General features: G+C 63.8%; 51 protein-coding genes (1 of these 51 only partly in view). 22 read left to right on the plus strand and 29 right to left on the minus strand.

Annotation, left to right across the window (positions count from 1 at the left end):
• Positions 1-470: 470 nt before the first annotated feature.
• Positions 471-1,478, plus strand: coding sequence for a hypothetical protein (locus tag MHZ91_RS17880; protein WP_239215004.1), 1,008 nt, complete (start codon positions 471-473; stop codon positions 1,476-1,478).
• A gap of 499 nt (positions 1,479-1,977) precedes the next feature.
• Here the strand turns inward: MHZ91_RS17880 and MHZ91_RS17885 are convergent, their stop codons facing one another.
• Together MHZ91_RS17885 and MHZ91_RS17890 are read right to left on the minus strand one after the other, a co-directional pair.
• Positions 1,978-2,682: a hypothetical protein gene (locus tag MHZ91_RS17885; protein ID WP_239215005.1), complete on the minus strand. Its 705-nt coding sequence runs from the start codon at positions 2,680-2,682 to the stop codon at positions 1,978-1,980.
• Between the two features lie 262 nt (positions 2,683-2,944).
• Entirely contained in the window at positions 2,945-5,941 is a 2,997-nt protein-coding gene (locus tag MHZ91_RS17890; protein ID WP_239215007.1) for an RNA-directed DNA polymerase, read from the minus strand.
• A gap of 566 nt (positions 5,942-6,507) precedes the next feature.
• On the opposite strand from MHZ91_RS17890, the gene MHZ91_RS17895 reads away from it, so the two are divergent.
• Complete coding sequence (locus tag MHZ91_RS17895) at positions 6,508-6,840, plus strand: hypothetical protein (protein ID WP_239215008.1); 333 nt, start codon at positions 6,508-6,510, stop codon at positions 6,838-6,840.
• Between the two features lie 100 nt (positions 6,841-6,940).
• Here MHZ91_RS17895 and MHZ91_RS17900 read toward each other — a convergent pair whose 3' ends face one another.
• Complete coding sequence (locus MHZ91_RS17900; protein WP_239215010.1) at positions 6,941-7,678, minus strand: anti-sigma factor; 738 nt, start codon at positions 7,676-7,678, stop codon at positions 6,941-6,943.
• Positions 7,675-8,190, minus strand: a complete 516-nt coding sequence (locus MHZ91_RS17905) for a sigma-70 family RNA polymerase sigma factor (protein ID WP_239215081.1) — start codon at positions 8,188-8,190, stop codon at positions 7,675-7,677. The genes MHZ91_RS17900 and MHZ91_RS17905 overlap by 4 nt, the downstream gene beginning before the upstream one ends.
• Positions 8,191-8,578: 388 nt before the next feature.
• Here MHZ91_RS17905 and MHZ91_RS17910 point away from each other — a divergent pair, with 388 nt between their 5' ends.
• Entirely contained in the window at positions 8,579-9,613 is a 1,035-nt protein-coding gene (locus MHZ91_RS17910) for a catalase family peroxidase (protein ID WP_370647835.1), read from the plus strand.
• Positions 9,610-10,179: a cytochrome b gene (locus tag MHZ91_RS17915; protein WP_239215012.1), complete on the plus strand. Its 570-nt coding sequence runs from the start codon at positions 9,610-9,612 to the stop codon at positions 10,177-10,179. The genes MHZ91_RS17910 and MHZ91_RS17915 overlap by 4 nt, the downstream gene beginning before the upstream one ends.
• A 71-nt stretch (positions 10,180-10,250) precedes the next feature.
• Here the strand turns inward: MHZ91_RS17915 and MHZ91_RS17920 are convergent, their stop codons facing one another.
• Complete coding sequence (locus MHZ91_RS17920) at positions 10,251-10,700, minus strand: hypothetical protein (RefSeq protein ID WP_239215013.1); 450 nt, start codon at positions 10,698-10,700, stop codon at positions 10,251-10,253.
• Between the two features lie 163 nt (positions 10,701-10,863).
• Here MHZ91_RS17920 and MHZ91_RS17925 point away from each other — a divergent pair, with 163 nt between their 5' ends.
• The 3 genes from MHZ91_RS17925 to MHZ91_RS17935 all read left to right on the plus strand — a co-directional run bounded on the left by MHZ91_RS17925 (position 10,864) and on the right by MHZ91_RS17935 (position 15,033).
• On the plus strand, positions 10,864-11,391 hold the full coding sequence (locus tag MHZ91_RS17925) for a sigma-70 family RNA polymerase sigma factor (protein ID WP_175137014.1): 528 nt from the start codon (positions 10,864-10,866) through the stop codon (positions 11,389-11,391).
• Complete coding sequence (locus tag MHZ91_RS17930) at positions 11,381-12,433, plus strand: FecR domain-containing protein (protein WP_239215014.1); 1,053 nt, start codon at positions 11,381-11,383, stop codon at positions 12,431-12,433. Before MHZ91_RS17925 ends, MHZ91_RS17930 begins: the two co-directional genes overlap by 11 nt.
• Before the next feature lie 113 nt (positions 12,434-12,546).
• Positions 12,547-15,033: a TonB-dependent receptor gene (locus MHZ91_RS17935; protein ID WP_239215015.1), complete on the plus strand. Its 2,487-nt coding sequence runs from the start codon at positions 12,547-12,549 to the stop codon at positions 15,031-15,033.
• Between the two features lie 66 nt (positions 15,034-15,099).
• Here MHZ91_RS17935 and MHZ91_RS17940 read toward each other — a convergent pair whose 3' ends face one another.
• Positions 15,100-15,474, minus strand: a complete 375-nt coding sequence (locus MHZ91_RS17940) for a glutaredoxin (protein WP_175137016.1) — start codon at positions 15,472-15,474, stop codon at positions 15,100-15,102.
• 217 nt (positions 15,475-15,691) lie between these two features.
• Here MHZ91_RS17940 and MHZ91_RS17945 point away from each other — a divergent pair, with 217 nt between their 5' ends.
• The 3 genes from MHZ91_RS17945 (at position 15,692) to MHZ91_RS17955 (ending at position 17,171) form a co-directional block, all read left to right on the plus strand.
• Positions 15,692-15,880: a hypothetical protein gene (locus MHZ91_RS17945; protein ID WP_239215016.1), complete on the plus strand. Its 189-nt coding sequence runs from the start codon at positions 15,692-15,694 to the stop codon at positions 15,878-15,880.
• On the plus strand, positions 15,862-16,662 hold the full coding sequence (locus MHZ91_RS17950) for a hypothetical protein (protein ID WP_239215017.1): 801 nt from the start codon (positions 15,862-15,864) through the stop codon (positions 16,660-16,662). Before MHZ91_RS17945 ends, MHZ91_RS17950 begins: the two co-directional genes overlap by 19 nt.
• An 80-nt stretch (positions 16,663-16,742) precedes the next feature.
• Positions 16,743-17,171, plus strand: coding sequence for a VOC family protein (locus tag MHZ91_RS17955; RefSeq protein ID WP_175137018.1), 429 nt, complete (start codon positions 16,743-16,745; stop codon positions 17,169-17,171).
• A gap of 376 nt (positions 17,172-17,547) precedes the next feature.
• Here the strand turns inward: MHZ91_RS17955 and MHZ91_RS17960 are convergent, their stop codons facing one another.
• The 6 genes from MHZ91_RS17960 to MHZ91_RS17985 all read right to left on the minus strand — a co-directional run bounded on the left by MHZ91_RS17960 (position 17,548) and on the right by MHZ91_RS17985 (position 27,370).
• Complete coding sequence (locus MHZ91_RS17960) at positions 17,548-18,780, minus strand: MFS transporter (RefSeq protein ID WP_239215018.1); 1,233 nt, start codon at positions 18,778-18,780, stop codon at positions 17,548-17,550.
• A 223-nt stretch (positions 18,781-19,003) separates the two neighbouring features.
• On the minus strand, positions 19,004-21,028 hold the full coding sequence (locus MHZ91_RS17965; RefSeq protein ID WP_239215019.1) for an acetyl/propionyl/methylcrotonyl-CoA carboxylase subunit alpha: 2,025 nt from the start codon (positions 21,026-21,028) through the stop codon (positions 19,004-19,006).
• Between the two features lie 182 nt (positions 21,029-21,210).
• Complete coding sequence (locus MHZ91_RS17970; RefSeq protein WP_239215020.1) at positions 21,211-22,818, minus strand: carboxyl transferase domain-containing protein; 1,608 nt, start codon at positions 22,816-22,818, stop codon at positions 21,211-21,213.
• A 229-nt stretch (positions 22,819-23,047) separates the two neighbouring features.
• Positions 23,048-24,229 (minus strand): acetyl-CoA C-acetyltransferase, encoded by a 1,182-nt coding sequence (locus MHZ91_RS17975; protein WP_175137022.1) that lies wholly within the window; start codon positions 24,227-24,229, stop codon positions 23,048-23,050.
• Positions 24,230-24,264: 35 nt separating this feature from the next.
• On the minus strand, positions 24,265-26,169 hold the full coding sequence (gene aceK, locus MHZ91_RS17980; RefSeq protein WP_239215021.1) for a bifunctional isocitrate dehydrogenase kinase/phosphatase: 1,905 nt from the start codon (positions 26,167-26,169) through the stop codon (positions 24,265-24,267).
• A 22-nt stretch (positions 26,170-26,191) separates the two neighbouring features.
• Positions 26,192-27,370, minus strand: coding sequence for an isovaleryl-CoA dehydrogenase (locus MHZ91_RS17985; RefSeq protein WP_056565773.1), 1,179 nt, complete (start codon positions 27,368-27,370; stop codon positions 26,192-26,194).
• A gap of 248 nt (positions 27,371-27,618) precedes the next feature.
• Here MHZ91_RS17985 and MHZ91_RS17990 point away from each other — a divergent pair, with 248 nt between their 5' ends.
• Both MHZ91_RS17990 and MHZ91_RS17995 read left to right on the plus strand, forming a co-directional pair.
• A complete protein-coding gene (locus MHZ91_RS17990; protein ID WP_239215023.1) occupies positions 27,619-28,794 on the plus strand; it encodes a M20 aminoacylase family protein in 1,176 nt (391 codons plus the stop codon).
• Between the two features lie 58 nt (positions 28,795-28,852).
• On the plus strand, positions 28,853-29,824 hold the full coding sequence (locus MHZ91_RS17995) for a tripartite tricarboxylate transporter substrate binding protein (protein WP_239215025.1): 972 nt from the start codon (positions 28,853-28,855) through the stop codon (positions 29,822-29,824).
• A 155-nt stretch (positions 29,825-29,979) separates the two neighbouring features.
• Here MHZ91_RS17995 and MHZ91_RS18000 read toward each other — a convergent pair whose 3' ends face one another.
• Positions 29,980-30,312: a YnfA family protein gene (locus MHZ91_RS18000; RefSeq protein ID WP_175123957.1), complete on the minus strand. Its 333-nt coding sequence runs from the start codon at positions 30,310-30,312 to the stop codon at positions 29,980-29,982.
• A 5-nt stretch (positions 30,313-30,317) separates the two neighbouring features.
• Complete coding sequence (locus MHZ91_RS18005; RefSeq protein WP_239215027.1) at positions 30,318-30,698, minus strand: MerR family DNA-binding transcriptional regulator; 381 nt, start codon at positions 30,696-30,698, stop codon at positions 30,318-30,320.
• 73 nt (positions 30,699-30,771) lie between these two features.
• On the opposite strand from MHZ91_RS18005, the gene MHZ91_RS18010 reads away from it, so the two are divergent.
• The gene (locus MHZ91_RS18010; RefSeq protein WP_239215029.1) at positions 30,772-31,839 is read left to right on the plus strand and encodes an MBL fold metallo-hydrolase; all 1,068 of its coding nucleotides are present in this window, start codon (positions 30,772-30,774) and stop codon (positions 31,837-31,839) included.
• Between the two features lie 115 nt (positions 31,840-31,954).
• On the opposite strand, the gene MHZ91_RS18015 is transcribed toward MHZ91_RS18010, so the two are convergent.
• Entirely contained in the window at positions 31,955-32,581 is a 627-nt protein-coding gene (locus tag MHZ91_RS18015) for a LysE family translocator (protein ID WP_239215031.1), read from the minus strand.
• Between the two features lie 104 nt (positions 32,582-32,685).
• Between MHZ91_RS18015 and MHZ91_RS18020 the strand changes: the two genes are divergently transcribed.
• Both MHZ91_RS18020 and metC read left to right on the plus strand, forming a co-directional pair.
• Complete coding sequence (locus MHZ91_RS18020; protein WP_239215033.1) at positions 32,686-33,405, plus strand: nitroreductase; 720 nt, start codon at positions 32,686-32,688, stop codon at positions 33,403-33,405.
• A 58-nt stretch (positions 33,406-33,463) separates the two neighbouring features.
• Positions 33,464-34,657: a cystathionine beta-lyase gene (gene metC / locus MHZ91_RS18025; RefSeq protein WP_239215035.1), complete on the plus strand. Its 1,194-nt coding sequence runs from the start codon at positions 33,464-33,466 to the stop codon at positions 34,655-34,657.
• A gap of 82 nt (positions 34,658-34,739) precedes the next feature.
• Here the strand turns inward: metC and MHZ91_RS18030 are convergent, their stop codons facing one another.
• The 3 genes from MHZ91_RS18030 to argS form a co-directional block, all read right to left on the minus strand.
• Positions 34,740-35,372: a thiol:disulfide interchange protein DsbA/DsbL gene (locus MHZ91_RS18030; RefSeq protein ID WP_056565750.1), complete on the minus strand. Its 633-nt coding sequence runs from the start codon at positions 35,370-35,372 to the stop codon at positions 34,740-34,742.
• 79 nt (positions 35,373-35,451) lie between these two features.
• Positions 35,452-36,168 carry an SPOR domain-containing protein gene (locus MHZ91_RS18035; protein ID WP_239215037.1) on the minus strand — a complete coding sequence of 239 codons (717 nt, stop codon included), beginning with the start codon at positions 36,166-36,168 and terminating at the stop codon, positions 35,452-35,454.
• Between the two features lie 9 nt (positions 36,169-36,177).
• The gene (gene argS, locus MHZ91_RS18040) at positions 36,178-37,863 is read right to left on the minus strand and encodes an arginine--tRNA ligase (protein ID WP_175137032.1); all 1,686 of its coding nucleotides are present in this window, start codon (positions 37,861-37,863) and stop codon (positions 36,178-36,180) included.
• A gap of 270 nt (positions 37,864-38,133) precedes the next feature.
• Between argS and MHZ91_RS18045 the strand changes: the two genes are divergently transcribed.
• Together MHZ91_RS18045 and MHZ91_RS18050 are read left to right on the plus strand one after the other, a co-directional pair.
• Positions 38,134-38,481: a DUF1840 domain-containing protein gene (locus MHZ91_RS18045; RefSeq protein ID WP_175123949.1), complete on the plus strand. Its 348-nt coding sequence runs from the start codon at positions 38,134-38,136 to the stop codon at positions 38,479-38,481.
• 83 nt (positions 38,482-38,564) lie between these two features.
• On the plus strand, positions 38,565-38,882 hold the full coding sequence (locus tag MHZ91_RS18050; RefSeq protein ID WP_175123948.1) for a hypothetical protein: 318 nt from the start codon (positions 38,565-38,567) through the stop codon (positions 38,880-38,882).
• A gap of 105 nt (positions 38,883-38,987) precedes the next feature.
• Here the strand turns inward: MHZ91_RS18050 and MHZ91_RS18055 are convergent, their stop codons facing one another.
• The 6 genes from MHZ91_RS18055 to MHZ91_RS18080 all read right to left on the minus strand — a co-directional run bounded on the left by MHZ91_RS18055 (position 38,988) and on the right by MHZ91_RS18080 (position 45,026).
• The gene (locus MHZ91_RS18055) at positions 38,988-39,788 is read right to left on the minus strand and encodes a carbohydrate ABC transporter permease (protein ID WP_076518055.1); all 801 of its coding nucleotides are present in this window, start codon (positions 39,786-39,788) and stop codon (positions 38,988-38,990) included.
• On the minus strand, positions 39,785-40,660 hold the full coding sequence (locus tag MHZ91_RS18060) for a carbohydrate ABC transporter permease (RefSeq protein WP_175137034.1): 876 nt from the start codon (positions 40,658-40,660) through the stop codon (positions 39,785-39,787). The genes MHZ91_RS18055 and MHZ91_RS18060 overlap by 4 nt, the downstream gene beginning before the upstream one ends.
• Positions 40,661-40,676: 16 nt before the next feature.
• On the minus strand, positions 40,677-41,972 hold the full coding sequence (locus MHZ91_RS18065) for an ABC transporter substrate-binding protein (protein ID WP_175137035.1): 1,296 nt from the start codon (positions 41,970-41,972) through the stop codon (positions 40,677-40,679).
• A gap of 34 nt (positions 41,973-42,006) precedes the next feature.
• The gene (locus tag MHZ91_RS18070) at positions 42,007-43,062 is read right to left on the minus strand and encodes an ABC transporter ATP-binding protein (RefSeq protein WP_239215040.1); all 1,056 of its coding nucleotides are present in this window, start codon (positions 43,060-43,062) and stop codon (positions 42,007-42,009) included.
• Positions 43,063-43,177: 115 nt separating this feature from the next.
• Positions 43,178-43,975, minus strand: a complete 798-nt coding sequence (locus MHZ91_RS18075; RefSeq protein ID WP_175123945.1) for a phosphodiesterase — start codon at positions 43,973-43,975, stop codon at positions 43,178-43,180.
• Between the two features lie 37 nt (positions 43,976-44,012).
• Entirely contained in the window at positions 44,013-45,026 is a 1,014-nt protein-coding gene (locus tag MHZ91_RS18080) for a LacI family DNA-binding transcriptional regulator (RefSeq protein ID WP_175123944.1), read from the minus strand.
• 319 nt (positions 45,027-45,345) lie between these two features.
• Between MHZ91_RS18080 and MHZ91_RS18085 the strand changes: the two genes are divergently transcribed.
• Positions 45,346-46,674 carry an amidase gene (locus MHZ91_RS18085; RefSeq protein WP_239215043.1) on the plus strand — a complete coding sequence of 443 codons (1,329 nt, stop codon included), beginning with the start codon at positions 45,346-45,348 and terminating at the stop codon, positions 46,672-46,674.
• 88 nt (positions 46,675-46,762) lie between these two features.
• Here the strand turns inward: MHZ91_RS18085 and leuA are convergent, their stop codons facing one another.
• Positions 46,763-48,472 carry a 2-isopropylmalate synthase gene (leuA, locus tag MHZ91_RS18090; protein ID WP_239215046.1) on the minus strand — a complete coding sequence of 570 codons (1,710 nt, stop codon included), beginning with the start codon at positions 48,470-48,472 and terminating at the stop codon, positions 46,763-46,765.
• 445 nt (positions 48,473-48,917) lie between these two features.
• A complete protein-coding gene (locus MHZ91_RS18095) occupies positions 48,918-49,556 on the minus strand; it encodes a hypothetical protein (RefSeq protein WP_175123941.1) in 639 nt (212 codons plus the stop codon).
• On the opposite strand from MHZ91_RS18095, the gene rpoN reads away from it, so the two are divergent.
• Together rpoN and MHZ91_RS18105 are read left to right on the plus strand one after the other, a co-directional pair.
• Positions 49,555-51,006: an RNA polymerase factor sigma-54 gene (gene rpoN / locus MHZ91_RS18100; RefSeq protein ID WP_218342390.1), complete on the plus strand. Its 1,452-nt coding sequence runs from the start codon at positions 49,555-49,557 to the stop codon at positions 51,004-51,006. The two genes, MHZ91_RS18095 and rpoN, sit on opposite strands and share 2 nt — an antisense overlap.
• Positions 51,007-51,127: 121 nt before the next feature.
• Positions 51,128-51,406 (plus strand): bacterioferritin-associated ferredoxin, encoded by a 279-nt coding sequence (locus MHZ91_RS18105; protein ID WP_056327752.1) that lies wholly within the window; start codon positions 51,128-51,130, stop codon positions 51,404-51,406.
• 29 nt (positions 51,407-51,435) lie between these two features.
• Here MHZ91_RS18105 and MHZ91_RS18110 read toward each other — a convergent pair whose 3' ends face one another.
• Positions 51,436-52,299, minus strand: a complete 864-nt coding sequence (locus tag MHZ91_RS18110; RefSeq protein ID WP_239215085.1) for a LysR substrate-binding domain-containing protein — start codon at positions 52,297-52,299, stop codon at positions 51,436-51,438.
• A gap of 134 nt (positions 52,300-52,433) precedes the next feature.
• Here MHZ91_RS18110 and MHZ91_RS18115 point away from each other — a divergent pair, with 134 nt between their 5' ends.
• Together MHZ91_RS18115 and bfr are read left to right on the plus strand one after the other, a co-directional pair.
• Positions 52,434-53,345 (plus strand): DMT family transporter, encoded by a 912-nt coding sequence (locus MHZ91_RS18115; RefSeq protein WP_239215049.1) that lies wholly within the window; start codon positions 52,434-52,436, stop codon positions 53,343-53,345.
• 376 nt (positions 53,346-53,721) lie between these two features.
• On the plus strand, positions 53,722-54,198 hold the full coding sequence (gene bfr, locus MHZ91_RS18120) for a bacterioferritin (RefSeq protein ID WP_056327755.1): 477 nt from the start codon (positions 53,722-53,724) through the stop codon (positions 54,196-54,198).
• A gap of 101 nt (positions 54,199-54,299) precedes the next feature.
• On the opposite strand, the gene MHZ91_RS18125 is transcribed toward bfr, so the two are convergent.
• Together MHZ91_RS18125 and MHZ91_RS18130 are read right to left on the minus strand one after the other, a co-directional pair.
• On the minus strand, positions 54,300-54,974 hold the full coding sequence (locus tag MHZ91_RS18125; RefSeq protein ID WP_056565702.1) for a hypothetical protein: 675 nt from the start codon (positions 54,972-54,974) through the stop codon (positions 54,300-54,302).
• Positions 54,975-55,011: 37 nt separating this feature from the next.
• On the minus strand, positions 55,012-56,178 hold the 3' portion of the coding sequence (locus MHZ91_RS18130; RefSeq protein ID WP_056565700.1) for a peptide chain release factor 3. Its footprint extends 441 nt past the window's final position; 1,167 of the gene's 1,608 nt are visible here — the last part of the coding sequence; its start codon lies beyond the right edge, outside the window; it ends in the stop codon at positions 55,012-55,014.

Raw genomic sequence — 56,178 nt, forward strand, 5'->3', positions numbered from 1 at the left:
ATTGATCAACCAGCTCGGCGGGAATCGCCGGCAGTTCCCTCAGCGGTGTCTTTTTCTTGGTAGCCATACATGCTCCTTGAGCAACATGTTAGGCCCCAAACACAAAATTTATGACACTCCCCGGGACAGGGGCAAAACTGCCTCGTGCAATTTCAAACCCTGAGTGCCGGTCTACCCAAAGCGCCGATGAGGCACCCGGGAATCCGAGGGTTTAGTTGACGATTCTGATGCGTCCGAAAGCAAAGAAATTGTTGGTCGTCAGTTTATGAGATGCTATCTCTCGTTTAACGCTGATCGGTCAGATTCTGCTTTTGACTGGAAGCGGCCAATAGGTAGAATGATTGAATATCAGTATTCTCGCCGATGCTGATTGTGAGTCGAGTGAGCAGCAGGGCGCACCGTACTTTGACGCTTAGTAGTGTGCCTGCCCTATCGAAAATTAACGCCTGTGCCTAACGCGGGAGCTGTGATTGAGTGAAGTGCTCAGCCTTTTGGCCCTTATATTGCTACCGCTATTAGTACCCACAATAGCCATCGCGGGAATTTTAGGAAGAGGGCCTTGGCTTTTCGACCGACTCAGATCCACTCTAACTTTAGACGAGGAAAGTGGTCTTTCCGAACAAGGCTTATTGTGGATTTCAATTCTGTCACCATTTTTATACTTTCTCGCTCTTGGAGCAGTTTCTTGGGCCGGGTACTCCATATCTTTGACAAGTGAAGGGCTAAAGGTATTCGTATCGATCAGCGCGCTTCCTTTAGGAGTGCTATCTATCGCACTACCATTGTCCGTTCTTGTATCTCGCCTTCACGCGACGAAGCAAACTGCGAAGCAGATTAAGATTACGCAGCAAAAAAACAACATCGACCTCTTTCATTCCCATCGAAAAGAATTGTTTAGCTATTTCAGCCAAATAGGGGAGGTTGAATATCTTGATTGCATAATAGGAAAATTTAAAGTACACCCGCGGGTGCATAAAGTTTTTTTCACCGGTAAGCCTGAGAGGGGAATCCCTCTTGTAAATGAAGACGCATTCGAGGACATTGAAAGAGAATTGTCTTCGGCCAGATGGCAACTCGATGCGGTTATCCGAGATAAAAATCCTCAACTTACCTACAGTTTCTATATCGCCAATTTCTGCAGCACAATTTATCGATTAAGCCAGAAGCTCGGGTTGCCAGAAATTTATGTTGAGCTAGCCCAAAATAGCCTTCTTGTCCCCACTGTGTTGAACGGCGACAAAAAAATGGAATTATTAACCGTCGGTACAACGACAAATGAAGCCGTTGCCGCATTTAGATATGCTAAAGATTACTTCGCTAACCTCTGTGATTTTGCTGGGCGAGAGTCAAAGGCTTTAGATGATGATGAACTAATATACATAGATATGGGCGGAAAATTCAGGACGATAAAAACAGAGAAGGTTATCGAACGGCTGCATAAAAATGAAATTCAGCAGGCTATTTCGGCAAAGGCATAACAGGCATTTAAATGGGCCACGGCTCACTGGGTTGGGCCTATGCACTCCCTGACTAGTTGAAAAGCAACGTAACGTTCGTGTCCGAGAGTTGGATGTCTGCAAGAAGTCGAAATCGACTCGTTGGCGACGACTGCTCAAGGCCGTCTGCGGACGCTCTTCCGCGCTTCCAAGGGACTTTCGTACGGCCATTGTGAACTTGATGATGCGCCAGAGGTCTTGGAGTAGGCGGAAAGTCGGACCTCTTTTGTCGTTCACCAGTAGAAACGGCAACTGGACGGCGTGCCGAACTCACTGCTGTCCAGCTTGGATTCAGACTGACGATCCTGGCCCTTCAGGTTTGGCCCTTCTGGCGTGCTCTGCCTTTTGTCATTGGGCCAACGTTCGGCTTCGAGGTCAGTAGGCTGCCTTAAGCTGGCCGGGAATAGCCGAGGCCCTTGCTTCGCAATTATTTTTTACGTTTGCGATAATGGAATTGTGCGGCCCGAGGGCGCCAACTCCATTATGCGATTCGCTTGATCCGCTCGGACATCCGTGTGTAGAGCCACTCATATTTCTCTCGAACCTTCTTATCGGTCGCGCGGTCCAGCTCCTCCTTTGCTCGGCGAGCTACAAGCTCGTACAGTTGAAGTCCCGAGTACGGCCCAGTTGAGGCATGAGCTTCACGGGAGGAGACGAAGTGGGAGATAACAAATGGGTCTAAAAATAATTTATTGTCCTCATTGAAAATTCCGTCTATTGATAGGCGGTGGAACGCCTCAATGTCTGGATCTAGGATGATCCGCGGAGGTCCACCGTTCGTCTCCAAGATGTACGCGCGGTTCAGTGCTGGACCAAAAATCACGTCGTCGTCGTGGTATAGGTCTCCAACGGTGACGGCCCCCCGGATAAAAAAGCCCATCACGGCGGCGCCCGCTACAACCGCGCACAACCCGCGAAGCGTTCTTTCTATATCGGATTCGTCATACGGCATGCTCACAGCCGCACAATCAGAAAACGCGCTGAGCTTCCGATCCCCTGCAGCGGACAGCTTATCGATAAAGCTCAGTTTTAAGAGCCTTGGTAAAAGTGAAAGTTGCGCGATTTTGTCGGGGTCGCTCCCAGCAAGCTCGATTTTTGATTTCCAGCCCAAAGTATCGAAGAAAATCACCATGCGCCGCTCATAGCGGACTGGGTGGAGCAACGTTGCTAGATTAATTTCTTCCATCTACCATTCCATAGAGCTGCGTAATTATTTCTGGCTATTTTTATCCTTCAACTACTTTAACTCTATCGCGTTATCCTACGGCAATGGCCAAGAAAACGCGATTCGAGTGGAGCCAAAAGAGCGGTCTTTCAGCATAGACTGCTTCGGGCCATAAGCGGCCCCTTTGGGGCTGAAAGTTGCCGATACAATGCGCGCAAGACGGATTTGAAAGTAGGTTTCTAATCGGGGCAATGCACCCTGCTGTCTCACTGCGCTCCATCGCTCATCTCATGGTCTTTCGTGCTTTCGACATTTCGTAGCCAATCGGTTTTGGCTTGAATCGCGGCTCTTTATTAATACGACGCTGTTCGGAGCGCAACCGTTTATAGTCTATCTCTCCGAGCACGTAGTAGTCGCTGATTCCACCTTTCACACGCACAACATCGCGTGCGTAGTCCCGATTTGCCGGAGCGCGAATTCGGCTGTCGCCATATTTTCGATTGTTTGCCTGAATTACGAATGCGTGCAGATCGTTCGCCGTCGATTCGACCAACGAAGCAAATGTCTTTGTGTCAGGATTCCATTCCAGAGCAAAGAGTGCATCGACAGCTCCCCGCAGCACATGTCTGTGAGAAATGTTTGTGAGGTCGCTACATATTAAAGGAGAAAAGTGGAAGTTTCGGTGTTCATACAACGTTGGTTTCGCCTTCTGCCCAACTGGTGTGTGAAGTCTGCCCTTCTTGCCGAGCAACTTTCGAAGTTGCAGTTTCTCGCCATGCGCAGGCTGGAACTTTGACTGAAGAACGACGACATTGCTCGCGTAACCGGGCCAAAAAGTGGTCAAAGAAACGAGACAGTCGTTCCGGAGGTTTTGTGTTGCACGATCTCTGTGATATTCAACGCCCGCCAGCATTGAGATACCGTTTGAAGCCAATTTGCGCGCCGCACGCAGAGCCCAACGCAGTGGAACGCTTAACTCAGGCATCACGATGTAGTCTGGTTTAATCCGCTCTTTCATAATGCGATTGAGCAAGGCATTGAATGCGATGTAACGCGAGACTGAACGATCTTGCTTGCCAGTGGCCGCCGCCTCCCACTGGCCTTCTGAAGTCTCAACGCTCGTAACGGCGATCCGAATGCGCGGCCGAGACTTACCTGGAACCTTGAAGCGCCTGACCGCGGCGTCTTCACCGTCTTTGCTAAAGCCGAAGGGGGCCGGTGACACGACTTCGGCACCCCGAAGAGTTCGTATCGCGGTCTTGAACAGGATTGGGTCAGACAAGACTGCAGGTGCCACTAAACCAATTTCATCTAGTCTCAAAGGCCGCGTGGGAAATGCGAGCGCAGGCCAATATGGCTTTTTAAGTTCTGTTGCCTCTAATCGGAAACGGCGCACAGCGCCAAGCCTTAACTGCCGCCGAACTTCCATCTCGCGCGGGACCTCCGGCCCAACTTCATCAGATTGCTGAGTCTGAAACCAATGCTCCTTATAAGGCCTCCTTCCCCAATCTGCCAGTAAAACGCTTTTCACTAGAGATTGCAGCGTTTTGACTGTGGATGGAATTTTAATGTCCCTACAGAGCGTCTTCAGGCTTCGGAGGACTCCGAGATATCCTGGGCTAATTGTGACTGTTCGAAGTGTTGCCGCCTGCAGCCCTGCTTGAAGCAGTGCATTTGCGTACTGCTGGAGGCACAGATGAAATAGTTGCTTATAATTGCGCTCGCCTAGTGTCGTCGTTGATAGCAAAAGATCCGCGAGCGAAGTCAAATTGGCTATTAACTTTTTCGCGTCCTTAGTATCTCCGCAGCTGAGCATAAGTCCGAATACACGGGGAATATAGCCGAAGAATTCGAAGAAGCCCACCGGAGTCACGACGTGGCGACTGACTAAGCCGTAGAACTCATTCCTTAAAACTTGCCAGGTTGCAGGTTGCAGATCTGCGGCGTACGTTTCAATGTCGCTCAGTAACAACGAGAAACCTAGCCGCCTGACCGAAACGACATCCGCTTTTCGGAGGGCATCTGCCTGAAGTGCTGCACTGGGTGTTGCCAATAATGCGCGAGAGGCCATCGCAATACCGCTCTCGGGTACGGCCGGCAAGAGACGATATTCACTGGACTGTTGTCGGATCTGATCTCGAATTTGGTGTACGAGGTCAGATCCATGGGCCGAAGACAGGAAGAATATCTTTTGCTTGACTCCTGCGAAAACAAGCTCGGAGTCTTTAGCGTAAGGAAGTTTGAGGGATAGCGAGCCAGGGCCGTCTTTGTTTCTTCTAACCTCGACAAGGGGTGCCATTTTTTCGGCGATGCGTTGTGTCACCTGTTGAGCGCCGCCTTCATCCGGAGATGCCTTTAAAACCAAAAAAATATCGTCAACATATCTACCATAATAGATCGGTTTCAACTTTCTGACCGTCAAGCGATCAAATTCGACCAGCAGGACGTTCGCAATGATCTTCGACGCCGATAGTCCTACTGGAATCGCGCCTTTCGGCCTAGTCTTAAAATCAGGCGTGCTTTGGTACCAGGTGCTCATTGCAGCGAGCAGCTGTTCTGTAAATCGTCGCTCGGTAGGAGAAAGGGACAATTGCAGAGCATTTAGGAAAGCTGGACGTAGAAGAAAACGTGGAGAGGCTCGGTGATAGAACTTTTCAATGTCCATCGTAATGGCCAAAATGCTCTTATCGGACGCCAGCGCCGTGTCCATAGCTGAAAGTCCCTTCTCGCGCCAATCTCGGTATGCTGAGAAGTAAGGCGCGAAAAGCCCGGGCGTTGAGAGGTTGATGCTTGGTAAGCCCACCCTAGCGTCTGCAGGCTCTCGATATGTGCGCCTTAGTCGATTCCCGAACGAGGTACTTTGATCAAGTGAGGCATCAAAGAGGTGGCCGACAAACATGATCCACAGGGCGGACACAATTTGAAAGTCAACGGTCGGACGAATAACGAGGCGGAGCGTGGCGCGAGCTCGGTTTCCTGCCTCTTCGAATCTGTGCTGCCAGTCTCGGCGAGGATCAAGGGCGCGAAAATGTCCTTCAATTTCAGTATCCCAAGCGCTGCAATCCACTGACTTTGGCAGGTAGGCGTAATCTCCGATGAACGACAAATCGGTTGACCAATCTGACTTTCTCTTCAGCAATCGGCATCGCAATTTTTTAAGATTTTCATCTAAATCTTGCTCGTATTTCGTGAATGACAACGCATGGAAGTGGGTGTTCTCGTAAAAAGCCTCGGCCTTTGCCTTGCGGTAGGCGACGTAAAGATTGGCGAGGCTAAACATCTCAACTCGCAAGACTGGCATTGCTTCCTCAGTTCTTTCAGACAGACTTATTGCATGAGATCGCCGGTCACTTAGTCTGCGTGCTTTCGGTTTCCAGCTCTTGGTTTCAGAATCTTATAGCAGCTACGAAATTATGGAGCTGAAACTCCTCATTGGGGTCCGTACTTGCAGGGCGATTTTGAGGGGCAGCAACAATTGCGCAGTATGCGATGGTCCCTGCCTCGCGAGTGGCGCGTTCGGATAAAAGCACCAGCGGAAGCAGACGCTTGCTGATGTCCGTCCCAATACCCAGTTGCTAATCTATCCCTCTTTTTCCGACTGGAGTCGCTTCAACCCGTATACTCCTCCGACTACCACCGCTAACGGTAGCCCGGTGTGGAAGCCGGAAAATTCGTCGGTGTTGACCTCTTGGTCAGCACGCCTTCGCGCGTCCAATGGGCGGGCCTTGGCAGGGGTGCGCCAGTCGTACGCCGGTTCCGACGATCCGGTCTTCCAACCTTGTCCTGTGCCCGCCCGCCCCATTTGGAAGTGGGGCAGCGGGATTTCCATATCGTCGGAGTAAGTCCATGCAATCCCACCCCCTCACCGAAAATCCCTGGTCCGTTGACACCAACCCCGAACACGGCCTGGTTCCCCTTTCGCACCTTTACAACATCGACCGCGCCCGATACGCCATCGCTTCGATCGCTCGCCTTGACGGAAACAGCGCCTCTGAACCGGACGCTACCGGCGCGCAGCCGCTGGACGCGTGGACCGTGGCCGCATTGATGGGCGGCGTGGAAGGCCTGTGTGACCACATGGGCGCCATGACCGACGCCATGCTGGAATCGGCACGAGTGTGCGCACAAGACGCCGGTCGCGCCGACCCCACGCACGACGCGCCAGCATCGATGCAGTAAGCGTGAAAACGGCTCGGGCTTGGCGCAATGTGCGACAGGCCCGAGCCATTAGATTTCAACGAAAACGTGCGCGATCTGAGGCGTTAATCGCTCCGCGGCGTCACGATTCACCCACTTGCATGTGCTGACCGCGCCCATCCCCCGCCGTCACCAACGCATAGTTGTACCCCTGCCCCGACCAATACCGCGCCAGCAGCTCCCCATCCCTGCGGCTCCCTTGCGCAAGAAACTGCCCCCCCGGCCCAGGCGGCCGGATATAAAACGTAGCGCGCTGCCCCGCGTTCTCATAGATAACAAGCGCAGCAGGCCCCTGATCGGTAGCCAACAAACGCGCAGCAACAGGCCTAAACCCGCTATCGCTCAAATTCGGCAACCGCTCGGCATGCGCAAAATACGCATCCAACCACCCCTGCAAATCCCCTGCATCCGCACGTACATCCGGCTGCGGCGCATCCGCAGACGCAAACAACCGATAAGCCTGCATCGCATCTTGCATCGGCAGCACCCGATTCGCCATAGCCGTATTGCGAGCACTCCATCCCGTAACCCCGCCAATCGCCACCGCCACAACAAGACTAGCCGCCATCGCCATCCGCCGCCGCGTGCGAACTCTTAGCCCCGCACGCACCGCAGCAGGATCCAACGCAGGATTACCCGGCAGACCATCCCCGCCAGCCCCTTCCCGCAGCCGCTGCGCATCCCGACGCCAAGCCTCCAGCTCCTGCGCCTCATCAGGATGCGCCCGCAAATACGCCTGTAACTCCTGCAATTGCGACGGATCCAACTGTCCGTCCACATACGCATTGCGCGTCAGATCATCGATAGAGCGTTCTTTCATTTCAATATCCTCAGACGAGCCTCGCCGGCCTGACCCTCATGCAATTCGCGCAAGGCACTCCGCGCGCGGGACAGGCGCGACATGACGGTGCCCAGCGGTACGTCTAAAACATCGGCGACGGCCTTGTAGCTCATGCCTTCCACGCTGACGAGCCACAGCAGCGTGCGCTGCGCCTCGGGCAGGCGTTCGAAGACATCCAGGGAAGATCGCGCGATGACTTCGCGCTCGGCCGACGGCGCGGCGGCGTCGGACCCAGCAAACCATGACAGCAGCCGCGCGTAGCGGCGCGAGCGGCGTTGGGCGTCCAGGAACTGGCGGTACAGGATTGTGAAGAGCCACGCGCGCACGTCGCCTTGCGGGCGGCGGCCGCGCCAGCGGGTTAGCGCTCTTTCCAAGGTGGATTGCACCAGGTCGTCGGCCGCGACCGCATCGCGCGTAAGGCGCAGCGCAAAACGCCGCAGGCGCGGCAGTAGTTGGCGCAGCATGGCGTCGGAGAGTTCTTCCGCTGGCATCTCGTCGTCGGTGGATGCCGGCGCGTCGGGCGGCACGCGGACCGGTTGAATCATGGCGGGTTCCTGGGACAGGCCTGCGCAACCAGCTTACAGGTCAATGCAGTAAGACGCCGCACCGGCGGGTTTATTCCATCGCGGAATAACTTTTTTCGCACGGCGTCCTACAGGGGTATTCATCGCCCCATGGGCAAGGAGCCTTATGCAACAAGGATCTGACCGCAACGGCCCGCCGCCGGGTCAAACGCCACCGGGAAGCCAGCCGCCGGGCCGCTTGCCGCCGAATCGCCAACCGCCGGGTGCACGGCACCAAGACGGCCAGCCCCCGAAAGGCCGGAGCCAGACGCCCCGGCCACTCACCGCCCCGCAAACCCTCCTTCGCCTCACCGCAATTGGCGCCATCGTGCTCGCCTCCGGCGCCGCGTTCGCCTACGTAGGCGGCTGGCTCGACCCTCAGCGCCTGACCCCAGACCGCGTGGTGAACGCCCTGGAAGCCAACAGCGGCGTCCACGAGGGCTTTCGCCGTAACCACGCCAAAGGCGTCTGTGTGATCGGCCGCTTTGAAAGCAGCGGCGCCGCCCACGACTTATCCACCGCCTCGGTGTTTGCGCCGGGCAGCACGCCGGTGGTGGGACGGCTCGCCCTGCCCGGCGGCAACCCTTACGCGTCGGACTCCAGCGTCCCGATCCGCAGCTTTGCCTTGATGTTCACGTCGGCCAATGGCGAACAGTGGCGTACCGGCATGAACAGCATGCCGGTGTTTCCGCTGTCGACCCCTCAGGCGTTCTACGATCAGCAGCTTGCCGGTCGGCCCGATCCCAAGACGGGCAAGCCCAATCCGCAGCGCATGCAGGCCTTCTTCGCGGCGCATCCTGAAGCGGCGGCGTTCCTTGCGTGGGCCAAGACCGCCAAGCCTTCGGCCAGCTACGCCACCGAAGACTATTACGGCCTGAACGCTTTCTACCTGATCGATGGGAACGGAAGGCGGCAGCCGGTGCGCTGGCAGTTGGCGCCGTTGGACGCGGCGGCGGCGCCTCTCGCGCAGCCGGGACACGATGCGGACTATCTGCAAACCGATCTGCAACAGCGCCTGACGCAAGGGCCGTTGCGCTGGCGTCTGCTGCTTACGTTGGGACAACCCGGCGATTCAACTAACGACGCAACCCGCCAGTGGCCGGCGGACCGGCCGACTGTCGACGCCGGCACCGTGGTGATAACCAGCAGCGCACCGCAAAGCGACGGTCCCTGTCGCGATGTGAACTACGACCCGACCGTATTGCCGCAAGGCATCGCTGTTTCCGACGACCCGCTGCTGGCGGCGCGTTCCGCAGCTTATGCGGCCTCCTATGAACGCCGCACGGGCGAAGGGCCGCCTAAAGCCGCCGCTGCGTCATCCCATTCGACTCAACCGGAGCGCGCCCAATGATCCCGTCGCCTAATCAGACCCGCCGGCCGCCCGCCACGTTCAGCCTATTCGCACGCGTGCTGCATTGGTCGATGGCGGCCGGCATACTCGCGATGCTGTTCATCGGCGTGGGCATGGTGGCGTCGGTGTCCGAGCGGCATCAGTGGCTGGTGCAGATCCATAAGCCGTTGGGCTTGGCGCTGCTGGCGCTGGTGTGCATTCGGCTGGCCAGGCGCGTGTTCAAGGGCGCGCCCGCGTTGCCCGCTGATCTGCCGGCCTGGCAACGCCATGCGGCGCTGGCCTCGCATATCCTGCTGTACGCGCTGATGTTCGCGATGCCGTTGATCGGCTGGGCGATGCTGTCAGCGGGCGGCTATCCGGTCGTGGCGGGCGGTTGGCAGTTGCCGCCCATTGCGCCTGCGGATGCGGCGCTGTTCAGTTGGCTACGGGGCGCGCATCGCTATCTGGCCTTCCTGCTGTTCGCGACGGTGCTGCTGCATCTGGCCGCGGCGTTGTTTCATGGCTGGGTGCGGCGGGATGGTGTGCTGGAATCGATGACGCGGGGGCGTCCGGTGTCATCGCGCTAACGTGAGGAATGGGCCATGTGAGGCATCCTCCATGGCCCATGCGATCGAAGCGCAAAGGGGGTGACACGAATTCAATTCGGCCTCCACGTCACGCCATCCTTCGTCCGATACTTCGGCGTTCCCGTGCAACACCCGCCAGCCCCAAGCGCCTGCCGCCCGATGAACGCCGTCACGCCGCCCTTCTCTTCCGTCAGCGATTGACTCAAGCATGACGTCGGCAAGGGGTAGAAATCGCCTTCCAGCACCAGCGTCCAGCTCACGTTCTCGCCTTCGGCTGGATCTACCCGATACACCTTGCAGTTGTGCGCAAGCAGATGAATAGGCTTTCCCGCGAGCACGCCCTTGAACTGATGCTCGGCCGGCGCCTCGCGCGTAGCGATGGTTTCAGCGGTGAGCTTCGACCCCGCCGGCGGTGGCGGCAGCGAGGGTTCGCATGCGGCAAGCAGGCTGGTCGCGCTTAGCGTCATGGCGACGCGGCGGGCGGAATGCTTCAGCGATGGTGTCATTTTCTTGGTGGCCATACTCGCTCCTTGGGCGACATCTTAGGCCTCAAGTACCGGATTCACGCCAGACGGACGGCCGCAAAGCCTAGAACCCGTACCGAAGCCGCCCGCATCACCCAATCCGACCTGTTTCGCCTTCACCCCTATAATAGGAACCATTCCCATTAACAAAGCCCGTCCGATGTCCGCCAAGCCCAGCGCCAGTCCCGACGCCGGTATCTCGACGATTTACCGTGACCACCATTCCTGGCTGCATGGCTGGCTGCGCCTGAAGCTTGGCGACGCGCATCGCGCGGCGGATCTGGCACAGGACACGTTTGTTCGCCTGCTCTCGGCCAATTCCTCCGCCCAGACCGAAACCGCCCTGCGCGAGCCGCGCGCTTACTTGCGCACCATCGCCAACCGCCTTCTGGTCGACCATTGGCGCCGCCAGGAAATCGAGCGCAATTACCTGGCGGTGTTGCAGACCTATCCCCAACAACATTGGCCGTCCGAAGAATCCCGCCTGCTGATCCTGGAATCGCTGGAGCAGATCGCGCAGATGCTGGGCCGGTTGAAGCCTGAGGTGCGCGAGGTGTTTCTGCTGGCGCAGATGGAGGGCCATACCTGCCCGCAGATCGCGCGTCAGGTGGGCAAGTCGGTGGCGACGGTTGAGCGCTATCTGGCGCAGGCCCTGCAACACTGCTATCGCCTGGTCTATGAGTGCTGATCGCGTGGCGTCGGCCAAGCCCGGCGCGGGTGTGGATGTCACTCTGAACGGCGCGGGCGATGCGGCGGTGCTGGACGCCGCCATCCGTTGGCGCATCAAGCTGCAATACAACACAGCGGACGCGTCGGCGTGGCGCGCGTTCGATGCGTGGCTGGGCGCTAGCCCGGCGCATGCGCTCGTTTGGGAGCGGTTGCAGGCATTGAGCGCTCGTTTGCAGCGGCCCGCCATAGACATGCCTCCTGAAGCCGCGACGCGGATTCTTCGGCAGACGGGTACGGCGCAGGCGCTGCGTTCGCGGCGCAAGGCGTTGATGTCGCTGGGCGTGCTGGCGGCGGGCGGCTGGATGGCGTGGCAGGCGCGCGATGCGCAGCTGGTTCAGCATGCGCTGGCGGATGTGGCCACGTCGCGCGGCGAGCGGCGGCGGGTCGTGTTGCCGGACGGCGGCACGCTGGTGCTGAACACGGATACGGCGGTCAACATCCATTATGGCGATCAAGCGCGCAGGATCACGTTGCTGGCCGGCGAGGTCTATCTGATCTCCGGCAGCGACCCGCTGTCGCGTCCGCTGTTTGTAGAGACGCGCGATGGTCAGGCGCGGGCGTTGGGGACGCGCTATCGGGTACGTCAGTGGGACGAGGCCAGTGAAGTGTCGGTGGACGAAGGCATGGTCGCCATGCTGCCGCGCGACGGCGGCGACGAGGCCGCAAAGACACTGCAGGCAGGCGAATCCGCGCGGATGACGCGTCAGAAGGTATTCAGTGCGGGGCCAACCGATACCCGCGTGATGGATGGCGGCGCCTGGGTCGAAGGCGCGCTGTCGGTGCGGGATATGCCGCTCGCCGCATTCCTGCAGGAACTGTCGCGTTATCACGGCGCAATCGAATGCGACCCCGCCGTGGCGCGGCTTAGCGTATCCGGCGTGTTTCAGCTGGACGACACGCACAAGGTGCTGGCGCTGCTGCGTCAGATCCTGCCGATCGAACCGCAATCCGGCCGCCTGTGGTGGGGCGGGCGCGTCACGCGGGTGCGGGCGCGCGCGTGATGGACAACGCCCGGTAAAAATTATTTGAGGGGATCGGCGAATTCGTTCGTCATACCGCTTGAAGCAGTGCGCACTGCCCAAGATGGACCGACCCTCATTGGAGTAACCCTTTCGTGAAGACCTACCGACACCCGGACGCCACGGCGCCGGGCGCCCGGGCTTGCATGCGCGCCTGCCCCACCCCTTCCCTTGCCGTTCTCCTGCCGCTGGCGGCGGCGCTCGGTCTGGCCGCGTTGTCCGCCAGCCCGACGACTGCGCGCGCTCAGACAGCGCCCGCCGCAAACGCGCCCTCTGCCGCGTCGCGCGCCTATGCGATCGCGCCGGGTCCGTTGAATGACACGCTGGCGGAATTCGCCAGGCAGGCCGGGATTTCGCTGGCGTATTCGTCCGCGCAGTTGAACGGTGCGCGTAGCGCGGGCCTGAACGGCCAGTATGGCGTGGCAGACGGTTTGCGCGCCTTGCTGTCTGGCACGGGTTATCGCGCCGTCAATGTGGATGGCGGCATCCGCATCGAGGCCGAGCCGCAGTCCGCGGCCAGCACGCTGGCGCCGGTGCTGGTGACGGGCGTCTTCAATGCGACCACCGAGAACACGAACTCCTACGCGGCCCGGGCGGCGACCATCGGCAAGACGGAAGAGGCGCTCAAGGACATTCCGCAGTCCGTCACGGTGATCACGCGCCGCCGCATGGACGATCAGAATCTCTCGACCATCAGCGAGGTGCTGGAGAACACGACGGGCGTGACGATCAGCGAAGTGGCCGACGGCGGCCGCAATTTCTATTCGCGCGGCTTCAAGATCACGAACATCCAGTACGACGGCGTGCCGCTGTCGCGCAGCTTCTACGCGGTGGGCAACAGTTTCACGGGCAGCACGGCGTATCTGGATCGCGTCGAGGTATTGCGGGGCGCGCAAGGCCTGATGGAAGGCGCGGGCCAGCCGGGCGGATCGGTCAACCTGGTGCGCAAGCGGCCTACGGCCGAGACGCAGGTGCTGATGGAAGCGCGCGCGGGCTCGTGGGATCACGTGGGCGGCATGCTGGATGCGGGCGGCGCGCTGAACGCCGACGGCAGTCTGCGGGCGCGTGCGGTGCTGGACTACGACACCAAGGGTTCGTTCATCGACGTGGTGAAGGAGCGCAACACCAACCTGTACTTTGCGCTGGACTACGACGTGTCGCCGCGCACGACGGTGGGCGCGGGTGTGCTTGTGTCGCGGGTGCGGTCGACGCCCTTCTTTGGCGGGCTGCCGCGCTACAGCGACGGCCGCTCGCTGGACCTGAAGCGCTCGACCTTTCTGGGCGCGGACTGGAACCAATGGGACCGCGACGAGACGCAGGTTTTTGCCGACCTCACGCACCGCTTCAACAGCGACTGGCGCTTGAACATCGCGGGCACGTACGTGAAGGAAAGCAGCCTGACGTCGGCACTGGATGCGACGGGGGCGGTGGACCCGGTGACGTTGATGGGGCCGATGCGCAACGCCTGGAACTACGACAAGTCCGCCGAGCACTTTGGCTTTGATGCCACTGTGAACGGCCGCTTCACGACGTGGGGCATGGCGCAGGACCTGACCGTGGGCGTGAGCATGTCGCGCCTGAAGTCCAGCGATCGGATCGAATACGCGTCCAACTACCTGCCGCTGGATGTCTTCAATCCGGATCCGCATGTGCCCAAGCCCGAGAGCTTTCCGGATTCGCAGCGGCTGTCCCGCTATGACCCGCACGTGCAGAAAGGGATCTATGCGCAGTTGCGCAGCAGCCTGACGGACGACCTGACGCTGGTCTCCGGCGGTCGATTCAGTTGGTTTGAAAGCCGCTACACGACGCAGGCCGCAACGTGGAGCGACGTGAGCACCGCGAAAGCCAGCGCGGAGTTCACGCCGTTCCTGGGCCTGGTGTACGCGCTGACGCCGCAGTGGTCGGCCTATGCCAGCTATGCGGATATCTTCGAGCCGCAGACGGCCACCACGCTGGACGGCAGCGTCCTCAAGCCCATCGTGGGCGCGAACTATGAAGTGGGCATCAAGGGCGAGTTGATGGACGGCAGGCTGAACACGTCGTTCGCCGTCTACCGCATCGACCAGAAGAATCGCGCGGTGCAGGATTACGAGGCCGGACCGGTCTGCAATGGCGGCTATTGCTCGCGCGCGGCGGGCAAGGTGCGCAGCCAGGGCTTCGAGGCCGAGATGAGCGGCGAACTGGCGCCGGGCCTGCAAGTGGCCGCGGGCTATACGTTCAACAGCAACAAGTATCTGAGCGACCCCGAGCGCGAGGGCCAGACCTTCAGCGAAGAAACGCCGCGGCACATGCTGCGCGTGTGGAGCGAATACCGCCTGCCGGGTGACTTGAATCGGTTGAGCGTCGGTGCGGGCGTCAATTGGCAGAGCGCGCTGACGAACACGATTTCAAACGTGCGGCGTCCTTCGTATAGCGTGTGGAACGCGCGCGTTGCGTATGACCTGACTTCGCATTGGACCGCGGCGGTGAACGTGAACAACCTGTTCGACAAGGTCTACTACGAGTACCCGGGCTATCTGGAAAACCGCAACAACTACGGCGCGCCGCGTAGCGTGCTGCTGACGCTGCGGGGAAGGTTCTGACGCGTTCGTTGCGCAATTGAAAACGGCCTGCCGTATGTTTCGGCAGGCCGTTTGCTTTTCGCGTGGTCAGGCAACGTTGGCGAAGCGCCTTTCCAGGTACGCGATGATGTCGTTGGATTCGTACATCCAGCGCGTGCCGTCGGCGTCTTCGATGCGCAAGCAAGGCACCTTCACCTTGCCGCCGCCCGCCTGCAATGCGGCGCGCGCTTCGGGGTCGTTCTTGGCATCCTTCAGCGCGACCGGCACATTGAGCCGATGCATGGCGCGGCGTGTCTTCACGCAGAAGGGGCACGCCTGGAATTGATACAGCGAGAGCGCGGCCGCGTCGGCGTTGACGGCGGCCTGGCCTTGCGGCGAGCGCTTCTGCGGACGCGGACGGGTCAGTGCGTCGCCCAGGACAATGATTTGACCCAGGCCGACACGCAGGGCTTTGACGAGCATGAATGGGGACTCGGAATGGTGAGAGAGGGTGTCAGTCTACTCTGTGCGGCGGGGGCGGCGCTTGTGGGATGCGGTTTGGCAGCGGGCGCGGTTTGGCGCATTGCATGAACGCTCACCGCGATATCATGCGCTGGCGCTCTCGCCCAGGCCCTGTTCAGCCGGATGGTTGGCAGGCGTCGATTTGCCCAATATCTAACCCATAGAGGAACCAAGACCGATGACGCTGTCTCGCCGCGTGCTTGCCGTTGTGTGTGTATCTGCGCTGTTTGCCCCGCTCGCCGCGTTGGCGCAGTCGCCCACGGACAAAGCGCTACAGGCCGAAGCGACAGCCATGAGGGAGCGGCATCGCGCAAACACCGACAAGCTGTTCGACCAGGCTCGCGAGGCATGCATTGGCAGCATGTGACCGAGAAGGGATACGCGATGACGGTGGGCCAAGGCAAGCACAAGTTCGATACCGCCGATCTCGGGCCGCTGTTCCAAACGACGCACGGTGCGGTCGCATATCAGGTGATTCCGGTGTGGCCCGGAGAATACCGGCTCAATCGCATTACCTATCACCAGCCGCGCACGGCGTTGCCGGATACGGATGCGCGCGCGAAATCGATGGATTATCTGAAAGACCTCGGCATGGCGACGCTGACGGAGACGGCGGACGTCGATTTCAAGAAGACGGGACCCTGGACGCCGCTGCCGCCCAGCGAGGATATTCTGGGCTCAGGCTGCGAGGTCACGCTGCGCTTTGGGAACGGCTGCGATGAGGCTGCCCGGGAGTATCGCTGGGTGGAGGAGGCCAAGCGCGCCGTCCCGGAACGCGCGGCAGAGATGGTGCCCGTTGCCGGCGTCAATACGGAATTGCTGTTTACGCCGTTGGCCACGATCACGCTGAAAGCGGGTGATGTGGTGCTGATGGATGGGTTCAAGATGCCGGATGATCAGCCAGTCATGGTCAAGGATTCGTGCGGGGTGTTGGCGCGGGAATGGGTGTGTTTGCTGGAGTCGATGACGCTGGAGCGTCTGCCCGCCAGCATTGAGGATTTTCGGAAGGCGCGTAGTGCTGCCACTTTTCAGCTGCCGAAGCTGGATGCTGCGCTGCAGGGGCTGGTCTATCGGGAACCCAAGTATTTCTTCGATCCGGCGGCTGGGGCGCCGAATCGGTTTGAGATGAGCAAGGAAAGCTGGAAGTAACGCGGGTCGCAGTTGGCGGGGGCTTCCATGGCCCGCTGGAGTCAAGGGCGATACGATGGCCCGAATAAAAAGGAGAGACGATGGAAGATAAATCGTACCGAGCACGCATGGTCCCTGAGCTGATGGTTAAAGACCTCGCGCGTAGTCGGCAATTCTGGATCGACTTGTGCGGCTTCGAGGTCGTCTATCAGCGCGATGAGGAGGGGTTTGTTTTCCTTGACCGCGAGGGCGCACAGTTCATGCTCGAAGAGGTTCGCGGCGACGACGGCTGGGTCACGGCACCGCTTGAAGCACCGTTGGGTCGTGGTGTGAATTTCGAGATCAAGGTGAAGTCGATCGACGGGCTGTGCAGGGCGTTGCGGGATGCCGGTTGGCCGTTGTACCGGGAGCCCGAGGAGCGATGGTACAGAAGCGGGGCAGTCGAGATTGGCGTGCAGCAGTTTTTAGTGCAAGACCCTGATGGCTATCTGTTGCGCTTTTCGGCTTGGATTGAAAATCGCCCGTTGTGAGGCGCGAGACCCTTCACATTAAGTGCGGCCTTTGCATCTGACACGGCGAATGTTCTTTGGAAGATTCGCTGTGTTTCTCCTCGTCCGATTTCAGCTGCGGTAAGTGAAATGGCGGGATAAGCTCCTTCACAATGAATCTCCTGGCAAGCACGAGAGACTGGTTGGTGAAAGGACGAAAGGTGCATTCCATGGTTAGCCGAGGGCACAGGTAGCACGGCTTTGATGTTCCAGAAACCTGATCCCACGATGGCCGAATTTCAGGCCGCTCTGCTGCGCAGCGTGAAGCAGGCTGCACGAGGCCAATACGTTCGCGTGCACAAGCCTGACGACATTGCGCAACGCCGCGGTCGGCCTGAGGGCAATACCGCAGCAAACGTTAGGTCTGTGCCACCTCATTCCCATTCAACGTCCGAAGCCGCCTCAACTCCGGAAACCACCGCATCCACAGCGCGGCGACCGCAATCGTGCCAACCCCGCCGATCACCACGGCGGGCACTGCGCCAAACAATTGCGCAGTGAGCCCAGATTCAAATTCCCCCAGCTGATTCGACGCGCCGACGAATAAGGTGTTCACGGCGCTGACCCGCCCCAGCATGTGGTCGGGTGTATTCAACTGCACCAGCGATGACCGCACAACGACGCTGACCGCGTCTGCCGCACCCAGCACGACCAGCGCGGCGATTGACAGCGGAATCGAGGTCGACAACCCGAACACCGTGGTCGCCAGCCCGAACACGATAAGCGACCCGAACAACAGCCGGCCGACGTTTTCGCCGAGGCTCAATCGCGCCAGCGTCAACGACATCAGCGCCGCACCGCACGCAGGCGCCGCACGCAAAGCACCAAGCGCCCACGGACCTGCATTGAGAATGTCTTTCGCAAAGATCGGCAGCAACGCAGTCGCCCCGCCCAGCAGCACCGCAAACAAATCCAGCGACAGCGTGCCCAGCAGCAGCCGGCGCTGGAAGATGAAGGTGATCCCGCCAAACAGCGTGCGCCACGTGGTCGGTTCCTTGCGGGGTGGCGCGCGTTCGATGACGAGGGTGGCAATGGCGATGAAGGCCATCAGATACAGCGCGGCGGCGACGCAGTAGATCCACCCTGCTCCGAGGCTGTAGCCAACGCCGCCGAGCGCCGGGCCTGCGATCTGCGCGATCTGGCCGCCGGATGAGGACAGCGCGGTGGCGCGCGGGAGCCATTCGCGCGGGACGACGGCGGGGATCAGCGTGGAGAGCGTCGGCGCTTCGAAGGCGCGGGCCGAGCTCATGATGATGATGGTGGCGTAGATGAGCGTCTTGCCGCCGACGCCGTGCAGCGCGGCGATGGCGAGGACGAGGGTGGCGAGGGCTTCGAGGGCCATGCAGATGGCGACGATCTTGCGGCGGTCGTAGCGGTCGGCGACGTGGCCGACGACGAGCGTTAGTGCGGCCATGGGCAGGAACTGGGCGAGGCCGATTAGACCGAGGTCAAGCGCGCTGCCGGACAGCGCGTAGATCTGCCAGCCCACGGCGACGGAGACGATCTGGAATGCCAGCGATGCCGCGACGCGGCCGCAGAGGAAATGCAGGAACGGCGGACGGGAAAGCGGACTGGGCGTGTCGGCGGACATGGTGGGCGTGGCGCGGGGGGAAGCGCCGATTCTAGGCGAGGGGCGCTGACGGAGAGCTAAACCGGGATCGGGGGCGTCAGCGCGCGGCCGGACGGGCCTTTTGAGCTGCCGGTCGCGTGTCGCTCATTGGGGCGCGGCAATGAGGGCGGGGTCACGGCCCGCCGCAAAACAAAACGGCTTCCGGCGATACCGCCGGAAGCCGTCGGGTACGTTCAAACCGCCGTTACTCGATCGACACGAGTTCGGCGCCTTCCGTCACCTGATCCCCCACCCCATAGAACACTTCCCCCACCGTACCGTCGGCAGTCGCAGAAATGGTGTGTTCCATCTTCATCGCTTCCATCACGAGCAGCGGCTGGCCCTTTTCGACCTTGTCGCCCGCCTTGACCGAGATCGAGATGATCTTGCCGGGCATGGGCGCGGCCAGGCCCGCGCCGTGATCGCCTTGCGTGTCCTGCGAGTGCGTCAACGCGTCATACAGCTCCAGGACGTGCGAGCCGTCCTCGCGGAAGACGTAGGCGCGGTCCCCATGCAGGACGACGGTGCCGGCGCTTTCATGGCCTTGCAGCGTGATGCGCAGGCCGTAGGCCAGGTTGGGATTGGCGCTGGCGTGCGAGCGCCACAGGAACGGCCGCGCGCCGTCGCCGGTGTCCAGCGTCCACGCACCGCCCTGACGGGCCACGGTGACGTGACGGGTTTCGCCGTTGTCGGTCCATTGCAGGTGGCGCCGATACTGGCCGCCTAAGCGCCAGCCGTCGCGCGCGTCCCACGGGTCGGTGGGGCCTTTGCCCGCGCCCTGCGCGCCCGGTTGTGCGAGGCCTTGCCGCACCAGCACCGCAGCGGTGGCCAGCGCCAGCGCGTCGGCGTCGGCGGGTTGCGGGTCGGGCAGCAGCGTGGCGCGCTGGCGTTCGATGAGACCCGTATCCAGATCAGCGGCCGCAAAGGCGCTGTCCTTCATCAACCGCGCCAGGAACGCGACGTTGGTCTGCACGCCCACCGCCTGCGTCTGCGCCAAGGCTTGCAGCATGCGGGCGCGGGCCTGGTCGCGATCGGCGCCGTGCACGATGAGCTTGGCGATCATCGGGTCGTAGAACGGGGTGATGGTGTCGCCCATGCGCACGCCGCCGTCGACGCGGATGTCGCCGTTGGCAAACGCGGTGTGCGGCGGCAGGCCCAGGTAGGCGAGCGTGCCGATGGACGGCAAAAAGCCCTTCTCGGGGTTCTCGGCGTAGATGCGGGCCTCGATGGCGTGGCCGTTGATGCGCAGGTCTTCCTGGCGGGCGGGCAGCGGCTGGCCGGCGGCGACGCGCAGTTGCCATTCGACGAGGTCGTGGCCGGTGATCATTTCGGTGACCGGGTGCTCGACCTGCAGACGCGTGTTCATTTCCATGAAGTAGAAGCGGCCGTCGGGCTCGGCGATGAACTCGACCGTGCCCGCGCCCACGTAACCCACGGCGCGCGCGGCGGAGACGGCGGCCTCGCCCATGGCGCGGCGGCGTTCTTCGGTCATGCCGGGGGCGGGGGCTTCTTCGATCACCTTCTGGTGGCGGCGCTGAACGGAGCAGTCGCGTTCGAAGAGGTACACGCAGTTGCCGTGCGTGTCGGCGAACACCTGGATTTCGATGTGGCGCGGCTTTTGCAGATAGCGTTCGATCAGCACACGGTCGTCGCCGAAGCTGGACGCGGCTTCGCGCTGGCACGAGGCCAGTGCATCGAGGAACGCGCCGGGGGATTCGACGATGCGCATGCCCTTGCCGCCGCCGCCCGCGCTGGCCTTGATGAGGACGGGATAGCCGATGGCATCGGCCTGCGATTTGAGGAACTGCGGGTCCTGGTTGTCGCCGTGGTAGCCGGGCACGAGCGGCACGCCGGCTTTTTCCATGAGGGTCTTGGCGGCGGACTTGCTGCCCATCGCGGCAATGGCGGACGCGGGCGGGCCGACGAAGGCGATGCCGGCATCTTGCGCGGCCTGGGCGAAGGCTTCGTTCTCGGACAGGAAGCCATAGCCGGGGTGGATGGCGCCGGCGCCGGTGTCGCGCGCGGCTTGGAGGATGGCGTCGGCGCGCAGGTAGCTGGCGCGCGGCTCGGAGCCGCCGATGTAGACGGCCTGGTCGCAGGCGGCGACGTGGCGCGAGTTAGCGTCCGCGTCGGAATAGACGGCGACGGTGCGCAGGCCCATGCGGCGAGCGGTGGCGGCGACGCGGCAGGCGATTTCGCCGCGGTTGGCAATCAGCACAGTATCGAACATTGCGTTATCCAAGCTGAGTTTGTTTGTTGACAGCGGTGCGGCGAGGGCACTGCCGCTAAATTTCTAACAACCGTTCCCCGCCTGCGCCGGCCCTATCGGGGGCACCGCGGATCCGGCTCCGCCGGTCCGCCAGTGCCGCCTCCTTGAGGGGGCGCGCGAAGCGCGTAGGGGGTGGGTCCCATTCACATCCGGAAGACACCGAACTTCGTGTCTTCAATCGGCGCGTTCAGCGCGGCGGACAACGCCAGCCCCAACACGCGGCGCGTGTCGGCGGGGGCGATGATGCCGTCGTCCCACAACCGCGCAGTCGCGTAATACGGATGGCCTTCGCGCTCGTACTGTTCGCGGATCGGGGCCTTGAACGCCGTCTCTTCTTCCGCCGACCATTGCCCGCCGCGCGCTTCGATGCCGTCGCGCTTCACCGTCGCCAGCACGCTTGCCGCCTGCTCGCCGCCCATGACCGAGATGCGGGCGTTGGGCCACATGAAGAGCATGCGCGGCGAATACGCGCGGCCGCACATGCCGTAGTTGCCGGCGCCGAACGAGCCGCCGATCAGGACGGTGAACTTAGGCACGTTGGCGGTGGCCACGGCCGTCACCATCTTGGCGCCGTGGCGCGCGATGCCTTCGTTTTCGTACTTGCGGCCGACCATGAAGCCGGTGATGTTCTGCAGGAACACGAGCGGGATCTTGCGCTGCGCGCACAGTTCGATGAAGTGCGCGCCCTTCTGCGCGGACTCGGAGAACAGGATGCCGTTGTTGGCGACGATGCCGACGGGCATGCCGTGGATGTGCGCAAAGCCGGTGACCAGCGTGGGGCCGAAGCGCGCCTTGAATTCGTCGAACTCGGAGCCGTCGACGATGCGCGCGATGACTTCGCGCACGTCGTAGGGCTTGCGGGTGTCGGCGGGAATGATGCCGTTCAGTTCGCTGGGATCGAAGCGCGGCTCGCGCACGGGGATCGTGGCCAGCGGTTGCGGCTTCTTGCGGTTCAGGCGCGCAACGGCGTTGCGCGCCAGTTGCAGCGCGTGCATGTCGTTGGCGGCCAGGTGGTCGACCACGCCGGACAGGCGCGTGTGCACGTCGCCGCCGCCCAGGTCTTCGGCGCTGACTTCTTCGCCGGTGGCCGCCTTGACCAGCGGCGGGCCGCCCAGAAAGATGGTGCCCTGGTTGCGGACGATGATGGACTCGTCGCTCATGGCGGGCACGTACGCGCCGCCGGCGGTGCACGAACCCATTACGACGGCGATCTGCGCAATGCCTTGCGCCGACATCTGCGCCTGGTTGTAGAAGATGCGGCCGAAGTGGTCGCGGTCGGGAAAGACTTCGTCCTGCTGCGGCAGGTTGGCGCCGCCGGAGTCCACCAGATATACGCACGGCAGGTTGTTCTGCGCGGCGATCTCTTGCGCGCGCAGGTGCTTCTTGACCGTCATCGGATAGTAGGTGCCGCCCTTGACCGTGGCGTCGTTGCAGACGATGACGCACTCGGTGCCGGACACGCGGCCGATGCCGGTGATGACGCCCGCGCCGGGCGCGTCGCCGTCATACATGCCGTGCGCCGCCATGGGCGACAGTTCCAGGAACGGGGTGCCGGGATCGATCAGGTTTTCGACGCGGTCGCGCGGCAGGAGCTTGCCGCGCGCGGTGTGCTTGGCACGGGCGGATTCGCTGCCGCCCAAGGCCGTCTGCGCCAGTTGCTGGTTCAGATCGTCCAGTTGCGCTTGCATGGCGCTGGCGTTGTCGATGTAGTCCTGCGACCGCGGATTGATGCGGGATTCGATGATGGGCATGGGGTACCACCCGTCCTGCTTGATTGGAATTTGAAGGCGCTCGGTGTGAGCGGGTTGTCTCGCTGCCCGGTGGGCCGGGCATTCTTGTCGATTTGGTAAATCAGGATTTCGTTGCGCCTTTCCTGCATGGCCCGCGACCGACCCGTCGCGGTGGTTGCAATGCCAGAAAGGCGCAGCGAAATCCTGCTTGAGGCACAGGCCGAAGCCCGTGTCTCAAGCAGGCAACGGCTTAGACCATTTCGATGGCCATCGCGACGGCTTCGCCGCCGCCGATGCACAGCGTGGCCACGCCGCGCTTGCCGCCGGTCTTGCGCAGGGCGCCGATCAGGGTGGCCACCAGGCGTGCGCCGGAGGCGCCGATCGGGTGGCCCAGCGCGGTGGCGCCACCGTGGATGTTGACCTTTTCAGGCGAGAGCTTGAAGTCGGTCATGGCGGCCATGGCGACCACCGCGAAGGCTTCGTTGATCTCGTACAGGTCCACGTCCTCGGCCTTCCAGCCGGTCTTGTTGAACAGGTTCTTCAGCGCGCCGACGGGGGCGGTGGTGAACCAGTTGGGTTCCTGCGAGTGCTGCGAGTGCGCGACGATGCGGGCCAGCGGTTTGACGCCGAGCTTTTCGGCGGTGGACGCGCGCATCAGCACCATGGCGGCGGCGCCGTCGGAGATCGACGACGAGTTCGCGGCGGTGACGGTGCCGTCTTTCTTGAACGCGGGCTTGAGCGTCGGGATCTTTTCCGGCATGGCCTTGGTGGGCGCTTCGTCGGTGTCGATCACGGTGTCGCCCTTGCGGCCGGCCACGGTGACGGGGGCGATTTCCCACTTGAAGCTGCCGTCTTCCGAAGCGGCGCGCGCGCGGCGCAGCGATTCCAGCGAGAACGCATCCTGCTGTTCGCGCGTGAACGAGTACTTGGCGGCGCAGTCTTCGGCGAAGACGCCCATGGCCTTGCCCTTGTCGTACGCGTCTTCCAGGCCATCCAGCGCCATGTGGTCGTACACGGTGTTGTGGCCGTAGCGGTAGCCCTGGCGGCCCTTGAGCAGCAGGTACGGCGCGTTGCTCATGCTTTCCTGGCCGCCGGCGACGACGATCTCGGCGCTGCCCGAAGCCAGCAGGTCATGGCCGAACATCGCGGCCTTCAGGCCCGAGCCGCAGACTTTGTGAATGGTGGTGCACGCCACGCCCAGCGGCAGGCCGGCGCCCAGCGCGGCCTGGCGGGCGGGCGCCTGGCCTTGGCCGGCTTGCAGCACGTTGCCCATGATGACTTCGTCGACCTGCTCGGGCTTGATGCCGGCGCGTTCGACGGCGGCCTTGATGGCGACCGAGCCCAGCTCGTGCGCGGCCAGGCCGGACAGGTTGCCCAGCATGCCGCCCATGGGCGTGCGGGCGACGGAAACGATGACGATGGGATCTGACATGACTTGCTCCTGTGAGGGTCGGGACAGCGATTGGGTTACAACACCGCGTTGCCGTTTGAAGGGCGGTCTGCACGCAAGCGTCTGTCCTTATCGTAAGGGAAAAATTCTTCGATCCGGCCTTGCGCCACATGGGCGCGGCAGGCTTGCCACCAGTCCGGTTCCAGGAGGTCGGCATGGTGACGCATGAAGGCGCCGCGCACGCGCGCATCGCCCAGCAGGAAGCGGCCGAATTCCTCGGGGAAGACGTCGTTCGGGCCGATGGCGTACCAGGGTTCGGAGGCCATCTCCGCTTCTTCGTTCGGGGCCGGCGGAATGCGCCGGAAGTTCATCTCGGTCATGCGCTGGATTTCGTCGTAGTCATAAAAGACGACGCGGCCCAGGCGCGTGACGCCGAAATTCTTGTAAAGCATGTCGCCGGGGAAGATATTGGCCGCGGCCAATTGCCGGATGGCGTCCCCGTATTCGCGCACGGCGTGGTCCAGCAGCGCGTCCGGCGCCTGCTGCAGATACAGGTTCAGCGGCGTCATCCGGCGTTCGATGTAGACGTGGCGGATGACGACGGTGTCGCCGGTTTCCTCGATAAGGCTGGGCACCAGGCGCCGCAGTTCGGTGAGCAGCGCGGGCGCAAAGCGGGCGCGCGGCAGGGCCACCTGTGAATATTCCCAGGTGTCGGCCATGCGGCCCACGCGGTCGTGCAGCTTGACCATCTGGTACTTGCGCCGCACGGTGGCGTGATCCATGCCGTCCTTGTCGATGCGGTCCTTGATGAGCTTGAACACGTACGGATAGGACGGCAGCGTGAACACGCACATCACCATGCCCTTGATGCCGGGTGCGATGTCGAAGGCGTCGCGCGAGTGGGCCAGGTGGTGCAGGAAGTCGCGGTAGAACAGCGTCTTGCCCTGCTTTTGCAGGCCGATCATGGTGTAGAGCTCGGCCTTGGGCTTGCGCGGCAACAGGCTCGACAGAAAATTCACCACGGCCGCGGGCGTTTCCATATCGACCAGGAAATACGCGCGGGTAAAGCTGAAGAGCGTGCTCAGGTCGTCCGCGCCCAGCAGCAGCGCGTCCAGCGTCACCTGTCCGGCCGGATTGCGCGTCAGCGCGATGGCAAAGGGATAGACGGTGGTCTGGTTGATCAGGCGGCCGACGATGTAGGCGCCCTTGTTGCGAAAGAACAGCGACCCCAGCGCATGGAGCTGGCAGTCTGTGGCGATGCGCCGGCCGACGTGGCGCGGCAGGACCGCGCGCAGCTTGGACACGGCGGCGCGCGCCAGCAATCGCGTGTCGCGCGGTAGGTCTTCAAAGGGCAGCGCGAGACCAAAGTCGGCCACCATGCGGATCAGGCTTTTTTCCAGGCCGTCGGTCGCCGGGTAGTACACGCGGTAGGACGGCACGCTGCTGTCCAGGTAGTCGGTGGCGACTGCCGGGCGTACGAACAGGAAATCGTTGTGAAAGTAGTCGCGGTGAAGCAGTCGGCACGAGACCGAGTTGAAGAAGGTCTCGGCGCATTCGGGCTGGCGGTGTTCGCCCAGGAGGCCGACGAACTCCTGCTTGATCTGCTGCCAGTACGCGGTCTGCGCGTCGGTCAGGGACGGGGCGGCGGCGCCATTGCCGTTCTTGGCGGCGTGCTCCGCGCCGTTGCCCGTATTGCCAACCGCGCCGCCAACCGCACCCTCTGGCCGCCCGCGCAGCACGCCTTCCAGTTGCGTGGCGCATTCGCGCACGCGCATGTCGTAGTACTCGATGCGTTCGCGCGACAGGTGCTGGATGCCGTGCCAGTCGCCGGATTCGAACAGCGCCTTGGCGCGCTGCGCGCTGTAGCGGAACAGCGCGTAGTGCCGGTCAAAGCCCGCCAGGATCAGGCGCGCGACTTCCAGCGGAGACGGCCCCGGCGCGGGAGCCTGCTCGATGTGCTGGATGTCGGACGTGCGGATCATGGCGCGGGCTGTGGATAAGGCGTCAGGCGGTTTCGTTGAAGAGTTCGCGGCCGATCAGCATGCGGCGGATTTCGCTGGTGCCGGCGCCAATTTCATACAGCTTGGCGTCGCGCCACAGGCGGCCGACCGGGTATTCGTTGATGTAGCCGTTGCCGCCCAGGATCTGCACGCCTTCGCCCGCCATCCACGTGGCCTTTTCGGCGGTGTACAGGATGAGCGCGGCGCAGTCCTTGCGCACCTGGCGCACGTGGTCGGACCCCAGTTTGTCCAGGTTCTTGCCGACCTGATAGCAGAAGGCGCGGCTGGCTTGCAGCGTGGTGTACAGGTCGGCGACCTTGCCCTGGATGAGCTGGAATTCGCCGATGGCCTGGCCGAACTGCTTGCGGTCGTGGATGTAGGGCACCACCACGTCCATCACGGCCTGCATGATGCCCAGCGGGCCGCCGGACAGCACGGCGCGTTCATAATCCAGGCCGCTCATCAGCACCTTCACGCCGCCGTTGACCTGGCCCAGCACGTTTTCCTCGGGGATCTCGCAGTCCTGGAACACCAGCTCGCCGGTGTGGCTGCCGCGCATGCCCAGTTTGTCCAGCTTCTGCGCCACGGAAAAGCCCTTGAAACCCTTTTCGACCAGGAAGGCGGTGATGCCGCGCTGGTGGGCCTCGGGGTCGGTCTTGGCGTAGACGACGAGGGTGTCGGCGTCCGGACCGTTGGTGATCCACATCTTGGTGCCATTCAGCACGTAGCGGTCGCCCTTCTTTTCCGCGCGCAGCTTCATGCTGACGACGTCGGAGCCGGCGCCCGGTTCGCTCATGGCCAGCGCGCCGACGTGTTCGCCGGAGATCAGCTTGGGCAGGTACTTGGCCTTCTGGGCGGCGGTGCCGTTGCGGTTGATCTGGTTCACGCACAGGTTCGAGTGCGCGCCGTACGACAGGCCAATGGAGGCGCTGGCGCGTGAGATTTCTTCCATGACGACCATGTGGGCCAGGTAGCCCATGTTGGCGCCGCCGTATTCCTCGTCGGCGGTCATGCCCAGCACGCCGAGGTCACCGAATTTGCGCCACAGGTCCATGGGGAATTGGTCGCTGCGGTCGACTTCCGCGGCGCGCGGCGCGATCTCGGCCTGCGCGAAATTGCGGACGGCGTCGCGCAGCATGTCCAGGTCTTCGCCCAGGTCGAAGTTCAGGCCGGGAAGATTCATCAGTGTCTCCGTGATAGTAGGTGCTTACATTCATGAACCTGCGCGGACGTGTCTTGGCCGCCGTCGCGGGGGTGATCCATGATGCGCCGTTCATCCGGCGCTGCGCAATGATGCAGTGCAAATATTACGTTTACGTAAACGTAAATTGGATGAGGGTTATCCCTAGCGCGTTGCACACCGCTGCGACAGGGACGATGGGCAATACTTGATATGACCCTTTAATCCTGAAATATCCGACGGAGTCAGCTGTGCTCGAACTTTCCAATCTGGACGACATCGTGGCGTTGCGCCGTGACATTCATATGCACCCGGAGCTTTGCTACGAAGAGCACCGCACGGCCAAGGTGGTGGCCGATACGCTGCGCGGCTGGGGCATCGAAACGCACACGGGCGTCGCCAAGACGGGCGTGGTCGGGGTGATCAAGCGGGGCACATCGGACCGGGCCATCATGCTGCGCGCCGACATGGACGCGCTGCCCATGCAGGAAGAAAACCAGTTCGAGCATCGCTCGCGCCACGACGGCAAAATGCACGGCTGCGGCCACGACGGCCACACCGCAATGCTGCTGGCTGCGGCGCAGCATTTGCAGACGGCGGGCGGCTTCGACGGCACGGTGTACCTGTGCTTTCAGCCGGCCGAGGAAGGCGGCGCGGGCGGCCGCGCGATGATCCAGGATGGCCTGTTCACGCGCTTTCCTTGCGAGGCCGTGTTTGGCATGCACAACTGGCCGGGATTGCCGGCCGGCGCCTTCGGAGTCTGTGCCGGTCCTATGATGGCGGCGGCCAACGGCTTCAAGATCACGGTCAAGGGCAAGGGCGGCCACGCCGCCGCGCCGCAGGACTGCAATGACCCGGTGCCGGCGCTCTTTGCCATCGGCCAGTCGCTGCAGACGATCCTGACGCGCAGCAAGCGTCCGCTGGATGCCGCGGTGCTGTCCATCACGCAGGTGCAGGCGGGCGGCAGCGTCATCAACGTGATTCCCAACACCGCGTGGCTCGGCGGGTCGGTGCGCGCGTACAGCACCGATGTGGTGGACCTGATCGAGCGGCGCATGCAGGAGATTGCGCCCAGCATCGCCGCGGCGCACGGCTGCGAGGCCGAGGTGTACTTCGAGCGCCGCTACCCGGCGCTGGTCAACACCGTGGCCGAGACGGAATTCTGCATGGGCGTGATGCGCGAGGTCGTGGGCGAGGACCGCGCACTCACCATCGAACCGGCCATGGCCTCAGAAGACTTTGCCTTCCTGCTGCAGGAAAAGCCGGGCTGCTACGTATTCCTGGGCAATGGCGACGGCGAGCATCGCATGGCGGGCCACGGCCTGGGCCCGTGCATGCTGCACAACGCCAGCTATGACTTCAATGATTCCTTGATTCCGGCGGGGGCGTCGTACTGGGTTCGCCTGGCGCAACGCTACCTCGCCTGATGTGCTTTACCGCAGTCCGTTTCACCCACGCAGTGCTACGCAACATCACCAGGACGATATGAAAAAGAAGACGTTGTTCATCAAGGCCGCGGGGGCGGCCCTGGCAATCATGGCAAGCGGCGCGATGGCGCAGAGCTGGCCGGCCAAGCCCGTTACCGTGGTCGTGCCCTACACGGCCGGCGGTAGCGCCGATGCGATCGCGCGCCGGTTGGGCGATGCGCTGCGCAAGGAAGCCAACATCACGGTCATCGTTGAGAACAAGCCGGGCGCGGGCGCCTCGGTGGGCACGGACTACGTCGCGCGCGCGCAGCCGGACGGCACCACGCTGCTGCTGGCCTCGACCAGCCCGCTGACGATCTTTCCGCATCTGGCCAAGACCAACTATGACCCGATGAAGGACCTGACGCCGGTGGCCAGCGTCGCCGTCGCGCCGGTGGCCATCGTGGCGACCAAGGCGTTGCCGGTGAAGGATTTTGCGGGGCTGGTGGAATACGCCAAGTCGCATCCCGAAGGCGTGCGCTACGGCACGCCGGGTCAGGGCACGGTCGCGCATATCGGCATGGCGGCGGTCACCGCACAGACCGGCACCAAGATGCTGCACGTGCCGTATCGCGGCAACAGCCAGGCGCTGACCGACGGCCTGGGCGGCGTGGTGGAGCTGCTGGTGGTCAACAGCGACGTCGTGCTGCCGCACGTGGCCAACGGCGCGCTCAAGCCGCTGGCGGTGATGGCGCCGCAGCGTCTGGCCGCGTGGCCCGACGTGCCGACGATGGCCGAACTGAAGCTGCCCCAGGCGCAGTACTACTCGAACTTCGGCATCTTCGCGCCGGCCAATCTGCCGCCGACGGTGTCGCAGCCGTTGCAGGCCGCGTTGACCCAGGCCGTGGCCAGCGCCGAGTTCCAGGAACTGCTGGCCAAGTCGTTCCTGCAGCCGGGTACGGCATCGGGCGAGGCGTTTGCCAAGCAGGTGCAGGCCGAGTTCACGAACAACGCCCGCATCATCAAGGAAAGCAATATCAAGGCGGAATGATCGGCGGTTTGTAATGGCACTTCAGCGCGGCGGCGGTCGATCCGCCGCGTGAAAATGCGCCGAGGCGCAGCCTGCGTCAAAGACCAGCACCTATGCGAAGCGCGCGGCCCTTCACGGGAACGCGCGCTTTTTTCTTGCCCGTCTGGCAGGCCGGTTCAGGTCCCGCGCGGCCCGAACATGATCACCAGCATGCCGGCCAGGCACAGGCCCACGCCGATCCAGTCGCTCGCGCTGGGCCGCACGCCGTCCACCGCCCACAGCCACAGCAGCGCCATGCCGATATACACGCCGCCGTACGCGGCATAGACGCGGCCGGACGCCGTCGGGTGAAGCGTCAGCAGCCACGCGAACAGCGCCAGGCTCAGCGCGGCGGGCGCGAGCAGCCAGATGGAATGGCCCTTGCGCAACCACAGATAAGGCAGATAGCAGCCGATGATCTCGGCCAGGGCGGTCAGGACGAAAAGCCCGATGGTTTGAAAAACGGCCATGCAGACTACGGCTTCTGCGCCAGAAGAACGCGGCACTGGCGTTCCTGCTCGCTGATTTCCTGAAGGGTATCGTCGATGTCGCGACGCTGCTGCTCGAGCGTGGCACGATGCTGTTCCAGCACGGACAGATACTGGCGCAACTGCACCTCGGTGTCGCCGGGCCCGTCGTACATGTCGATCAGCGTCAGGATCTCGGACAGTTGCAGGCCCAGCCGTTTGCCGCGCAAGGCCAGTTTCAGGCGCGTGCGGTCGCGCGGTCCGAAGATGCGGTTGCGGCCCTCGCGCGCCGGGCTGACGATCCCCTGGTCTTCATAGAAGCGGATCGTGCGGGGCGTGACGTCGAACTCGCGGGCGAGCTCGGAGATGGTCCAGGTTGACGGGGACATGCGACGTGTGGCAGTTTACGTAAACGTAAATTATGATGACTTGACGTGATCGTCAAGCGTGGAGCGAGAGGCAATGAACCCCAACGAACAGAAGCTTCAGTATCCCTGGGCCGATTTTCAGCCCGAGGCCGGCCGCGCGCATGCGGTGGCGGAGGGCGTCAAATGGATCCGGATGCCGCTGCCGTTCGCGCTGGATCATATCAACCTCTGGCTGCTGCGCGACAACATCGACGGCCAGGATGGCTGGACGGTCGTCGACTGCGGCATCTCGCGCGACGAAGTGAAGACGCTGTGGGAAGACGTGTTCAAGAACGAACTGGACGGCCTGCCCGTGCTGCGCGTGCTGGTGACCCACATGCATCCGGACCACATCGGTCTGGCCTACTGGCTGTGCGAGCGCTGGAACGCGCGGCTGTGGATGACGATGACGGATTACATGGTGGCGTCGCTGTGGTCGTCGCGCCGCACCGACGCCGGCGCGGGGCCGGGCGGACAATCGGCGGTCGAGCACTTCGCCCGGCACGGCCTGACGGACCCGGACGCGCAGGAACAGATCCGCCAGCGCGCCAGCTATTTCCCCAACTTGGTGCCTGCCGTGCCGTCGCGCTATACGCGGATCATGGACGGCGATCAGGTGCGCATCGGCGGTCGCGACTGGTGCGTCATCGTGGGCTATGGTCATGCGCCGGAACACGCGTCGCTGTTCTCGCCCGATCTGGGCGTGCTGATTTCCGGCGACATGGTGCTGCCGCGCATTTCCACCAACGTCAGCGTCTTCGACTACGAACCTGACGCGAATCCCTTGCCCTTGTATCTGCGGTCGCTGCACGGCTATGACGGCCTGCCCCGCGATACGCTGGTGTTGCCGTCGCACGGCCGCCCGTTCAAGGGTCTGCATGAGCGCATCACGCAGCAGCACGAGCATCATCGGGATCGGCTGGCCGAGGTGCTGGAAGCCTGTGCCGTGAAGCCGCAATCGACATCCGACATCGTGCCCGTGCTGTTCAAGCGCAAGCTGGATCTGCATCAGCTGACTTTCGCGATGGGCGAGGCGCTGGCGCATCTGCATGCGTTGTACTTCGAAGGCAAGCTGACGCGCGCGCAGGATGCCGATGGCATCGTGCGGTTCAAGGCGGTTTGATTGGCAGGATGGGCGGCCGGGGGATGCGAGCGTCGCTGCTCGTGTCCGGCTGCCGGTGTCCCGCTGATCGCGTGCCGCCGCTGGTGATCAGCGCCAGCGCGACGATTAGCGGTGTCTAGCGGGAAGCCGTCGCCAGCCTGACCGCCAGCCCGACGAACACCAGCGCGGCAATGCGATTCAACCAGCGCTTGGCCGTGACCGAACGCTGCAGCAATTCCCCGAACGCACCCGAGAAGAACGCGATCGCCCCGAACACCAGCAGCGTCGACACGATGAACACCGCGCCCAGTTGCATGGTTTGCAATCCGACCGGCCCGAGCCGCGGAGACGTGAACTGCGGCAGGAAGGCGAAGAAGAACAGCAGCACTTTCGGATTGGTAAGGTTCATGACGATGCCGCGGCGATACAACGCGCTGGGCCGCATGGGTTCGGGACGTTTGCCGTCTTCGGATTCGACGGGGGCGCGCAGGATCTGCCAAGCCAGATACGCCAGATAGGCCGCGCCCGCCAGCTTTAGCACCGTAAACGCCACGGGCGACGCGGCAAATACCGCGGCCAAGCCAACCGCAACCGCCGCCGTGTGTCCCAGCAGTCCCGTGCACAACCCCAGCACCACGAACATGCCCGCCTCGCGTCCCCAGATGGCGGACTGCATCAGCACAAATAGGTTGTCCGGCCCCGGCGTCAGCGCCAGCAGCACGGCAATGCCAAAGAATGCGATCAGGGTGTCGAGGGGCAGCATGGAGTCTCTTCGGTATCGGACCGCGGATGCAACGGGCGGGACGGTGGCGGACAGCAAGTGGCATGATAAGGGCAAAGCCGACCACGACAGGAGACAGTTTGATCATGACCGTTGCCGCTCAGAACGCCAATAACACCGATAACGCCAACAACGCCCTGCCCGATACCGCGCTCGAGGACTGGCTGCTTGCCCGCCACAGCTGCCGCGCCTTTCTGCCGCAGCCCGTGCCCCGCGCCACCATTGAACGCATCCTGACCCTGGCGCAGCGCACGGCGTCCTGGTGCAACTGCCAGCCGTGGCAGGTGGCAATTACCGAGGGCGACGGCACGAAGCGGTTGCGGGACGCGCTGGAGCACCGCGCGCAGATTGAAGGCTTCAAGCCTGATTTCCCGTTCCCGCGCGAATACCGGGACGAATACCTGGCCCGCCGCCGCGAGTCCGGCTTCCAGCTGTACGGCGCCGTCGGCGTGCCGCGCGGCGACCGCGAGGCCTACCGGCGCCAGGAGATGCGTAACTTCGCGCTCTTTGACGCGCCGCACGTCGCGATCATCACGACCGACGAAGCGCTGGGCGAGTACGGGGCGATGGACTGCGGCGGCTATGTCGCCAACTTCCTGCTCGCCGCCCAGGCCAACGGCGTCGCAACCGTGGCGCAGGCATCGCTAGCGATGTACCCCGAGGTGCTGCGTGAAGTGCTGGGCATCGCGCCCGGCCGTCGCGTGGTGTGCGGCATCTCGTTCGGCTTCGAGGACACGGCGCATCCGGCCAACAGCTATCGCACCCGGCGCGCGGATTTGTCCGAGACGGTTCAATGGATCGGCTGAAATTCCGGCCGCGTCCTGATATGGTTTGGTTTTCCCGGTTTTGACGCACCTCTACAAGATGCCTACCAAACACATCGATACGGTTCTCCAGCACGCGGGCACCGCCCCGTTCAATCCCGAGACCGGCACGGCGCCGGTGCCGCTGCCGCCCATGCGGGCCAGCACGGTGCGCTTTGCAAATATCGCCGCGCTGGAAAACGCGCAGCGCAGCAAGGCGGCTGGCGGCCGCGCGTCCACGTACGGGCGCATGGGCATGGACACCCATGCCGCGCTGGAAGAGGTCTTCACCCAGCTGGAAGGCGGCACGCACTGCTATCTGGCGTCCTCGGGTCTGTCGGCCATGACGATGGTGATGATGGCGCTGTGCTCGGCCGGCGACCATGCGCTGATCTCCGACAGCGTGTACGGCCCGATGCGCGAGCTGGACGATGCGGTGCTCAAGCGCATGAACATCGAGATCACGTACTTTGCCGCGGGTGAAGACGTGGACGCTTTGGTGCGGCCCAATACCAAGCTGCTGTACGTGGAATCGCCCGGCTCGCTGCTGTTCGAGATGCTGGACATGGGCGCCATGGCCGCCATCGCGCAGCGCCACGGGCTGGTGCTGGCCACCGACAACACCTGGGGTTCCGGCTATATCTACCGGCCGCTGACGCTGGGCGCGCGGGTCTCGGTCATTGCCGGCACCAAGTACGTGGGCGGGCACTCCGACCTGATGCTGGGCGCGGTGGTCACCAACGACGAAGGCATCGCCCGCAAGCTGAACCGCACGCAGTATGCGATGGGGTATTCGATCAGCGCGGACGATGCGTGGCTGGCGCTGCGCGGTGTGCGCACCATGCCCATCCGCATGGCGCAGCATGCACGCCACGCGATGCAGGTGTGCGAGTTCCTGAATTCCCGTCCCGAGACCGTGCGTTTGTTCCATCCGGCTTGGCCCAAGGATCCCGGCCACGAATTGTGGAAACGCGATTGCACGGGGTCGAACGGCATGCTGTCGGCCGAACTGGCCCTGTCCCCGGCCGCCGCGCGCCGCTTTGTCGATGCGCTGACGCTCTTTGGCATCGGCTTTTCGTGGGGCGGCTATGAAAGCCTCGTGCAGCTTGTGTCGCCGAAGGATCTGTCCAAGCACGGCTATTGGGGCGAAGGCGAGAACCCGGTCGTGCGCCTGCACATCGGGCTGGAGTCGCCCGAGGACATCATTGCGGACCTGACGCAGGCTTTTGAGCAGGCTGCGGCGGTCAAGGAATAGCCACGCGGCTGCGATACGCCTGAAGAAAAACGCCCCGGCCTGGAAAGGCTCGGGGCGTTTTCATTGCAGCGCTTGGCGCGGTTTACTTCGCGCGCGCCATCGGAATCAGCGCGTTGACTTCCTTCAGCGCGCCTTCGTAGCTGTTGCCCGCCATGACCGGCGAGGTCATGAACTTGCCGCCCACGGCAAACGACGGGGTGCCTTCGATGCGATAGGCCTCGGCCAGCTGGTTGGCGCGCTGCACCTGGGTCTGCACGCTGAACGAATCGAACACCGAGTCGAACTTGGCGCGGTCCACGCCCTGGGTGGCAATCCACTCACCCATGGCCTTCTTGTCGAACAGGCGCTTGTGTTCGCCGTGGATGGCCGTGAAGACCTTGGGGTGCAGGTCGGGACGGTCCAGGGCCAGCAGCGTGTAGTACAGCTGTTGCAGCGGCTTCATGCCGGCGTTAAAGGCGATGGGGACCTGCTTCAAGACGACGTCGGACGGCGCGGTCTTGGCCCAGTCTTCGACCATGGGTTCCATGGCGGCGCAGTGCGGGCAGGTGTAGGCGAAGAATTCCAGGACCTCGACCTTGCCCGGGGTGTCCGACGGCAGCGGCGGGTTGATCGGCACGTACTGCTGGGCGCCTTGCGCGTGGCTGGCCGGGCTGAAGAACGCCGTGGCGGTCAGCGCGGCGGCTGCCAGGATGCGGATGAGCTTGGGGGACAGCATGGGTGAGGTTCCTGAATAAAAGGCTACAGACAGGCCCGGGGCCGGATTAGTTCAATGCAAAACGATCCGCCGCGTAGCGCTATTGGCGCACCACGGCGGTTTCGATCTTGTTCTCGCCCAGGCGTCCGCGCGCCCGGTTCATGTCGTCCAGGCGGGCAAACGGACCGACCCGAACGCGGTTGATGGGCTTGCCGTTCAATTCCGCCTTCTGTACCGCGACCGGCAGACCCAAAAGGATGATGCGCGCCTTGAGCGATTCGGCGTCGTTCTCGCCGCGGAAGGCGCCGGCTTGCAGGTAGTACGTGCCGTTGGCGGCGGGCGCGGACGGCTTGGCGGATGCCGTCGCCGTGGGGGCGGCCTTGGAGATGGGCGTGGGCGCGGACGCCGTGGCGGGGGGCGCCGACGGCGCAGCAGCCGGCGCCCGGGAGGTGGGCAGCGTGGCGATCAGCGCGCCCAGGTCGTCCAGCTTGGCGGGCGTTTCATCGCCCTTGGACGGTGCGCCCGCACCCGGCAGCGGGGCCGGCGCGGTGGCGGTGGGACCGGTGGGCGGCGCGCCCGCGGCCCCGTCGCGGCCGTACAGGCCGGCGTTGGGGTCCGGCGCCGAGCGCGGATCGGGCAGCTTGCCCGTATCGCCCTGGCGGCTGGCCCGGTCCACGAAGGGAACGGGCGCCTTGGTGACATAGAACGCGACGACGGCGGCGACGATCAGCCCGATCAGCAGACCGGCCAGCGCCCCGTACAGGGTGCTGCCGCTTTCGCCGGAGGAACGGCGGGTGGATTTGCGCTTGGTTGCCATGAACCGATGTTACATCCGCTCGGGCGCGGAAACGCCCAACAGCGCAAGGCCGTTGGCCAGCACCTGGCGGGTCGTGGCGGCCAGGCGCAAGCGGGCCAACTTGACGGCGGTGTCGTCGACCAGCACGCGTTCGGCGTTGTACCAGCCGTGGAAGTCCGACGCGCAGTCGCGCAGCCAGAACGCGATGTGGTGCGGCGACAGGTCCTGGGCGGCCAGCGCCACCACTTGCGGGAACTCGGCCAGGCGCTGCATCAGCGCGAATTCGGTCGGGGCCGTCAGCAGCGCGGCGTCGGCCTGGGCCACGTCGGCGGCGGGCATGCCCGCGTTGTTGATGACCGAGCAGATGCGCGCGTGGGCGTACTGGATGTAGTAGACGGGGTTCTCGTCGCTCTTGGACAGGGCCAGATCCACGTCGAACACGAATTCCGTGTCGGCGCGGCGCTGGATCAGGAAGTAGCGGACGGCGTCGCGGCCGACCCAGTCGATCAGGTCGCGCATGGTGACGTAGCTGCCGGCGCGCTTGGAGATCTTGACCTCTTCGCCGCCGCGCATCACCTTGACCATCTTGTGCAGCACGTAGGACGGATAGTCCTTCGGGATGCCCTCTTCCAGGGCCTGCAGGCCGGCGCGCACGCGAGCCACGGTACCGTGGTGGTCGCTGCCCTGGATGTTCACGGCGCGATGGAAGCCGCGCTCCCATTTGGCCTTGTGGTAGGCCACGTCGGGGACGAAATAGGTGTAGCCGCCCTCGCTTTTGCGCATCACGCGGTCTTTGTCGTCGCCCGTGCCCAATTCGGTGGTGCGCAGCCACAGCGCGCCGCCTTCCTCGTACGTGTGGCCGCCGGCGATCAGCGCCTTGACCGTCGCTTCGACGCGGCCGGACGTGTAGAGCGAGCTTTCCAGGTAGTAATTGTCGAACGCCAGGCCGAAGGCCTGCAGGTCCAGGTCTTGTTCGCGGCGCAGGTAGGCCACGGCAAAGGCGCGGATGTCGTCCAGGTTGTCGATGTTGCCGGTGGCGGTGACGGGCTCGCCGTCGGACGCCTGGATGGTCTTACCGTCCTGGAAGTCGCGGGCGATGTCGGCGATGTAGTCGCCCTTGTAGCCGTCTTCGGGCCAGTCGGGGGAATCGGTGGTCAGGCCGCGGGCGCGGGCCTGCACGCTGATCGCCAGGTTCTGGATCTGGTTGCCGGCGTCGTTGTAATAGAACTCGCGGGTGACGTCCCAGCCCACGGCGTCGTACAGACGGCACAGCGCGTCGCCCAGCGCGGCCTGGCGGGCATGGCCCACGTGCAGCGGACCGGTGGGGTTGGCCGACACGAATTCGACCAGGATCTTCTCGCCCAGGCGCGCGGCGCGGCCGTAGGCATCGCCCTGCTCAGCCACCGCGGCGATCACGGCCTGGCGGGCAGCCGGCGTGATGCGCAGGTTGATGAAGCCGGGGCCGGCCACTTCAGCACTTTCGACCAGCGCGGCGGCGTCGGGATTGGCCATCACGGCGTCGACGATGCCCTGGGCCAGTTCGCGGGGATTGCGGCGGGCCGGCTTTGCCAGCTGCATGGCCACGTTGGTGGCGACGTCGCCATGGGCGGCAACCTTGGGGCGCTCCAGCAGCACGTTGGGCTGGGCGTCGGGCAGGCTCTGCGCGACGGCGGCCTGGATCAGGGAGATAAGCTGTTTTTGTTGCTCGAGGAGCATGGGCGTCTGGCGTGGTTCTGAGTGAGTGACGATGGCGGCACGGCGCTTGCGGCCTGCCGGCGATCCGCGCCGTGCCCGCAGGCTGGCTCGCGGTTCTGTCCGGCGGCGGCGGGCAAGCCGGCGCGCATGTGCCGGAAATCTGGGGCCCGGCGCGGCGCCTGCTGTCACGGGAAACCCCTGAATCATAGTTGATTTGGGGGCGCCAGTTGGCATCATGGGGGCGTTGGGGTAGTGTACGGAGCTAAGGTAATCAATGTAGGAGACCGGAATATGCTGATCACTTTTCACTCCAAGGTCGTGGCCGAAGTCCTGATGCTGACCGACCACGCGGGCGCCCTGTTGCAGGCGGCCGGCAAGCCGGTCGGCGACAAGATCCCCGAGCGCGGCGTCTTCACCGTGGAGCAGCTTGGACCGGCCATCAGCGGCATCGAACGCGCGATCGACGAGTACCAGCACGCCCACGAAAGCCCGGACGAGGACGACGAGGACAAGGCGCCCGTCGCCCCGATGGCGCGCGCGGTCGGTCTGAAGGAGCGTGCCTTCCCCCTGCTGGACATGATGCGCCAGTCGCAGGCCGCAGGCGCCGAGGTCACCTGGGAAGTCTCGCGGGGCTGGTAGGACTATGTCGCCGGACGGACAATCTGTCCGGCTTTTTTTGCCTACCCTGTTGGCCTGACGCCCTCTGACGGAGCCTTATTCCCATGCGCAGCGACATCACCATTGTTTTCGACTCCCGGCGTTCGCTGGACCTTTCCGCGAACGTCGAAACCTCCCCGCAACGCCAGGCCGATGCGCGCGACTGGTTTGACAGCGCCTGGGAAACCCTGGGCTGCGAGCCCCTGCGGCCCAGCGGCAAGGTCCTGTTGCTGGACAAGGTGCTGGGCGTGGCCGACGCGCTGGGCTACGACACGCTGTCCACCGACGAAAAGGAAGCCCGCGAGTTCGCCGAGCACCTGGCATTGGCGCTGGAGCGTCCGCGCATCACCGTGGACCTGCCGGGCCTGACTGTCGGGTATTGAACGGCCGAACATTCCGCCACCCGTGAAAAACCCCGCCTGGCGGGGTTTTTTGTGCGCTGCGTTCACGGCGGCGCGATGTGTGCGGCGCGCCGTGCGAACGGATTCCTACCGGATCCCCGCCCGCATGAACGACTGCACGAACTGGCGCTGGAACAGCAGGAACGCGATCAGCAGGGGCGCGGCCGACATCAGCGTCGCGGCGGTGATCACCGACCAGTCGATGCCCTGGTCCGTTGACGAGAACACCTGCAGGCCGACCGTCAGCGGCCGGGATTCCACCGAGTTGGTGATGATGAGCGGCCACAGGAAGTTGTTCCAGTGGTGGCTCACCGACACCAGCCCGTAGGCCACGTAGATCGGCTTGGCCAGCGGCACGTACACCTTCCAGAGCACCTGCAGCGCGTTCGCGCCTTCCATGCGGGCCGCCTCTTCCAGTTCGCGCGGAACCGTTTTGAAGGTCTGGCGCAACAGGAAGATGCCGAAGGCCGAGGCGAAGTACGGCAGGCCGATCGCAAACACCGTGTCGCGCACGCCCAGAAGGCTCATCGACCGGTAGTTTTCCACCAGCAGCACGTCGGGCATGATCATCAGCTGCAACAGCACCAGCATGAACACGAAATCGCGGCCGCGGAATTCGAAACGCGCGAACGCATAGCCCGCCAGCGTCGACAGCACCAGCTGCGCGGCCAGCACCATCGTGACCAGCACGAACGTGTTCAGGAAGTAGCGCGGAAACGGCGCTGCATTCCAGGCACGGACGAAGTTATCCAGCGTCAGCGGCGCGAAGAGATCGAAGCGGGTGGCGTAGGCCGGCGGATGAAACGCCGCCCACATCGCGTAGGCCAGCGGCAGAATCCACAACAGGCCCAGCGCCCACGCGCCCAGGGTATCGAGCTTGTCTTTCATTGGTAGTGCGTCCTGCGGTCCAGCCAGCGGAACTTGATCAGCGCGGTCAGCGCCAGCACCACCAGCAACACGACGGTCAGGGTCGCGGCGTAAGCCGTGTCCCAGAAGCTGAATCCCACCTGGTAGATGTAATAGAGCAGCAAGGTGCTCGCGTTGTCCGGCCCGCCGCGTGTCATGACGACCACGTGGTCGACCAGCCGGAACGCGTTGATCAGCGCATTGATCAGCACGAAGAGCGTGGTGGGCATCAGCAGCGGCCACAGGATGCGGCGGAAATACTGCCAGCGCGAGGCGCCTTCCAGCATGGCCGCTTCACGCAGCGACGGCGACACGGTCTGCAGCGCCGCCAGATAGAAGATCATGAAAAAGCCGGCCTCTTTCCAGACGGTCACCAGCATCAGCGCGGGCAGCGCGGTCTCGCGGTTGCCCAGCCAGTTGGGACCCGGCGCGCCGAACCAGCCCATCACCTGCGCGATCAGCCCGTACTGCGGCGTGTAGAAGAACAGCCAGATGTTGGCGACTGCCACCATGGGCAGCACGGTCGGCGTGAAGTACGCCATGCGCAGGAACCCGCGCCCGGTGAGGTTGCGGTTGACCCACAGCGCCATGATCAGCGCGATGCCGATCGAGGTGGGAATGGTGCCCAGCGCAAACCACAGGTTGTTCCACAGCGACTGCCAGAACACGGGGTCGTCGCGCATGACCGCGTAGTTGTCCAGCCCGACGAAGCGGGCCGGGCGCGCGCCCTTTGGGGTGGAGAAAAAGCTGTGCCAAAGCGTCGCCACCGCCGGGTAATGCGTGAAGGCGGCGAGCAGCACGATGGCTGGCAGCAGAAGCAGCCAGCCATAAAGCGCATTCAAAGAGCGGCTCATCGTGCGTGCAGTCGGTTTACTTGTAGGAACGCAGTATGCGATCGGACTCGCGCTGCGCGTCGGTCAGGGCCTGCTGCGGGGTCTTCGAGCCCGTCAGCGCCGCCTGCAGGGCGTCGTTCAGGGTCTTGGTGACGCGCTGGTTCTCATGCGTCGAGAATTCCGCCACGCTGACTTCCAGCTGGTCGCGCGCGACCGTGGCGGCCGGCACTTCCTGCGCGTACTTCTTCATCTTCTCGGTTTCCCAGGCGGCCGGCGTCACGGCCACGTAGCCCGTGGCGATGCTCCAGTCGGCCGCGCGCTCGGGCGTGGTGGCCCATTGCGCGAACTTCAGCGCTGCGGCCTGCTGCTCCGGCGTGCCGCTCTTGAAGATGTAGAAGTTGCCGCCGCCCGTGGGGCTGCCGCCGCGCTTTTGCTGCGGCATCATCGCCACGCCGAACGGGAAGTCCGCGTTCTTGCGGATGTTGGTCAGGTTGCCGGTGGTGGTCCACACCATGGCCGCCTTCTTTTCCAGGAAGTCCTTGGGCGTGGTGCCCCAGTCGATCGTGCCGGTCGGCATGATCTTGTGCTTGGCCGACAGGTCACGCCAGAACTGCGCGGCTTCGACCACCGCCGGCTTGTCCAGGTAGACCTCGTTGCCGGCTTCGTTCATCAGGATCGCGCCGTTGGGCGTGGTCAGCGCCTGGAACAGCCAGTACGCGAATGCGCCGCCCGACGGGATCTCGATGCCCCACTGCGTCGTGTTGCCCGAGGCGTCCTGCTTGGTCAGCTTCTTGCCGTACTCGACCAGCTCGGCCCAGGTCTTGGGCGGCTTTTCGGGATCCAGGCCGGCGGCCTTGAAGAGATCCTTGTTGTAGTACATGACGATCGTCGAACGCTGGAACGGCACGCCCCAGGTGTGGCCGCCGGTGCGGCTGTTCTGCATGAAGGCGTCATAGAAGCCGCCCAGCCACTTCTTGTCGGCGTCGGTCTTGGCCAGGCTGTCGATCGAAACGATGGCGTCCTCGTCGATCAGCGTGAACATGTCGGTGGACAGCAGCACCGCCAGTTGCGGCGGGGTGCCGCCCTTGAGCGCGGTCAGCGCCTTGGCGATGGAGTCCTGATACGAACCGGCGTAGATCGGCTTGATCTTGATGTTGGGATTTTCCTTCTGGAAATCCGTCACCATGTCGTCGACGATCTTGGTGATCGGGCCGCCGACAGCAACCGGGTAGTAGAACTCGACCTCGACGGGCTTGTTCTGCGCCTGCACAGGCAGAGACAGGCAGGCGGCGGCCAGGCTGGCGGCCAGGGTCTTGAGTACGATGCGTCGCATGGGATGTTCCTTTCCTGTGTGTGGGCTATTTTTTCTAGCGCCCGTCGGTGTTGATGACCGCCGAATCGGCGGCGAAGAAATGCTGTTGCCCGTCCGGCCAGGACAGGCGCAGCGACTCACCTGCGCTTGCGCGCAGATGGCCGCCGACCCGGACGGCCACGCCGCCCGTGTCGCCGATGCGGCACACCACGATGGAGTCCGCGCCGAAGTACTCCACGCTTTCGACAGTGGCTGCGATGCCGTCGCTGTCGATGCGGATGTGTTCAGGACGCACGCCCAGCTTTACGGCGCCCGCGGGCGCATTCGCGATAGCGGGACCCTGCGTGCCGGCGATCACCGTGGCGCCTGCTTGCTGCGTCAGGTTGATCAAATTCATGGGCGGCGTGCCGATGAAGCGCGCCGCGAACTCGCTGGCCGGACGCGCATACAGGCCATCGGGCGTGTCGTGCTGTTCGATCTGGCCGCCCCGCAGCAGCACCACTTGATCGGCCATGCTCATGGCCTCGGTCTGATCGTGCGTGACGTAGACCATGGTGATGCCCAGGCTCTGCTGCAATGCGCGGATCTCGCGGCGCATCTCGTGGCGCAGCTGTGCGTCCAGGTTGGAAAGGGGCTCGTCCATCAGGCAGACCGGCGCTTCGGAAATCACGGCGCGGCCCAGCGCCACGCGCTGCTGCTGGCCGCCGGACAGTTGCGACGGCTTGCGGTCCAGCAGGTGCGACAGGCCCAGCAGGTCGGCCACGCGCTTCAAGCGCCGGTCGAAGTCCTTTGCCGGTTCCTTGCGCACCTTCAGGCCGAACAGGATGTTCTCGCGAACCGACAGGTGCGGAAACAGCGCATACGACTGGAACACCATCGAGATGCGGCGCTTGGCCGGCGGCAGTTGCGTGACGTCGCGGTCGCCGATGCGGATGGTGCCCGACGTGGGCGTATCCAGGCCGGCGATCATGCGCAGCGTCGTCGACTTGCCGCAACCGGACGGACCCAGCAGAACGGTGAAGCTGCCGGCCGGAACCGTGAAGCTCACGCTTTGGATCGCCGCCGCGCCGGCGTACTGTTTGGTGAGGTTATCCAGAACGATGGATGACATGCTGTCTCGAAGATCTAATTGTTAGATCCGCATTGTTGCCTGTTATGAAAACCTTTTCATTGTGCAGCGCAAACATGACGGATATGTGGCAATGCGCGGGTTCCCCGCGCCGGCTTCAACCGAACGGATACGGGCCGGGGTAATCCCCAATAACGGCGTGATGCGTGACCAGGTTGCCGCCCTGCCACCAATGCAGCTGATAGCCGGGCGGTTCCATGATGTATTGCAGCGTCGGGCGCGGCCCGAGTTCCAGCGCAAGCTGGTGCGCGGTGCCCGGACAGGTCGATGCGATCGTGCCGCCAAAGCGCTGGAAGATCGTGCGATGGAGGTGGCCGCACAGCACGCGTTCGACGTTGGGATAGCGCGCGACGATGCGTTCCAGTTCCGGTGCGCCAGCCAGCAGGCCGATGTCGTCCATGTGCTCGATGCCGGTCAGGAATGGCGGGTGGTGCATCAGGACCAGCGTGGGCCGGCCGGGCTGTTCGGCCAGGCGCTCTGCCAGCCAATCCAGGCGCGTCTGGCAGAGTTCGCCATGGCTCTTCATCGGCACCACGGTGTCCAGCGCCAGCAGGCGCAGCGGATAGGTCTCGATGGCGTACTGCACGAACTGACCGCCGTCCTGCAGATACGCGTGGTCCGGAAATGCGGCGCGCAACTGGGCGCGGTCGTCGTGGTTGCCGGGCAGCAGGAAATACGGAATCTCCAGCGCCTGCAGATGTTCACGCAGCGTCTGGTATTCGATGGGCTTGCCCAGGTCCGTCAGGTCGCCGGTGATCAGCACGCAGTCGGGGCGCGGCGTCAGCGCGTTCAGGGCGCGCACCGCCGGCGCCAGAAACGCCGCGGGATCGATGATGCCGTAGGCCTTGTCACCCGGGGTGCGCATGTGGAGGTCGGTGATTTGTGCGATGAGCATGGCGATCTGGAAGTTGTCTGAATGGTGGATAGCGGGCTTAGCGGCGTACGGATGCCGCAGTGCCGCCGACGACGATGCAATGCGGCAGGCGGTTCGATTGCGGTGGCTGGCCATGAATCTGCGCAAGCAGGTTCGAGCACGCGGTCTGGCCGATGCCGTCGCTGGGTTGCGCGACGGTGGTCAGCGGTGGGGTCAGCAACGCGCCAAAACGCATGCCGTCAAAGCCGCACACGGAAATGTCGGCGGGCACCGACAACCCCAGTCCCACCAGGTCGGCGATGACGGCGGTGGCCAGCAGGTCGTTGGAACAGAAGAGCGCCGTGGGCGCCTGCTTGCCGCGAAGCGCGGCCTTCAGCGCGTCCACGTCGCTGCCGGTATGTGAACTCATGGAAATGTGCTGGATGGCATCGAGGCCCAGCTTCTTGGCGCTGGCGCGCGCGCCCATCAGGCGACGGCGCGCGCGGTCCGAGGCGGTCAGCGGGCCGGTTACCAGCGCGATGCGCTTGTGCCCCATCGCGGCCAGATGCGCCACCATGTCGCTTGCCGCGGCGCGATTGTCGACCGAGGCAAACGGATGATCGTTGGATTCGTTGTAGACCAGCACGTAAGGAATGCCGCTGCGGTCCAGGTCGTCCAGCGTGGCGCTCTTGCTGACGTCGGCCACGGTCAGGATGAGGCCGTCGACCTGATGGTCGATCAGGCCCTGCACGGCCGCGGACTCCACGGCGGGGTCGTAGCCCGTGGCGGTCAGCATGACGCTGTAGCCCGACTCACGGGCGCGGCGTTCGGCGCCTTCGAAGCACTCGGCAAACACGGGATTCGATAGCGTGGGCAGGATCAACCCAATGGTGCGTGTGCTGCCCGAACGCAGGCTGCGGCCCACGCGGTTGGGCCGAAAGCCCGCGCGCTTGGCGATGTTGCGGATGTGCGCCAGCGTGTCGGGATGCACGATCTCCGGCTGGTTGAACGCGCGCGACACCGTCGCCGGCGACACTCCCGCCTTGCGAGCCACTTCGATGATGGAAAAGCGGGGCGACGGGCGCGTAGCCATTGATGGAATCGCTGCAAGTTTGCTGAAAACGATTTCACTTTACTTGAGGAATATGAACTTTGTATTGCACGGGTTTGCGCTATGCTGGTGCGAACGCAACAACACAAAGCCATGGCGCAGCGCGTTATCCGGCGGAAACCCCGTTCTTTCGGTGTTTTTCCCAATTGACGCAACACGCACAACGGCGGGGTCGGTGTGCCGGGCATGACGCTTGCTTTCACAGGCAGGCAGCCACGCCGGGCATACCCTCGGTCAAGGGGACCGGGTGCGCAGTATGTTTTTCCGCGCTCGTCGCGGCACCGGCAAAGAGGAAAGAATCATGTCTACTGCCTTGAACAGACTGGGCGCGGTTGAAGCCGCGCGCAAGCTGCAACGGCGTGAATTGACCGCAGTGCAATTGGTGCGCGCCTGCTTCGCGCGCATCGAACAGCGCGAGAACACCGTTCATGCCTGGACGGCCCTGCAGAAGCAGGTTGCGCTCGACCACGCCGAAACCCTCGACCGCGGCGCGCTGCGCGGTCCGCTGCACGGCCTGCCCATCGGCGTGAAAGACCTGTTCGATACCGCCGACCTGCCCACCCGCTACGGGTCTCCCATCTACGACCGCCATCATCCCGGACTGGACGCCGCCTCGGTGGCGCTGTGCCGTGGCGCGGGCGCCATCGTCATCGGCAAGACCGTCACCACCGAATTCGCCACCTACCAGGCCGGCCCAACCCGCAATCCGCGCAACGAGGCCTACACGCCCGGCGGCTCGTCCAGCGGCTCGGCCGCTGCGGTGGCCGACGACATGGTGCCTTTTGCGCTGGGTTCGCAGACCGCGGGTTCCATCATCCGGCCCGCGTCCTATTGCGGCGTGGTCGGCTTCAAGCCCACGTTCGGCGGGATCTCCCGCGCCGGCGTGAAAAGCCTGGCCGAATCGCTGGATACGGTGGGCGGATTCGCGCGCTCGGTGGAAGACGTGGCGCTGTTCTCGTCGGTATTGATGCGCGATCCGCGCATGCTGGATCTGTCCTATCACGACGCGCCGCGCGTGGGCATGTATCGCAGCCTGCAATGGCGCCATGCGCAGCCCGAAACCAAAGAGGCCTTCGCGCAGGCCGCGGCGATCCTGTCGCGGGCGGGCGCCAAGGTCGAAGAAGTGCCGCTGCCGCCGGAGCATTGCGTGCTGGTGCAGCTGCATTCGGACATCATGGCGTTCGAGGCCTCGCAGGCGCTGGCGTACGAACGCGTGGAACATGCGGCGCAGCTCAGTCCCAAGCTACAGGCCATCCTGGAATCCGGCGCGCAGATCAGCGCGGAGCAGCACATCAAGAACCTGGAACGCGCCGCCGAATCGCGCGCGCGGGTCGACACATGGTTCGACCAATACGACGTCCTGATTGCCCCCAGCGCCAGCGGCGAGGCGCCGTTTGCCGATTTGGGCACGGGCGATCCGCAGTTCTCGCGGGCCTGGACGCTGTTCGGGCTGCCTTGCCTGAACCTGCCATTCGCGACCGGCCCGCAGGGCCTGCCGGTGGGCTTGCAGCTCGTTGGCGCGCGATATCAGGACCACCGCCTGCTCGCCATCGGCGCATGGGTTCATGCGCGGCTGCTGGCCGCCAATGCGCCGGATATCGGCGCGTCCGACATGTGGCCGCGCGGCTGATTGCAATCGCCCGCAATGAAAAAGCCCGCCGGATAAGGCGGGCTTCATTTCATGCCCCGTTGTCGGGGGCTTCAGGCCTGGTCGTGGATCACACGGCTTCGGCGGCTTCCTGTTCGGCGGTGACGGCGCCGGAATTGATGTGGCGGTTCACGGCGCTCAGCACGGCCTGGAACGAGGCCGTCACGATGTCGCGGTCGATGCCCACGCCAAAGCCCGTGGCGGATTCGCCGACGCGCAGTTCGACATAGGACGCGGCGCGCGTGCCGGTGCCGGTGCCGATGGCGTGCTCGTGGTAGTCCATGATGCGCACGGGCACATCCAGCGCGGCCACGAAGGCGGAGATCGCGCCGTCGCCCTTGCCGCTCACGACGCGGCGTTCGCCGTTGAATTCAAGTTCGGCTTCGATGCTGAAGTGCTGGCCTTCACCGGCCGACGGATCGCCGTCGATGCGATGGCGGATCAGCTTCCACGGCGCCTTCTGCTCAAGGTATTCGCGGTTGAAGATCGTGTGCACGTCGTCGGCGGTGACTTCGCGGCCGGTTTCGTCCGTGACGCGCTGGATGGCGCGGCTGAATTCGATCTGCAAGCGGCGCGGCAACACCAGGCCGTGTTCCTGCTCGAGCAGGTACGACACGCCGCCCTTGCCCGATTGGCTATTCACGCGGATGACGGCGTCGTAGCTGCGGCCGAGGTCGGCGGGGTCGATCGGCAAGTACGGCACTTCCCAGACGGCGTCGGCCTTTTGCAATGCGAAACCCTTCTTGATCGCGTCCTGGTGCGATCCCGAGAACGCGGTAAAGACCAGGTCACCCGCGTACGGATGACGCGGATGGACCGGCAACTGGTTGCAGTATTCAGCGCAGCGGCGCACTTCGTCGATGTCCGAGAAGTCCAGGCCGGGATGCACGCCTTGCGTGTAGAGGTTGAGCGCCAGCGTGACGAGGTCGACGTTGCCGGTGCGCTCGCCGCTGCCGAAGAGGCAGCCTTCGATGCGGTCGGCGCCGGCCATCACGGCAAACTCGGCGGCGGCCACGGCGGTGCCGCGGTCATTGTGCGGATGGACGCTGAGCACGATGCTGTCGCGGCGGGCCAGATTCTTGTGCATCCACTCGATCTGGTCGGCGTACAGGTTGGGCGTGGTCGCCTCGATGGTGGCGGGCAGGTTCAGCACCATCTTGTGGTCCGGCGTGGGTTGCCAGACATCGGCGACGGCGTTCGAGACTTCCAGCGCGAATTCGGGTTCGGTCGTGCTGAAGACTTCGGGCGAGTACTCGTAGCTCCACTTGGTTTCGGGACGCTGCGACGTGTACTGCTTGATGAGGCGCGTGCCGGTCGTGGCGATGTTCTTGATCTCGTCCTTGGACATGTTGAACACGACCTTGCGGAAGGCCGGTGCGCAAGCGTTGTACATGTGGACGATGGCCTGCTTGGCGCCCGCGGCGGCTTCCACGGTGCGGCTGATCAGGTCTTCGCGCGATTGGGTCAGCACGATGATGGTCACGTCATCGGGGATGCGCTTCTCGTCGATGAGCTTGCGCACGAAGTCGAAGTCGGTCTGCGACGCGGACGGGAAACCGACTTCGATTTCCTTGAAGCCGATCTTCACGAGCTGTTCGAAGAAGCGGACCTTGCGTTCCACGCTCATCGGCTCGATCAGCGCCTGGTTGCCGTCACGCAGGTCCGTGCTCATCCAGATCGGCGCCTTCGTGATGCGGCGGCTGGGCCAGGTGCGTTCGGAGAAATCGCGGGTAAAGGGCGCGAAGGGGACGTATTTGGTGGCGGGGTTGGCAAGCATCATCACTACACCTCGATCGGTTTCTTTTGAATCCCGGCGCGTTTTGCGCTCGTCGGCATCGCAACCGGATGACGGTCTTGTGCCAGGGTTTGCCGGGATGGCCGGCAGGATTCAGAGATAAAAAGGGGAAATCGCGTGTGGCAAACGTGGCTGCCGAGCTACCACGGGGACACTAGGCCCGGCAACCGATCGGTAGCAATAGCGATAGCGCGATGAAGGAGGATTGAACGCGCAGGCCGGCGACCGGAGCGGCGGAGCGTCCGGTGGCAATCGCGAGGGGGGTGCGGTAAGCGGCCATGGGGTGCTAGTCAAACATACTTTTTCGGGAAGCGCAAACGGAAAGAGCAAGGGACGGATCAGATCGTGGTCTTTTCCGAAGGCTGACGAATGGGCCTTTGGAAACAGCAAGGCCGCCTTGCGGCGGCCTTTTGGCAGTGCTGGATGCGGCCTAGCGGGCCGGGCCGATGCGGGGTTCGACATAGCGCGGTTCGCGCGGCGCGTCGCGGCGGACGTCGTCACGCCGGCCGTCGTCGCGCGGATCGCGGCCGGGACGGTTGGCGCCCGCTTCCAGGATCCGGGCCTGCTCGGCCACCATGTCGATCTTGCCAATGCGGTTGTGGCGCAATTCCGACAGCGAGCGGCGCAGGTCGCCGACGGTGAAGGGTTCCTGGCGGTCGCCCCAGGTCCAGCGCAGCACGCCTAGCGATTCTTCAGACAGATTGGGCGCCAGTTCGGCCAGCGTATCCGTGCCGACCGGCGTCGCGGCACCCGAGGCCAGGCTGGCGTAGAACCAGGCGCGCACCGAAAAGAAGACGATCAGGGTCCAGATGCCGGCAACCACCCACCAGAGGTAGGGATTGATCCGCTGCGCCATGTCCTGGGTGGGCTGGCCTAGCGTGTGCAGGAAGTCGTAGTTCATGCGCTTGCCGAAATCGAGTATCCAGGAGGCAACCAGATACCAGACAACGATCGCGACAGCGATGACGATCGCGCGCAAAACGAGTCGGGGAAGCGCCAGTTTGAGCAGGGTCTGGCCGATCAGTCGGCAGTCCTGGCGAACGCTTGCGGGCGAAGTCAGATTCATCATGCAAAATATTGTACCTATGACCCGTCCAATTTTAGAACTGCGGCCTGGCCAGCACCTGACGCTGACCCCACAACTTCAACAATCGATCCGGTTGTTGCAGCTGTCGACGCTCGACCTTGAAGCGGAAATCTCGCAAGTGCTGGCCGAGAATCCCCTGCTGGACCGGGAGGACGAGCCGTCGTCGGCCGAGGCGGAGTCGCGGGCCGAGTCCGAACGCGAGTCCTCCGTGCAGGACGACGAGCCGGCGGCCGAGCGCGAGACGCCCATCGACGAGATGCCGGGTTCGGGCGGCGTGTACCCCGATGACGACGCCAGCCTGCCCGAGGCGGCGCGTCCGGACACCTTGCGCGAGCACCTGCTGGGCCAGCTTGCCTTGACCCGGGCGGCGCCGCGCGATGCCGCGCTGGCATCCCTGCTGATCGACGAACTGGACGAAAACGGTTACCTCGGATCGCCGCTGGACGAGATTCTTAGTTGGCTCCCGGCAGAAATGGAGCCGGACATGGACGAGCTGCGCGCGGCGCTGTCGCTGCTGCAGTCGTTCGATCCCGTGGGTATCGGCGCGCGCGACATGGCCGAGTGCCTGCACCTGCAGTTGCGCAATCCCGACCTCGGCCGGCTGCCCGAGGCGGCCGATCCCGCCGTGCTGGCCTGTGCGCGGCGGATCTGCGCCGAACACCTGCCGCTGCTGGCAACCGGCAACGCCGCGCGCGTATGCGCGGCGCTGGGTTGCGACGAACCCACGTTCCGCGCGGCGCATGCGTTGATCCTGCGCCTGGAGCCCCGCCCCGGACGGGCGTGGACCGTGCCGGCGGCCGAATATGCGGTGCCGGACGTCATTGTGCGCAAGACGCGCCGTGGCTGGCAGGCCACGCTCAACAGCGCCGCGGTGCCGCGCTTGCAGATCAACGGCCTGTATGCGCAGATGCTGGGCAACCAGAAGGAATCCGCGCACGCCGGGCTGCAGGCGCAATTGCAGCAGGCCAAATGGATGATCCGGAACGTGGAGCAGCGTTTCGACACCATACTGCGCGTGTCGCAGGCCATCGTCGAACGCCAGACTGCATTCTTCAGCCAGGGCCCGGCGGCCATGCGCCCGCTGATCCTGAAAGACATCGCCGGCGAACTCGGTCTTCACGAATCGACCATTTCGCGCGCCACGACGCAGAAGTACATGCTCACTCCGTTCGGCACTCTGGAGCTCAAGCGCTTCTTCGGCACGGGCGTTTCGACCGAAGGCGGCGACGCCACGTCGGCGACCGCGGTGCAGACCTACATCCGCCAGATGGTGGCCGACGAGAATCGCGCCAAGCCGTTGTCGGACAGCCAGATCATGCAAAAACTGGCCGATCAGGGGATAGTGATCGCCCGCCGGACGGTGGCAAAGTACCGCGAAGCGCTGCGGATTGCCCCGGCCGCGCTGCGCAAGGCGCAAGCCGCGGCGCGTTGAAAATAGGGACAAGCTTCGGCAAAATTGTCCCTATTTTCAATGGCTTGCGTGACACTTCGGTTGCAAAATTATTTGCGCACAGGGCTTGCCAGGGCCTAAATAATTTTCGATAATCATTCGCATGTACATTTGCGTATGTAATGCCATCACCGAACGCCAAGTCCGCGCCAGCGTGGACGCGGGCGCGACGACGCTTTCCGACCTGCAGTTCGAGCTGGGCGTGGCCACGTGCTGCGGCTGCTGCGCGGCAACCGCCGCCGAATACCTGCCGGGCGGCCGCTGCTCCAGCGTGTGCGACGTGCGCTCCATCGCAGTTCCGGTCAATGCTCCCGCCCTCGTCGAATCGGACACGCCGGCTGCCAACAGCAGCTTCCCGATTCCGCTGGTCGCCATCGCCTGAGCATTGGTGTCAATTCCGGCTCGCTGCCTTCATGCGGCGAGCCGCGTCATTTCCTTCTCGCAAAATTCCCTGATATCCATCGCCAGTTGACGTGCCGCTTCGCGCGCGTTGCCGGCCACGCATAGCGCCAATTCGGACGGCGGGACGGCGGGCAGGCCCACGTCCAGGATACTGTGCCCGGCCGCGATGCAGCGGCGTTCCAGCAGCGCGATTCCCAGCCCGCCCGCCAGCGCGGCCTGCACGCCCGACAGGTTCGGGCTTTCGTAGGCGATGCGCCAGCGGCGTCCGGCGGCCTCCAGCGCATGGATGGCGCGGTTGCGGTAGATGCAGCCCTGCGGAAACGCCACTAGCGGCACGGGCGCCTCCGGCGTCAGCGGCGCCTGCATTGACGCGCTGCCGATCCAGTGCAGCCGCTCGGGCCACGCGGCCAGCGCCGTGCCCGCGCCGGGCTCGCGCTTGAGCAGCGCCACGTCCAGATCCCCCCGCTCCAGGCTTCGCGTCAGGACCGCCGTCAGGTCACAACGCACCGACAGCTGCACCGCGGGCCTCGTTCTGGCGAAGGCGGCGACGACGGCAGTCAGCGCGTCCACCGCAAAGTCGTCCGGAATGCCCAGGCGGATCACGTCCACGCGCTTGCGGCCGCTGACGGCCTCACGGACCTCGGTGGATAACGCCAGCATCCGCCGCGCATAGCCCAGAAGGCGTTCGCCTTCTTCGGTTAGCTGGACCTGCCGGCCTTCGCGCAGGAAGAGCGGGCATTCCAGCGTCTCTTCCAGCTTGCGGATCTGTTGGCTGACGGTGGACTGGCTGCGGTGCACGCGTTCGCCCGCGGCGGTGAAGCCGCCAGCGTCCACGACCGAGACAAAGCTGTGCAGGAGATCGAGATCGAGCATGACGGCGCCTTCAAGCATTCGAATTTCAAATACTTTCGATCCGAATAAAGAGTTTGTCAATGGATGGCCCGGCGCGCAGAATGCCTCCCATCCCGCCGCGCATGCGGTTGCAGATCTACGAAGCCGGATCAACCATGAAGGCCCTTTCGACCCCTGCCCCTGCCTTGCCCGCATCCGACAGCCCGGGCATCAGCCTCCTGCCGATCGCCGCGTTCTGCTTTCTATGGAGTTCGGCGTTTGCCGCGGCCAAGATCGCCGTGCGCGACTGTCCGCCGCTGACCCTGCTGACGATCCGGTTCCTGATCGCGGGCGCGTTGATGCTGGGCCTGGCGGCGGCCAGCGGTCGCTGGAAGCTGCCTTCGGGCCGCGACCTGGCCGCGCTGGTCCTGCTGGGGGCGCTCAACAACGCGCTGTACCTGGGCTTGAGCTGGTCGGGCATGACCACCGTGTCGTCGGCATTCACCGCTGTGCTCATCAGCACCAACCCGCTGCTCATCGGCGTGCTGGCGGGTCCGTTGCTGGGTGAGCGGCTGAGCTGGCGCAAACTGCTGGGGCTGTGCCTGGGGTTGGCGGGCGTGGCGCTGGTGTTGCGATCGCGGTTGACCGGCATGCAGGAAGACCTGCACGGCACGCTGCTTGTGACCGGGGGCCTGATTGCGTTGGTGGCCGGCACCCTGCTCTACAAGATGCTCAAGCCCACCTCCGGTCTGTGGACGTCGACGGGCATCCAGTCGCTGGCAGGCGCCGCGGCATTGCTGCCGTTCGCCCTGGCCACGGAAAGCCTCGGCGATGCGCGTCTGACGTCCAGCCTGATCTGGAGCATGGCCTACATGATCGTCGCGGTGTCGATGGGCGGTTATTACCTGTGGTTCATGATCCTAGGCCGCGCCAGCGCCACCTCGGCCAGCGCACTGCATTTTCTGATGCCGCCGCTGGGCCTGTTGTTCGGTTGGGTGGTGCTTCGTGAGCCCGTCTCGTGGCTGGACCTGCTGGGCATCGTGCCCATCGCATTTGGCATCTGGCTTGCGACGCGGCGCACCGCGTGAATTGAGGACGGTCAACGCGTCCTCATCCGGTTGCTGATATGCAACGAGCCGGCGTGACGCGTTGGCAGCGCAGAATGACGCGGCGCAGGGGCCGCCGCGCAACATATATGGGGACAATCGCGAAGCCATTTCAGCGCGACTCGCGTCTGCAGCCCGCGCCGTTGCGTCGCCACGCATGCAAGGCCTCAGACACACATACTCATTCTCATTAGCTTGTCGCTTTCTTGTTGCGCTCCTAAAGCCGTTTACCAAATGCAGAGCAAGGCTAGGCGCGGCCCTGCGGCCAATGGTAGTCTGCATGGGTTGCGTACGCGCGGCATCGTGCGCTCCTTTGTCGCGATGCGCTCGCGTCGCGCCTGACTGCAAGGAGTCCATCATGAAAGGCGACAAAACCGTCATCCAGTTTCTCAACAAGCAACTGACCAACGAACTGACGGCCATCAACCAATATTTCCTGCATGCCCGCATGCTGAACCATTGGGGCTTCGACAAGCTGGGCAAGCACGAGTACGAAGAATCCATCGGCGAAATGAAGCATGCCGATCGTCTGATCGCCCGCATCTTCATGCTGGACGGCCTGCCCAACCTTCAAGACCTGCACAAGCTGCTGATCGGCGAAGACGTGCCGGAACTGCTGGCCTGTGATCTGAAGCTGGAAACGGCCGCTCAGGCGACCGTCAAGGAAGCCATTGCGTATTGCGAATCGGTGCGGGACTACGTGTCGCGCGATCTGTTCCAGGACATCCTGGACGACACCGAAGAGCACATCGACTATCTGGAAACCCAGATCGACCTGATCGACAAGGTCGGCATCCAGAACTACCTGCAAAGCCAGATGTCCGTGCCTGAATAAGGCCGCTGGCTGCAAAAGAAATGGCGCCCCGCGGGGCGCCATTTTTCTTGTCTTGCCCCTGCACGTGCAGGTGGCGATGTGACGTCTTTATGGCAGACGTCTTACTGCGGACGGGCCGGGCATTCGGCCATCGTGCCCCAGGCGCGGTTCGGCGCGCAGTATTTGTTGCGGGCGTTCCAGGAACACGAGGGGCGTTCGAAGAAGCCTTGCGTGGCGCATTGGGCCAGTTCGCGCCGCAGCGCGTCCTGCCAGCCTTGCGCGCCGGCTGCCGGCGCGGTGTTGGGCGGCGGCGGGGGCGCCTGCACCATCTGCGGCGTGCCGTAGCTGCCGCCAGCGGCTACACCACCGTTGATGGCGGTGGAGGTGCCGGGCACCAGCAGGTCCATCGTGCTGACGTCGGAATTGCCCGACGGCAGCGGCACCTGAGACGAGGCGGCGATTTCGCGGGCCTGTTCGGGGCTGATGCGTTCACGCGAGATCTGGACGGCGGGATCGCTGACGGTGTCGAACAGCGACACCGTGTTGACCTGCCATTCGCGATCGGACGGTTTGTCGGGCACGCCCAACGTGCCGTCGATGCGCGGCTGCGGCGGCTGCGCCACGTACGGACGGCCATTGGCGTCCAGCACGGGCTGCTGGGACGCGGCTGCGTCCTGCCCAGGAGCGGGCGCGGCCGCCGGCGCATGCGCCACCAGCCAGTCACCCAGTTGAATTCCGCCCCATGCCGACGCGCCGAGCGCGATAAGGAGCGTTGCGAATAAAAAACGCCAAGACATTGCTACCCTCAATCTGCCGTGCGGAACCCGAACGGGTCTACGCCTTGTCTCCGAAAACCTTGCCGCCGTGCTCCCGCATGGCGTGGAATTTCACATCGGGATACAGTTCCTCGGCGACGCGCAACTGCGCGGGAGAACCGATCAAAAACGCCGCAGCATCGACGACATCATAGGCGATATGGGCGGCATTGGCATCCATGAACTTGCGCAGCGCCTTGGGGTTTTCAGACGTAATCCAACGTGCCATTGTGTAGCGCGAAGGCAGCATCCGGGCATCCACGCCGTACTCCGTCTTCAGGCGGTGCGCGACCACTTCGAACTGCAGTTGGCCGACCGCGCCCAGCAGCAGCGAGCCGCCGGCGACCTCGGGACGGAACACCTGAATGGCCCCTTCCTCGCCCAATTGGGTGAGGCCGGTGCGCAATTGCTTCGTGCGCAGCGGGTCTTTCACTTCGACCGCCTGGAACAGTTCCGGCGCGAAGAACGGCAGGCCCGTGAACTGCAGCGTCTCGCCTTCGGTCAGCACGTCGCCCAGTTGCAGCACGCCGTGGTTCGGAATGCCGATGACGTCGCCCGCATAGGCTTCGTCCAGCAGTTCGCGGCGTTGCGACAGGAAGGACACCACGTTGTTGGGGCGCATTTCCTTGTTGGTGCGCGCGACCTTCAGGCGCATGCCGCGCTCAAAGCGGCCGGAGCTCACGCGCACGAAGGCGACGCGGTCGCGGTGGGCGGGGTCCATGTTGGCCTGCACCTTGAACACCACGCCGGTGAACTTGGGCTCTTCGGGCTTCACTTCGCGTTGCAGCGCCATGCGCGCGCCCGGGGGCGGCGCCTGATCGACCAGGGCGTCCAGCACTTCCTGCACGCCGAAGTTGTTGATGGCCGAACCAAAGAACACGGGCGTCTGCTTGCCGGCCAGGAACTGGTCGCGGTCGAAGGCGGGCGCGGCTTCGTTGATGAGCTCGATCTCGCCGCTGGCCTGGTCGAACGCCCCGCCGAAGCGCTTGGCGATCTCGGGGTTGGTCAGGCCTTCGATGAAGTCGTCGTTGTCGGAACGGCGCTCCTGGCCGGGACGGAACACGCGCATGCGGTCGCGGCGGATGTCGAACACGCCGCCGAACGACTTGCCCATGCCCACCGGCCACGAGAACGGCACGGCGTCCATGCCCAGGTGGCCTTCGATTTCGGACAGCAGTTCCAGCGG

The organism is Achromobacter sp. ACRQX (assembly GCF_022346505.1).
In the GTDB taxonomy this organism is placed as follows: Bacteria; Pseudomonadota; Gammaproteobacteria; order Burkholderiales; family Burkholderiaceae_B; genus Achromobacter; species Achromobacter animicus.

What these genes read in the sequence shown, in the direction of transcription:
- MHZ91_RS17925 (WP_175137014.1), top strand. Translation starts at nt 10,864, where the DNA reads ATGTCCGCCAAGCCCAGCGCCAGTCCCGACGCCGGTATCTCGACGATT.
- metC (WP_239215035.1), top strand. Translation starts at nt 33,464, where the DNA reads ATGCCTACCAAACACATCGATACGGTTCTCCAGCACGCGGGCACCGCC.
- MHZ91_RS17985 (WP_056565773.1), bottom strand. Translation starts at nt 27,370, where the DNA reads ATGAATCTTCCCGGCCTGAACTTCGACCTGGGCGAAGACCTGGACATG.
- MHZ91_RS17960 (WP_239215018.1), bottom strand. Translation starts at nt 18,780, where the DNA reads ATGTCCGCCGACACGCCCAGTCCGCTTTCCCGTCCGCCGTTCCTGCAT.
- MHZ91_RS17995 (WP_239215025.1), top strand. Translation starts at nt 28,853, where the DNA reads ATGAAAAAGAAGACGTTGTTCATCAAGGCCGCGGGGGCGGCCCTGGCA.
- MHZ91_RS18075 (WP_175123945.1), bottom strand. Translation starts at nt 43,975, where the DNA reads ATGCTCATCGCACAAATCACCGACCTCCACATGCGCACCCCGGGTGAC.
- MHZ91_RS18055 (WP_076518055.1), bottom strand. Translation starts at nt 39,788, where the DNA reads ATGAAAGACAAGCTCGATACCCTGGGCGCGTGGGCGCTGGGCCTGTTG.
- MHZ91_RS17955 (WP_175137018.1), top strand. Translation starts at nt 16,743, where the DNA reads ATGGAAGATAAATCGTACCGAGCACGCATGGTCCCTGAGCTGATGGTT.
- MHZ91_RS18085 (WP_239215043.1), top strand. Translation starts at nt 45,346, where the DNA reads ATGTCTACTGCCTTGAACAGACTGGGCGCGGTTGAAGCCGCGCGCAAG.
- MHZ91_RS18080 (WP_175123944.1), bottom strand. Translation starts at nt 45,026, where the DNA reads ATGGCTACGCGCCCGTCGCCCCGCTTTTCCATCATCGAAGTGGCTCGC.
- MHZ91_RS18030 (WP_056565750.1), bottom strand. Translation starts at nt 35,372, where the DNA reads ATGCTGTCCCCCAAGCTCATCCGCATCCTGGCAGCCGCCGCGCTGACC.
- MHZ91_RS17885 (WP_239215005.1), bottom strand. Translation starts at nt 2,682, where the DNA reads ATGGAAGAAATTAATCTAGCAACGTTGCTCCACCCAGTCCGCTATGAG.
- rpoN (WP_218342390.1), top strand. Translation starts at nt 49,555, where the DNA reads ATGCAAAATATTGTACCTATGACCCGTCCAATTTTAGAACTGCGGCCT.
- MHZ91_RS18110 (WP_239215085.1), bottom strand. Translation starts at nt 52,299, where the DNA reads ATGCTCGATCTCGATCTCCTGCACAGCTTTGTCTCGGTCGTGGACGCT.
- MHZ91_RS17945 (WP_239215016.1), top strand. Translation starts at nt 15,692, where the DNA reads ATGACGCTGTCTCGCCGCGTGCTTGCCGTTGTGTGTGTATCTGCGCTG.
- MHZ91_RS18065 (WP_175137035.1), bottom strand. Translation starts at nt 41,972, where the DNA reads ATGCGACGCATCGTACTCAAGACCCTGGCCGCCAGCCTGGCCGCCGCC.
- MHZ91_RS17930 (WP_239215014.1), top strand. Translation starts at nt 11,381, where the DNA reads ATGAGTGCTGATCGCGTGGCGTCGGCCAAGCCCGGCGCGGGTGTGGAT.
- MHZ91_RS17900 (WP_239215010.1), bottom strand. Translation starts at nt 7,678, where the DNA reads ATGAAAGAACGCTCTATCGATGATCTGACGCGCAATGCGTATGTGGAC.
- argS (WP_175137032.1), bottom strand. Translation starts at nt 37,863, where the DNA reads ATGCTCCTCGAGCAACAAAAACAGCTTATCTCCCTGATCCAGGCCGCC.
- MHZ91_RS18050 (WP_175123948.1), top strand. Translation starts at nt 38,565, where the DNA reads ATGCGCAGCGACATCACCATTGTTTTCGACTCCCGGCGTTCGCTGGAC.
- MHZ91_RS17970 (WP_239215020.1), bottom strand. Translation starts at nt 22,818, where the DNA reads ATGCCCATCATCGAATCCCGCATCAATCCGCGGTCGCAGGACTACATC.
- MHZ91_RS17890 (WP_239215007.1), bottom strand. Translation starts at nt 5,941, where the DNA reads ATGTTTAGCCTCGCCAATCTTTACGTCGCCTACCGCAAGGCAAAGGCC.
- MHZ91_RS18005 (WP_239215027.1), bottom strand. Translation starts at nt 30,698, where the DNA reads ATGTCCCCGTCAACCTGGACCATCTCCGAGCTCGCCCGCGAGTTCGAC.
- MHZ91_RS18060 (WP_175137034.1), bottom strand. Translation starts at nt 40,660, where the DNA reads ATGAGCCGCTCTTTGAATGCGCTTTATGGCTGGCTGCTTCTGCTGCCA.
- MHZ91_RS18115 (WP_239215049.1), top strand. Translation starts at nt 52,434, where the DNA reads ATGAAGGCCCTTTCGACCCCTGCCCCTGCCTTGCCCGCATCCGACAGC.
- MHZ91_RS17950 (WP_239215017.1), top strand. Translation starts at nt 15,862, where the DNA reads ATGCATTGGCAGCATGTGACCGAGAAGGGATACGCGATGACGGTGGGC.
- MHZ91_RS17915 (WP_239215012.1), top strand. Translation starts at nt 9,610, where the DNA reads ATGATCCCGTCGCCTAATCAGACCCGCCGGCCGCCCGCCACGTTCAGC.
- MHZ91_RS18035 (WP_239215037.1), bottom strand. Translation starts at nt 36,168, where the DNA reads ATGGCAACCAAGCGCAAATCCACCCGCCGTTCCTCCGGCGAAAGCGGC.
- MHZ91_RS18125 (WP_056565702.1), bottom strand. Translation starts at nt 54,974, where the DNA reads ATGTCTTGGCGTTTTTTATTCGCAACGCTCCTTATCGCGCTCGGCGCG.
- leuA (WP_239215046.1), bottom strand. Translation starts at nt 48,472, where the DNA reads ATGATGCTTGCCAACCCCGCCACCAAATACGTCCCCTTCGCGCCCTTT.
- MHZ91_RS17920 (WP_239215013.1), bottom strand. Translation starts at nt 10,700, where the DNA reads ATGGCCACCAAGAAAATGACACCATCGCTGAAGCATTCCGCCCGCCGC.
- MHZ91_RS18010 (WP_239215029.1), top strand. Translation starts at nt 30,772, where the DNA reads ATGAACCCCAACGAACAGAAGCTTCAGTATCCCTGGGCCGATTTTCAG.
- MHZ91_RS18095 (WP_175123941.1), bottom strand. Translation starts at nt 49,556, where the DNA reads ATGATGAATCTGACTTCGCCCGCAAGCGTTCGCCAGGACTGCCGACTG.
- MHZ91_RS18045 (WP_175123949.1), top strand. Translation starts at nt 38,134, where the DNA reads ATGCTGATCACTTTTCACTCCAAGGTCGTGGCCGAAGTCCTGATGCTG.
- MHZ91_RS17965 (WP_239215019.1), bottom strand. Translation starts at nt 21,028, where the DNA reads ATGTTCGATACTGTGCTGATTGCCAACCGCGGCGAAATCGCCTGCCGC.
- bfr (WP_056327755.1), top strand. Translation starts at nt 53,722, where the DNA reads ATGAAAGGCGACAAAACCGTCATCCAGTTTCTCAACAAGCAACTGACC.
- MHZ91_RS18015 (WP_239215031.1), bottom strand. Translation starts at nt 32,581, where the DNA reads ATGCTGCCCCTCGACACCCTGATCGCATTCTTTGGCATTGCCGTGCTG.
- MHZ91_RS17905 (WP_239215081.1), bottom strand. Translation starts at nt 8,190, where the DNA reads ATGCCAGCGGAAGAACTCTCCGACGCCATGCTGCGCCAACTACTGCCG.
- MHZ91_RS18070 (WP_239215040.1), bottom strand. Translation starts at nt 43,062, where the DNA reads ATGTCATCCATCGTTCTGGATAACCTCACCAAACAGTACGCCGGCGCG.
- MHZ91_RS17975 (WP_175137022.1), bottom strand. Translation starts at nt 24,229, where the DNA reads ATGTCAGATCCCATCGTCATCGTTTCCGTCGCCCGCACGCCCATGGGC.
- MHZ91_RS17940 (WP_175137016.1), bottom strand. Translation starts at nt 15,474, where the DNA reads ATGCTCGTCAAAGCCCTGCGTGTCGGCCTGGGTCAAATCATTGTCCTG.
- MHZ91_RS18105 (WP_056327752.1), top strand. Translation starts at nt 51,128, where the DNA reads ATGTACATTTGCGTATGTAATGCCATCACCGAACGCCAAGTCCGCGCC.
- MHZ91_RS18000 (WP_175123957.1), bottom strand. Translation starts at nt 30,312, where the DNA reads ATGGCCGTTTTTCAAACCATCGGGCTTTTCGTCCTGACCGCCCTGGCC.
- MHZ91_RS17895 (WP_239215008.1), top strand. Translation starts at nt 6,508, where the DNA reads ATGCAATCCCACCCCCTCACCGAAAATCCCTGGTCCGTTGACACCAAC.
- MHZ91_RS18020 (WP_239215033.1), top strand. Translation starts at nt 32,686, where the DNA reads ATGACCGTTGCCGCTCAGAACGCCAATAACACCGATAACGCCAACAAC.
- aceK (WP_239215021.1), bottom strand. Translation starts at nt 26,169, where the DNA reads ATGATCCGCACGTCCGACATCCAGCACATCGAGCAGGCTCCCGCGCCG.